This window comes from Streptomyces sp. LaBMicrA B280 (genome assembly GCF_049222185.1).
Lineage (GTDB): Bacteria > Actinomycetota > Actinomycetes > Streptomycetales > Streptomycetaceae > Streptomyces > Streptomyces murinus.
Map to the genome: position 1 here is coordinate 168,746 of NZ_JBMJCT010000006.1, position 54,340 is coordinate 223,085.

Annotated in this window: 55 protein-coding genes, 1 rRNA gene and 3 pseudogenes (1 of these 59 only partly in view); 35 read left to right on the forward strand and 24 right to left on the reverse strand. The window is 72.4% G+C overall.

Going from position 1 to position 54,340, the window contains the following annotated elements:
* From ACLF5H_RS06370 to ACLF5H_RS06380, 3 genes are all read left to right on the forward strand, one after another.
* A protein-coding gene (locus tag ACLF5H_RS06370) for a class II aldolase/adducin family protein (RefSeq protein WP_421675073.1) crosses the window boundary here: on the forward strand, positions 1 to 270 show its 3' portion. Its footprint begins 411 nt before the window's first position; the window shows 270 of its 681 coding nt (coding positions 412-681); its start codon lies off the left edge, out of view; its stop codon occupies positions 268 to 270.
* Between the two features lie 129 nt (positions 271 to 399).
* On the forward strand, positions 400 to 1,527 hold the full coding sequence (locus ACLF5H_RS06375; RefSeq protein WP_421675074.1) for an alpha/beta hydrolase: 1,128 nt from the start codon (positions 400 to 402) through the stop codon (positions 1,525 to 1,527).
* Between the two features lie 403 nt (positions 1,528 to 1,930).
* A complete protein-coding gene (locus ACLF5H_RS06380; protein WP_421675121.1) occupies positions 1,931 to 3,136 on the forward strand; it encodes a hypothetical protein in 1,206 nt (401 codons plus the stop codon).
* A 45-nt stretch (positions 3,137 to 3,181) separates the two neighbouring features.
* Here ACLF5H_RS06380 and ACLF5H_RS06385 read toward each other — a convergent pair whose 3' ends face one another.
* Positions 3,182 to 3,595: a VOC family protein gene (locus ACLF5H_RS06385; RefSeq protein ID WP_421675075.1), complete on the reverse strand. Its 414-nt coding sequence runs from the start codon at positions 3,593 to 3,595 to the stop codon at positions 3,182 to 3,184.
* Between the two features lie 200 nt (positions 3,596 to 3,795).
* On the opposite strand from ACLF5H_RS06385, the gene ACLF5H_RS06390 reads away from it, so the two are divergent.
* The 3 genes from ACLF5H_RS06390 to ACLF5H_RS06400 all read left to right on the forward strand — a co-directional run bounded on the left by ACLF5H_RS06390 (position 3,796) and on the right by ACLF5H_RS06400 (position 6,872).
* Positions 3,796 to 5,394 carry an ABC-F family ATP-binding cassette domain-containing protein gene (locus ACLF5H_RS06390; RefSeq protein ID WP_421675076.1) on the forward strand — a complete coding sequence of 533 codons (1,599 nt, stop codon included), beginning with the start codon at positions 3,796 to 3,798 and terminating at the stop codon, positions 5,392 to 5,394.
* A gap of 335 nt (positions 5,395 to 5,729) precedes the next feature.
* A complete protein-coding gene (locus ACLF5H_RS06395) occupies positions 5,730 to 5,951 on the forward strand; it encodes a helix-turn-helix domain-containing protein (RefSeq protein ID WP_004002281.1) in 222 nt (73 codons plus the stop codon).
* 117 nt (positions 5,952 to 6,068) lie between these two features.
* Positions 6,069 to 6,872: an enoyl-CoA hydratase/isomerase family protein gene (locus ACLF5H_RS06400; RefSeq protein ID WP_421675077.1), complete on the forward strand. Its 804-nt coding sequence runs from the start codon at positions 6,069 to 6,071 to the stop codon at positions 6,870 to 6,872.
* Positions 6,873 to 6,875: 3 nt separating this feature from the next.
* Here the strand turns inward: ACLF5H_RS06400 and ACLF5H_RS06405 are convergent.
* A pseudogene (locus ACLF5H_RS06405) lies at positions 6,876 to 7,540 on the reverse strand (nucleopolyhedrovirus P10 family protein).
* 87 nt (positions 7,541 to 7,627) lie between these two features.
* Here ACLF5H_RS06405 and ACLF5H_RS06410 point away from each other — a divergent pair.
* The 5 genes from ACLF5H_RS06410 to amaP are packed head-to-tail and all read left to right on the forward strand — an operon-like array spanning position 7,628 to position 9,877.
* Positions 7,628 to 8,098 (forward strand): Asp23/Gls24 family envelope stress response protein, encoded by a 471-nt coding sequence (locus tag ACLF5H_RS06410; RefSeq protein WP_421675078.1) that lies wholly within the window; start codon positions 7,628 to 7,630, stop codon positions 8,096 to 8,098.
* A 48-nt stretch (positions 8,099 to 8,146) separates the two neighbouring features.
* Complete coding sequence (locus tag ACLF5H_RS06415; protein ID WP_421675079.1) at positions 8,147 to 8,329, forward strand: hypothetical protein; 183 nt, start codon at positions 8,147 to 8,149, stop codon at positions 8,327 to 8,329.
* The gene (locus ACLF5H_RS06420; protein WP_421675080.1) at positions 8,326 to 8,700 is read left to right on the forward strand and encodes a hypothetical protein; all 375 of its coding nucleotides are present in this window, start codon (positions 8,326 to 8,328) and stop codon (positions 8,698 to 8,700) included. Before ACLF5H_RS06415 ends, ACLF5H_RS06420 begins: the two co-directional genes overlap by 4 nt.
* Positions 8,697 to 9,290, forward strand: a complete 594-nt coding sequence (locus tag ACLF5H_RS06425) for a DUF6286 domain-containing protein (RefSeq protein WP_421675081.1) — start codon at positions 8,697 to 8,699, stop codon at positions 9,288 to 9,290. The genes ACLF5H_RS06420 and ACLF5H_RS06425 overlap by 4 nt, the downstream gene beginning before the upstream one ends.
* A gap of 5 nt (positions 9,291 to 9,295) precedes the next feature.
* Positions 9,296 to 9,877 carry an alkaline shock response membrane anchor protein AmaP gene (gene amaP, locus ACLF5H_RS06430; protein WP_421675082.1) on the forward strand — a complete coding sequence of 194 codons (582 nt, stop codon included), beginning with the start codon at positions 9,296 to 9,298 and terminating at the stop codon, positions 9,875 to 9,877.
* Positions 9,878 to 9,930: 53 nt separating this feature from the next.
* Here amaP and ACLF5H_RS06435 read toward each other — a convergent pair whose 3' ends face one another.
* The 5 genes from ACLF5H_RS06435 to ACLF5H_RS06455 all read right to left on the reverse strand — a co-directional run bounded on the left by ACLF5H_RS06435 (position 9,931) and on the right by ACLF5H_RS06455 (position 14,852).
* Positions 9,931 to 10,686, reverse strand: a complete 756-nt coding sequence (locus ACLF5H_RS06435; protein ID WP_421675083.1) for an SDR family oxidoreductase — start codon at positions 10,684 to 10,686, stop codon at positions 9,931 to 9,933.
* A gap of 5 nt (positions 10,687 to 10,691) precedes the next feature.
* On the reverse strand, positions 10,692 to 12,512 hold the full coding sequence (locus tag ACLF5H_RS06440; RefSeq protein ID WP_421675084.1) for a glycoside hydrolase family 15 protein: 1,821 nt from the start codon (positions 12,510 to 12,512) through the stop codon (positions 10,692 to 10,694).
* Positions 12,513 to 12,590: 78 nt separating this feature from the next.
* On the reverse strand, positions 12,591 to 13,421 hold the full coding sequence (locus ACLF5H_RS06445) for an SURF1 family protein (RefSeq protein ID WP_421675085.1): 831 nt from the start codon (positions 13,419 to 13,421) through the stop codon (positions 12,591 to 12,593).
* Positions 13,422 to 13,465: 44 nt separating this feature from the next.
* Positions 13,466 to 13,699: a hypothetical protein gene (locus tag ACLF5H_RS06450; protein ID WP_111586429.1), complete on the reverse strand. Its 234-nt coding sequence runs from the start codon at positions 13,697 to 13,699 to the stop codon at positions 13,466 to 13,468.
* A gap of 169 nt (positions 13,700 to 13,868) precedes the next feature.
* Positions 13,869 to 14,852 (reverse strand): DEDDh family exonuclease, encoded by a 984-nt coding sequence (locus tag ACLF5H_RS06455; protein ID WP_421675086.1) that lies wholly within the window; start codon positions 14,850 to 14,852, stop codon positions 13,869 to 13,871.
* Positions 14,853 to 15,031: 179 nt separating this feature from the next.
* On the opposite strand from ACLF5H_RS06455, the gene ACLF5H_RS06460 reads away from it, so the two are divergent.
* Positions 15,032 to 15,742, forward strand: a complete 711-nt coding sequence (locus tag ACLF5H_RS06460; RefSeq protein ID WP_421675087.1) for a VIT1/CCC1 transporter family protein — start codon at positions 15,032 to 15,034, stop codon at positions 15,740 to 15,742.
* A 39-nt stretch (positions 15,743 to 15,781) separates the two neighbouring features.
* Here ACLF5H_RS06460 and ACLF5H_RS06465 read toward each other — a convergent pair.
* Positions 15,782 to 17,138 (reverse strand): annotated as a pseudogene (locus tag ACLF5H_RS06465) (CoA transferase).
* Positions 17,139 to 17,257: 119 nt separating this feature from the next.
* Positions 17,258 to 18,857, reverse strand: a pseudogene (locus tag ACLF5H_RS06470) (S8 family peptidase).
* Positions 18,858 to 19,118: 261 nt separating this feature from the next.
* Here ACLF5H_RS06470 and ACLF5H_RS06475 point away from each other — a divergent pair.
* From ACLF5H_RS06475 to moaA, 3 genes are all read left to right on the forward strand, one after another.
* Positions 19,119 to 19,475 (forward strand): DUF485 domain-containing protein, encoded by a 357-nt coding sequence (locus tag ACLF5H_RS06475; RefSeq protein ID WP_421675088.1) that lies wholly within the window; start codon positions 19,119 to 19,121, stop codon positions 19,473 to 19,475.
* Positions 19,472 to 21,100 (forward strand): cation acetate symporter, encoded by a 1,629-nt coding sequence (locus ACLF5H_RS06480; protein WP_421675089.1) that lies wholly within the window; start codon positions 19,472 to 19,474, stop codon positions 21,098 to 21,100. The genes ACLF5H_RS06475 and ACLF5H_RS06480 overlap by 4 nt, the downstream gene beginning before the upstream one ends.
* A gap of 182 nt (positions 21,101 to 21,282) precedes the next feature.
* Entirely contained in the window at positions 21,283 to 22,272 is a 990-nt protein-coding gene (gene moaA, locus ACLF5H_RS06485; RefSeq protein WP_421675090.1) for a GTP 3',8-cyclase MoaA, read from the forward strand.
* Positions 22,273 to 22,281: 9 nt separating this feature from the next.
* Here moaA and ACLF5H_RS06490 read toward each other — a convergent pair whose 3' ends face one another.
* Positions 22,282 to 22,497, reverse strand: coding sequence for a hypothetical protein (locus ACLF5H_RS06490; RefSeq protein ID WP_232987807.1), 216 nt, complete (start codon positions 22,495 to 22,497; stop codon positions 22,282 to 22,284).
* A 208-nt stretch (positions 22,498 to 22,705) separates the two neighbouring features.
* Entirely contained in the window at positions 22,706 to 23,056 is a 351-nt protein-coding gene (locus tag ACLF5H_RS06495; protein ID WP_421675091.1) for a DUF3099 domain-containing protein, read from the reverse strand.
* A gap of 157 nt (positions 23,057 to 23,213) precedes the next feature.
* Here ACLF5H_RS06495 and ACLF5H_RS06500 point away from each other — a divergent pair, with 157 nt between their 5' ends.
* Positions 23,214 to 23,498: a GlsB/YeaQ/YmgE family stress response membrane protein gene (locus ACLF5H_RS06500; RefSeq protein WP_136101775.1), complete on the forward strand. Its 285-nt coding sequence runs from the start codon at positions 23,214 to 23,216 to the stop codon at positions 23,496 to 23,498.
* A 42-nt stretch (positions 23,499 to 23,540) separates the two neighbouring features.
* Here the strand turns inward: ACLF5H_RS06500 and tyrS are convergent, their stop codons facing one another.
* Both tyrS and ACLF5H_RS06510 read right to left on the reverse strand, forming a co-directional pair.
* Positions 23,541 to 24,809 (reverse strand): tyrosine--tRNA ligase, encoded by a 1,269-nt coding sequence (gene tyrS, locus ACLF5H_RS06505; protein ID WP_421675092.1) that lies wholly within the window; start codon positions 24,807 to 24,809, stop codon positions 23,541 to 23,543.
* A 55-nt stretch (positions 24,810 to 24,864) separates the two neighbouring features.
* Entirely contained in the window at positions 24,865 to 26,256 is a 1,392-nt protein-coding gene (locus tag ACLF5H_RS06510) for a metallopeptidase TldD-related protein (protein ID WP_421675093.1), read from the reverse strand.
* 241 nt (positions 26,257 to 26,497) lie between these two features.
* Here ACLF5H_RS06510 and ACLF5H_RS06515 point away from each other — a divergent pair, with 241 nt between their 5' ends.
* Complete coding sequence (locus ACLF5H_RS06515) at positions 26,498 to 27,961, forward strand: amidase (RefSeq protein WP_421675094.1); 1,464 nt, start codon at positions 26,498 to 26,500, stop codon at positions 27,959 to 27,961.
* Positions 27,958 to 28,659 carry a FadR/GntR family transcriptional regulator gene (locus ACLF5H_RS06520; protein WP_421675095.1) on the forward strand — a complete coding sequence of 234 codons (702 nt, stop codon included), beginning with the start codon at positions 27,958 to 27,960 and terminating at the stop codon, positions 28,657 to 28,659. Before ACLF5H_RS06515 ends, ACLF5H_RS06520 begins: the two co-directional genes overlap by 4 nt.
* 36 nt (positions 28,660 to 28,695) lie before the next feature.
* On the opposite strand, the gene ACLF5H_RS06525 is transcribed toward ACLF5H_RS06520, so the two are convergent.
* The gene (locus tag ACLF5H_RS06525) at positions 28,696 to 29,316 is read right to left on the reverse strand and encodes a class I SAM-dependent methyltransferase (RefSeq protein ID WP_421675096.1); all 621 of its coding nucleotides are present in this window, start codon (positions 29,314 to 29,316) and stop codon (positions 28,696 to 28,698) included.
* 104 nt (positions 29,317 to 29,420) lie between these two features.
* On the opposite strand from ACLF5H_RS06525, the gene ACLF5H_RS06530 reads away from it, so the two are divergent.
* The gene (locus tag ACLF5H_RS06530; protein ID WP_421675097.1) at positions 29,421 to 30,191 is read left to right on the forward strand and encodes an AraC family transcriptional regulator; all 771 of its coding nucleotides are present in this window, start codon (positions 29,421 to 29,423) and stop codon (positions 30,189 to 30,191) included.
* Between the two features lie 93 nt (positions 30,192 to 30,284).
* Here the strand turns inward: ACLF5H_RS06530 and ACLF5H_RS06535 are convergent, their stop codons facing one another.
* Positions 30,285 to 31,811 carry a TldD/PmbA family protein gene (locus tag ACLF5H_RS06535; RefSeq protein WP_421675098.1) on the reverse strand — a complete coding sequence of 509 codons (1,527 nt, stop codon included), beginning with the start codon at positions 31,809 to 31,811 and terminating at the stop codon, positions 30,285 to 30,287.
* 252 nt (positions 31,812 to 32,063) lie between these two features.
* Here ACLF5H_RS06535 and fabG point away from each other — a divergent pair, with 252 nt between their 5' ends.
* The 3 genes from fabG (at position 32,064) to ACLF5H_RS06550 (ending at position 34,141) form a co-directional block, all read left to right on the forward strand.
* Positions 32,064 to 32,768 (forward strand): 3-oxoacyl-[acyl-carrier-protein] reductase, encoded by a 705-nt coding sequence (gene fabG / locus ACLF5H_RS06540; protein ID WP_421675099.1) that lies wholly within the window; start codon positions 32,064 to 32,066, stop codon positions 32,766 to 32,768.
* 5 nt (positions 32,769 to 32,773) lie between these two features.
* A complete protein-coding gene (fabI, locus tag ACLF5H_RS06545) occupies positions 32,774 to 33,541 on the forward strand; it encodes an enoyl-ACP reductase FabI (RefSeq protein ID WP_037656619.1) in 768 nt (255 codons plus the stop codon).
* 252 nt (positions 33,542 to 33,793) lie between these two features.
* The gene (locus ACLF5H_RS06550) at positions 33,794 to 34,141 is read left to right on the forward strand and encodes a hypothetical protein (protein WP_421675100.1); all 348 of its coding nucleotides are present in this window, start codon (positions 33,794 to 33,796) and stop codon (positions 34,139 to 34,141) included.
* Positions 34,142 to 34,150: 9 nt separating this feature from the next.
* On the opposite strand, the gene ACLF5H_RS06555 is transcribed toward ACLF5H_RS06550, so the two are convergent.
* Positions 34,151 to 34,834, reverse strand: a complete 684-nt coding sequence (locus tag ACLF5H_RS06555; protein WP_421675101.1) for a FadR/GntR family transcriptional regulator — start codon at positions 34,832 to 34,834, stop codon at positions 34,151 to 34,153.
* Positions 34,835 to 34,913: 79 nt separating this feature from the next.
* On the opposite strand from ACLF5H_RS06555, the gene ACLF5H_RS06560 reads away from it, so the two are divergent.
* The 4 genes from ACLF5H_RS06560 to ACLF5H_RS06575 all read left to right on the forward strand — a co-directional run bounded on the left by ACLF5H_RS06560 (position 34,914) and on the right by ACLF5H_RS06575 (position 37,471).
* Positions 34,914 to 36,287 carry a CynX/NimT family MFS transporter gene (locus tag ACLF5H_RS06560; RefSeq protein WP_421675102.1) on the forward strand — a complete coding sequence of 458 codons (1,374 nt, stop codon included), beginning with the start codon at positions 34,914 to 34,916 and terminating at the stop codon, positions 36,285 to 36,287.
* A gap of 44 nt (positions 36,288 to 36,331) precedes the next feature.
* Entirely contained in the window at positions 36,332 to 36,451 is a 120-nt protein-coding gene (locus tag ACLF5H_RS06565; RefSeq protein WP_421675103.1) for an SGM_5486 family transporter-associated protein, read from the forward strand.
* 216 nt (positions 36,452 to 36,667) lie between these two features.
* On the forward strand, positions 36,668 to 36,874 hold the full coding sequence (locus ACLF5H_RS06570; protein WP_085564092.1) for a hypothetical protein: 207 nt from the start codon (positions 36,668 to 36,670) through the stop codon (positions 36,872 to 36,874).
* Positions 36,875 to 36,952: 78 nt separating this feature from the next.
* Entirely contained in the window at positions 36,953 to 37,471 is a 519-nt protein-coding gene (locus ACLF5H_RS06575) for a SixA phosphatase family protein (RefSeq protein ID WP_085564091.1), read from the forward strand.
* Between the two features lie 219 nt (positions 37,472 to 37,690).
* Here the strand turns inward: ACLF5H_RS06575 and serB are convergent, their stop codons facing one another.
* The gene (serB, locus tag ACLF5H_RS06580) at positions 37,691 to 38,899 is read right to left on the reverse strand and encodes a phosphoserine phosphatase SerB (protein WP_421675104.1); all 1,209 of its coding nucleotides are present in this window, start codon (positions 38,897 to 38,899) and stop codon (positions 37,691 to 37,693) included.
* A gap of 449 nt (positions 38,900 to 39,348) precedes the next feature.
* Between serB and ACLF5H_RS06585 the strand changes: the two genes are divergently transcribed.
* The gene (locus ACLF5H_RS06585) at positions 39,349 to 41,877 is read left to right on the forward strand and encodes an FHA domain-containing protein (protein ID WP_421675122.1); all 2,529 of its coding nucleotides are present in this window, start codon (positions 39,349 to 39,351) and stop codon (positions 41,875 to 41,877) included.
* Between the two features lie 103 nt (positions 41,878 to 41,980).
* On the opposite strand, the gene ACLF5H_RS06590 is transcribed toward ACLF5H_RS06585, so the two are convergent.
* The 3 genes from ACLF5H_RS06590 to ACLF5H_RS06600 all read right to left on the reverse strand — a co-directional run bounded on the left by ACLF5H_RS06590 (position 41,981) and on the right by ACLF5H_RS06600 (position 44,848).
* Positions 41,981 to 42,727, reverse strand: coding sequence for a transglycosylase SLT domain-containing protein (locus ACLF5H_RS06590; RefSeq protein ID WP_421675105.1), 747 nt, complete (start codon positions 42,725 to 42,727; stop codon positions 41,981 to 41,983).
* 334 nt (positions 42,728 to 43,061) lie between these two features.
* Complete coding sequence (locus ACLF5H_RS06595) at positions 43,062 to 44,156, reverse strand: S-adenosylmethionine:tRNA ribosyltransferase-isomerase (protein WP_421675106.1); 1,095 nt, start codon at positions 44,154 to 44,156, stop codon at positions 43,062 to 43,064.
* A complete protein-coding gene (locus ACLF5H_RS06600; RefSeq protein WP_421675107.1) occupies positions 44,153 to 44,848 on the reverse strand; it encodes an SDR family NAD(P)-dependent oxidoreductase in 696 nt (231 codons plus the stop codon). Before ACLF5H_RS06600 ends, ACLF5H_RS06595 begins: the two co-directional genes overlap by 4 nt.
* A 257-nt stretch (positions 44,849 to 45,105) precedes the next feature.
* On the opposite strand from ACLF5H_RS06600, the gene ACLF5H_RS06605 reads away from it, so the two are divergent.
* The 3 genes from ACLF5H_RS06605 to ACLF5H_RS06615 all read left to right on the forward strand — a co-directional run bounded on the left by ACLF5H_RS06605 (position 45,106) and on the right by ACLF5H_RS06615 (position 47,296).
* A complete protein-coding gene (locus tag ACLF5H_RS06605) occupies positions 45,106 to 46,251 on the forward strand; it encodes a GAF domain-containing sensor histidine kinase (RefSeq protein ID WP_421675108.1) in 1,146 nt (381 codons plus the stop codon).
* Positions 46,244 to 46,885, forward strand: coding sequence for a response regulator (locus ACLF5H_RS06610; protein WP_421675109.1), 642 nt, complete (start codon positions 46,244 to 46,246; stop codon positions 46,883 to 46,885). The genes ACLF5H_RS06605 and ACLF5H_RS06610 overlap by 8 nt, the downstream gene beginning before the upstream one ends.
* A 171-nt stretch (positions 46,886 to 47,056) precedes the next feature.
* Positions 47,057 to 47,296, forward strand: a complete 240-nt coding sequence (locus ACLF5H_RS06615; RefSeq protein ID WP_085564085.1) for a chaplin — start codon at positions 47,057 to 47,059, stop codon at positions 47,294 to 47,296.
* Between the two features lie 68 nt (positions 47,297 to 47,364).
* Here ACLF5H_RS06615 and ACLF5H_RS06620 read toward each other — a convergent pair whose 3' ends face one another.
* Positions 47,365 to 48,153: a hypothetical protein gene (locus tag ACLF5H_RS06620; protein ID WP_421675110.1), complete on the reverse strand. Its 789-nt coding sequence runs from the start codon at positions 48,151 to 48,153 to the stop codon at positions 47,365 to 47,367.
* A gap of 150 nt (positions 48,154 to 48,303) precedes the next feature.
* Here ACLF5H_RS06620 and ACLF5H_RS06625 point away from each other — a divergent pair, with 150 nt between their 5' ends.
* From ACLF5H_RS06625 to ACLF5H_RS06635, 3 genes are all read left to right on the forward strand, one after another.
* Complete coding sequence (locus ACLF5H_RS06625) at positions 48,304 to 49,101, forward strand: ABC transporter ATP-binding protein (RefSeq protein ID WP_421675111.1); 798 nt, start codon at positions 48,304 to 48,306, stop codon at positions 49,099 to 49,101.
* Between the two features lie 126 nt (positions 49,102 to 49,227).
* Complete coding sequence (locus tag ACLF5H_RS06630) at positions 49,228 to 49,659, forward strand: NfeD family protein (RefSeq protein WP_421675112.1); 432 nt, start codon at positions 49,228 to 49,230, stop codon at positions 49,657 to 49,659.
* 126 nt (positions 49,660 to 49,785) lie between these two features.
* Positions 49,786 to 50,751: an SPFH domain-containing protein gene (locus tag ACLF5H_RS06635; RefSeq protein ID WP_421675113.1), complete on the forward strand. Its 966-nt coding sequence runs from the start codon at positions 49,786 to 49,788 to the stop codon at positions 50,749 to 50,751.
* A 140-nt stretch (positions 50,752 to 50,891) separates the two neighbouring features.
* Here ACLF5H_RS06635 and ACLF5H_RS06640 read toward each other — a convergent pair whose 3' ends face one another.
* The 3 genes from ACLF5H_RS06640 to ACLF5H_RS06650 all read right to left on the reverse strand — a co-directional run bounded on the left by ACLF5H_RS06640 (position 50,892) and on the right by ACLF5H_RS06650 (position 52,931).
* Complete coding sequence (locus tag ACLF5H_RS06640) at positions 50,892 to 51,398, reverse strand: HNH endonuclease (protein ID WP_136101788.1); 507 nt, start codon at positions 51,396 to 51,398, stop codon at positions 50,892 to 50,894.
* 167 nt (positions 51,399 to 51,565) lie between these two features.
* On the reverse strand, positions 51,566 to 52,105 hold the full coding sequence (locus ACLF5H_RS06645) for a YbhB/YbcL family Raf kinase inhibitor-like protein (protein ID WP_421675114.1): 540 nt from the start codon (positions 52,103 to 52,105) through the stop codon (positions 51,566 to 51,568).
* A gap of 43 nt (positions 52,106 to 52,148) precedes the next feature.
* Entirely contained in the window at positions 52,149 to 52,931 is a 783-nt protein-coding gene (locus ACLF5H_RS06650; RefSeq protein WP_421675115.1) for a sporulation protein, read from the reverse strand.
* A gap of 113 nt (positions 52,932 to 53,044) precedes the next feature.
* Here ACLF5H_RS06650 and ACLF5H_RS06655 point away from each other — a divergent pair, with 113 nt between their 5' ends.
* A complete protein-coding gene (locus tag ACLF5H_RS06655) occupies positions 53,045 to 53,695 on the forward strand; it encodes a DNA-3-methyladenine glycosylase (protein ID WP_421675116.1) in 651 nt (216 codons plus the stop codon).
* A gap of 529 nt (positions 53,696 to 54,224) precedes the next feature.
* Positions 54,225 to 54,340, forward strand: a 16S ribosomal RNA gene (locus ACLF5H_RS06660); the annotation flags it as partial.

Here is a 54,340-nt window from a genome sequence, read left to right on the forward strand (position 1 = left end):
GCGCCGTACGCCGCCTACGGCACCGACGAGCTGGCCGAGCACATGCTCGGGGCCCTCGACGGCCGCTCCGGGTGCCTGCTGCGCAACCACGGCACCGTCACCTACGGCGCCACGCTCGACCAGGCGTACGACCGCACCGCCCAGCTGGAGTGGATGTGCCGCCTCTGGCTGACCGCCTCCTCGGTCCCGGGTCTGACCCCATCTCTGCTGACGGAGGCACAACTCACCGAAGTCGGGGAACGCCTGAAGGGATACGGCCAACGGAGGTGACCCGTGTCCCGCAGCTTCCCGATCCGCGACCTGGCCTCGACCCTGCACCTTTCATCCCGACATCTGCCCCCTTCACTCCACCCCGCCGCTCCACTGGCCGGGCACCGCACCCCCCATGACACTGGTGCCGTGCACCCCCTCAAAGCGACCGCCGCCGCGGTCACCGCCGTCGTGGCCGCAGGCCTCGCCTCCGTGGCCGCCGGGCGGCTCGCCAGTGATGTCGCGCTGAAGGCGACCGGCGGCCGGCCGCTGCCCACCGAGCCCCGGCTCACCGTGCACGGCACCGCGGCCGGCCAGATCACGCTCACCCGGGACCTGGCCTCGCTGCGCCCCGGCACCTACGGCCTCGCGGGCGACGGCTCGCACGCCGTCGTCGGGCCCGTCCTGGACACCGCGCCGCACACCGCCGACACCGTCGTACGCCGCCTGGAGGGCGTGACGCACGGCACCCTCGCGCCCGGCGACCCCGTCTGGCTCACCCCCAATGTCCACGTCGGCAACCCGCGCACCGCGCTCGGCCTCGACCACGCCGACGTGGACGTGCCCGGCGAACTCGGCGCGCTGCCCGCCTGGTTCCTGCCCGGCGACCGGGACACCTGGGTGATCGCCGTGCACGGCCTCGGCACCACCCGCGAGCACGCCATGAACGTGATGGGCTTCCTGCGCGCCCGCAGGCTTCCGGTTCTGGCCCTCGCCTACCGCGGCGACCTCGGCGCGCCCCGCCCCGCGGACGGCCTGAACCACCTCGGCGAGACCGAGTGGCGCGACGTGGACGCGGCGATCCGCTACGCCGTGCGCTACGGCGCCCGCCGTGTCGTCCTGCTCGGCTGGTCCACCGGCGCCACCATGGCGCTGCGCGCCGCCGAGCACTCCGCCGTGCGCGAGCACATCGCCGGGCTGATCCTCGACTCGCCGGTGCTCAGCTGGGAGGCCACGCTGCGCGCCCTCGCCCGCGCCCGGCACACCCCCGCCCCGCTGCTGCCGCTCGCGGTCCGCGCCGCCCAGGGCCGCGCCGGGCTGCACGCCGACCGGGTCGCCGAGATCACCGACCCCGGGCGGCTCGCCGTACCCACCCTGATCATCCACGGCCCCGGCGACCGGGTCGCCCCCTGGGAGTTCTCCCGGCTGCTCGCCGCCCGCCGCCCCGACCGGGTCGCCCTGCACACCGTGCCGAACGCCCCGCACGCGGCGATGTGGAACCCGGACCCACCGGCGTACGAGGAGCGGCTACGGCGCTTCCTGACGCCGCTGATGTGACGGCGGCCGCCGGGGCGCACCGGGCGCGCCGGGAACGGCCGGGCTCGTTCCGGTTGTGACCGTGCGGTTGGCTGAAATACACCTGCCGACCCCCTGGGGAACCCGGTGCATTGGCCAGCCCTGTCGCCCGCCGTGACATTCCGTTTGGGTTTTCGGACCGTCAACCGGAAGACTGCTCCTGTGACGTCCCGTATCCCGCGCGACTCCAGGCTCCGACTCGTCCGACCTCGACCCCTGGCCGCCGCCCCCGCAGCTGTGAACCAGCGGCGCCCGCGCCGCCCCGCACCCCGGCCGCCGGAGGGCACCCCCGCGCCCGCCGAGCTGGCCAAAATGGCCCGCGCCGGGCTGGCCGGCGCGGTCCGCGTCCGGCGCGGTCCGCGTCGCCCGCTGGGCGGACAACGCCCTGGGCCCCGGCCGTGACGCCGCCACCGCCGACGGCAAGGCCACCCTCTCCGCCGCCTCCGCCGACCGCGCGGCCGCCGACCTCGGGCTCACCCCCGAGCAGATCCGCGCCGACTGGGACACCGCGCGCCTGGCCGGGCTGGTCGAGGTGCACGGCGACAGCGCGCGCCCCGGCTGGCGGCTGCGCGCCTGGGACCGGGACGACAGCGCCGTGCTGCGCGGCTGGGTCGCCCTCTTCGACGCCTGGTCGCTCGCCCTGCCCGAACCCGAGGCACACGAGCCGGCCGCCGTCGCGGAGGCCGTCTCCGCCATGCCGCAGGTGCTCTCCTTCCTCCAGCTGTCCGCCGGACCCGTGCCGGTCGAACAGCTGCTCGACCTGCTTCAGCAGCGGGTCACCGAGCTGCGCACCGAACGCTGCGAGGTCTCCTACGGGCCCGGTACCGAGCCCCCCGTCGAGGCCGCCGCCGCGGCCCCGGACGCCCCGCCCGCCTCCCTCGCGCCGCTCCTGGACTGGGCGCTGGAGGCCCTCGCCTCCGTCGGCGCCCTCACCTGCGGCACCGGCCAGGCCACCCTCACCCCGCTGGGCAGCTGGGCGGTGTGGGTCAAGCTGGAGCAGATCTGCGTGGCCGCGCAGAGCCCGGCCGGCAACATCGAGCAGTCCGCCGAGGACATGCTGCGCGGCTGCGCCCAGCTGCGCCCCAACGCGGCCCGCGCCGAGTACCGCGCCTGGCTCGCCGCCCGCACCGTAGGCAGCGCCGTCAGCGAGCTGATCGACGCGGCCCGCGGCGAGGACGCCCTGCTGCGCGGGCTGGCCTTCGAGGCGCTGCGCGTGGTCGGCGCCCCCGCCGAGCCCGACGTACGCGCGGTGGTGGACGAGCCGACGCTGCGGCCGTACGCCCTGCTCTGGCTCGCCGAGCACGACGGTCTCGACCCGGAGGACGCCCACGAGGTGCTCACCCGCGAGGAGGCCACCTGGCTCTGGGTGGACACCGCCGCGGCCGTCGCCGACCACGGCGAGGCGCCGATGCTGGTACGGCACCTGGAGTCCGCGGTGCAGCCCACCGTGCCCCGGCTGCTCGACGAGGTCCGTGCCGTCGGCCACCCGCGCACCGTGCAGGTCCTGGTCGCCCTCGCCGCCGCGCACCCCGACCCGGCCCTCGCCAAGGCCGTGCGCCGGGCCGCGTTCCAGGTGCACACCGGCGGCTGAGGCCGCACGCCGGCGGGTGGCGGTGACCGCGCCCGCCGGGGCGGCTCAGACGCCGATCTCCGGCGCGTACGTCCCGAAGCTCCAGATGTTGCCCTCGACGTCCCGGGCCAGATAGTCCCGCGAGCCGTATTCCTGGTCCGTCGGGGGCATGAGGATCTCCACGCCGTACGCCGCGGCCCGCCGGTGGTGGACGTCCACGTCGTCCACCACGACATAGACCCCGGCGGGCCCCGCGTGCCGCAGCGCCGCGTCGAAGGGCCCGCCGCGGCCCTTGGAGGCGACCATCACCGCGCCGTTGCCCTGGACCAGCTCGGCGTGCAGCACCTTGCCGTCGGCCGCCTCGTACACCGTCAGCTCGGTGAAACCGAGGCCCTGTGTGAGCTGCCGGATCGCCGCCTTCGCGTCCGTGTACAGCAGCGTCGGACAGATGCCCGGCCGTCCTCCACCCATCGATGCCATGCGGATCACTCCTCCCGGGGCTCCCGGGAAGTTCTCCCCGGTCCGCCGCCCGGCGATGCGGCCCGGAGGGCGCGGACGCGGGAAAACGGCTTGCACGGCCCCGTTAGACTTCTTCCCATGGCCATTCTCCTCGCGCATTAGACGGCGGGAACGTCCTCAGCCGCCCACCCGCCAACCTCTGCACGCCCAGGAGTCTGTCCGTGATCTCCGCCACCGGAATCGAGCTGCGCGCCGGCGCCCGCATCCTCATCGAGAACGCCACCTTCCGGGTGGCCAAGGGTGACCGCATCGGCCTTGTCGGCCGCAATGGCGCGGGCAAGACCACCCTCACCAAGTGCCTGGCCGGCGAGGGCATCCCCGCGGCCGGCACCATCACCCGCTCCGGCGAGGTCGGCTACCTCCCGCAGGACCCCCGCACCGGCGACCTGGACGTCCTCGCCCGCGACCGCATCCTGTCCGCGCGCGGCCTGGACGTGCTGCTGCGCAAGATGCGGGAGAACGAAGAGCGGATTGCCAACGGCAAGGGCGCCACCCGCGACAAGGCGATGAAGCAGTACGAGCGCCAGGAGACCGAGTTCCTCACCAAGGGCGGGTACTCCGCCGAGGCCGAGGCCGCCACCATCGCCGCCGCGCTGAACCTGCCCGACCGGGTGCTCGGCCAGCCGCTGCACACCCTCTCCGGTGGTCAGCGCCGCCGTATCGAACTGGCCCGCATCCTGTTCTCGGACGCGGACACCCTGCTCCTGGACGAGCCGACCAACCACCTCGACGCCGACTCGATCATCTGGCTGCGGGACTACCTGAAGACCTACCGCGGCGGCTTCATCGTGATCTCCCACGACGTCGACCTGGTCGAGACGGTCGTCAACAAGGTGTTCTACCTGGACGCCAACCGCTCCAACATCGACGTCTACAACATGGGCTGGAAGCTCTACCAGCAGCAGCGCGAGGCCGACGAGAAGCGCCGCAAGCGCGAGCGGGCCAACGCCGAGAAGAAGGCCGCCGCGCTGAACGCGCAGGCCGACAAGATGCGCGCCAAGGCCACCAAGACGGTCGCCGCGCAGAACATGGCCCGGCGCGCCGACAAGCTGCTCTCCGGTCTGGACGCGGTCCGCCAGTCCGACAAGGTCGCCAAGCTCCGCTTCCCCGAGCCCGCGCCCTGTGGCAAGACCCCGCTGATGGCCGAGGGCCTGTCGAAGTCGTACGGCTCACTGGAGATCTTCACCGACGTCGACCTCGCGATCGACAAGGGCTCCCGGGTCGTCATCCTCGGCCTGAACGGCGCGGGCAAGACGACCCTGCTGCGCCTGCTCGGCGGTGCCGAGCAGCCCGACACCGGCGAGGTCGTCCCCGGTCACGGCCTCAAGCTCGGCTACTACGCGCAGGAGCACGAGACCCTCGACCCCGGGCGCACCGTCCTGGAGAACATGCGCTCGGCCGCCCCGGACATGGACCTGGTCGAGGTCCGCAAGGTGCTCGGCTCGTTCCTGTTCTCCGGCGACGACGTGGACAAGCCCGCGGGCGTCCTGTCCGGCGGCGAGAAGACCCGGCTCGCGCTCGCGACTCTGGTGGTCTCCTCCGCCAATGTGCTGCTGCTGGACGAGCCCACCAACAACCTCGACCCGGCCAGCCGCGAGGAGATCCTCGGCGCGCTGCGCACCTACAAGGGCGCCGTCGTCCTCGTCACCCACGACGAGGGCGCCGTGGAGGCGCTCCAGCCCGAGCGGATCATCCTGCTGCCCGACGGCGTCGAGGACCTGTGGGGCTCCGACTACGCGGACCTCGTCGCCCTGGCGTGATCGAAAGTCTGATCCACTGAGTATGGATCATTCGGCCGAGCCGTGATCCACCATCTGTGTGAGATCTCCTCATACCAGGGTGTGTCGTACACCGATTTCCCGGCCGATCCCTTGTCCAGCAAGGGGTCGGCCGTGGCGCGTCTCTGACCTGGTACTTCGTGGACCCACCCGTTCGGCCCTGTCGACGGCGGCGGCTGGAATCCGGCATTCCGCTTGTGGGGATCCGCTCCTGTCGTCACAACGATGTCCCACCGACCTTGCCGAATGGGTGGCCATCACGCCCCGGAGGGGTGATCATGAGGAGACCAGAGCGCACTTCCCATGAGGAGGCACGGGTGGCCGAGACTCTGAAGAAGGGCAGCCGGGTGACCGGCGCCGCGCGCGACAAGCTCGCGGCAGACCTGAAGAAGAAGTACGACTCCGGTGCGAGCATCCGGGCACTGGCCGAAGAGACCGGCCGCTCGTATGGCTTCGTACACCGGATGCTCAGCGAGTCGGGCGTCACGCTGCGAGGGCGTGGCGGAGCGACCCGGGGCAAGAAGGCCGCATCGTCCTGACTCCGGGCGGCCCCTCGTCTTCGACGGTGGCCACCCGGTCGGCGATCCGACCGGCCGGGTGGTTACTGTGCAGTCACTTAGCTCCGCTTCGCTGACCGCACCCATCGGAGGCGCCCCATGGCCACGCCCGACAAGGACCTCGCTCCTGTACTCGACAAGGACGGCGTACGGCTCACCGTCGACGATGCGATCGCCACGGTGACGCTGACGAATCCGGCCAAGCGCAACGCGCAGAGCCCCGCCCTGTGGCGGGCGCTCGCCGAGGCCGGCCGACTGCTGCCGGGCTCCGTCCGTGTCGTGGTGCTGCGCGGCGAGGGCAAGTCCTTCTCCGCCGGGCTGGACCGTCAGATGTTCACCCCGGAGGGGATCCCGGGCGAGCCGACCTTCACCGATATCGCGCGTCGTGACGATGCCGGGCTCGACGCGACCATCGCCGAATTCCAGGAGGCGTTCACCTGGTGGCGACGCAATGACATCGTGTCCGTCGCCGCCGTACAAGGACATGCCATCGGTGCCGGATTCCAGCTGGCGCTCGCCTGCGATCTGCGGATCGTCGCCGACGATGTGCAGTTCGCCATGCGCGAGACCAGCCTCGGCATCGTTCCCGACCTGGCCGGCACGCATCCGCTGGTCGGCCTGTTCGGGTATGCCCGCGCGCTGGAGATCTGCGTGACCGGGCGGTTCGTCGGCGCCGCGGAGTCGGTGGCCTCGGGCCTGGCGAACCTGGCCGTCGCCGGGGACGAACTCGACGGCGCCGTACGCGACCTGACCGCCGCGCTGGTGGCCGCGCCGCGGGACGCCGTGGTCGAGACCAAGGCACTGCTCAGCGGTGCGGTCGGCCGTGCGTACGACGAGCAGCGCTCCGCCGAGCGCGCGGCCCAGGCACGTCGCCTGCGTGACCTGGCCGGCATCGGCGAATAGGGCTCAGCCCACCGAAGTGACCAGGACGGCCACCGTCGGCCTGTCCTCCAGCGCGTCCCGTACGGCCGCGCGCACCCGCCGGGCCACCTCCACGGTCCGGTGGGTCGCGTCGGTCGCCAGGTCCACCCGCACATGGCGGTGGACCAGCGCGGCCGTGCCGTCCGTCCGCTCCTCGACGCGGACCGCCCGGCCCGGCCCGGTCAGCCGGACGACCCCCGGCACCGCGAGCGCCGCCTCGGCCGCGCGCAGCTCGGACAGTTCCGTCGCCTCCCGGGCCTCCGGTGGCCGCGGCGGCCGTACCTCCACCAGCCGCCCGTCCGGCTCCAGCAGCTCCGTGATCCGCAGGTCCACCTCCGTCACCAGCAGGCCGAGGCGCTCGGCCGCCGCCGTCGCGAGCAGCTCCCGCAGCCGCTCCGCGGTGGCCGGCAGCGGCTCGACGGCGGTCGCCGCGAAGTCCGCCGTCACCCGCAGGGCGCCCGCTGCGGATCGGCGAGCCCGATCCGCAGCGCGCCCAGGCGCACCCCGGGCAGGCCGTCCGCCGCCGCGCCGCGCAGGACCGCGCCCGCCGCGTCCTCCGCGATCCACGCGCCGTCCTCCGGCTCACCCAACGGCAGCATCCTGCCGAACCCGACGTGATGCCTCACGACCTGCGTCCACGCGTCCGTCATTCCTCCAGCCTGCCGCATCCCCGGCGCGCGGTCGCGCAACCTTGCTTACGGTGGTTCAAGGAGGACGACCGAAAGGGACGTACGGCGATGACCGACATGACGACGACCCCCGAAGGCGGCGGCGAGCCGCACACGTCGACCCGTAAGGCCGTCCGGCGCGGCGGCGGGGATCCGTCGACCCGGGGACGGACCACCATCGCCGACGGCGTGGTGGAGAAGATCGCCGGGCTGGCCGCCCGGGACGTGATCGGTGTGCACGCGATGGGCGGCGGCCTCGCCCGCACCCTCGGCGCCGTGCGCGACCGGGTGCCCGGCGGCTCCAAGTCGGTGACCCGCGGGGTGAAGGCCGAGGTCGGGGAGGTGCAGACCGCCCTCGACCTGGAGATCGTGGTGGACTACGGCGTCTCCATCGGCGATGTCGCCGGTGCCGTGCGCGAGAACGTGGTCGCCGCGGTGGAGCGGATGACCGGTCTGGAGGTCGTCGAGGTCAACATCGCGGTCAGCGACGTCAAGCTGCCCGACGAGGAGGAGGACGAGCCGGAGCCCCGGATCCAGTGACCGGGCCCGCGCCGGACCCCGTACACCCGATGAGCTGAGGAGCGCTGCATGAGCACGGCCATGGTCGGCATGATCGCCGGAATGGCGCTGGGGTTCGCCGGGTACTTCGGCGGGTTCGGCGCGTTTTTGCTGGTGGCGGCGCTGGGCGCCGTCGGGTTCGTGGTCGGCCGGCTCGCGGAGGGCGACCTGGACCTCGGTGACTTCTTCCGCAGCCGCGACCGGCGGCGGTGACCGCCGTGACCACCGGCACGGGGGCGGTACGACACCCACCGGCCCGGGTGCCGCCCAGGGAGCGGGGCGCCACCCGGATCGCCGACCGCGTCGTGGCGAAGGTCGCCGCGCAGGCCGCCCGCGAGGCCCTGGGCCCGCCGCCCGCCGACGCCGGGGCACCGCACGCCACGGTGGTCGTCCACCGCGACACCGCCCGGATCCGGGTCCAGCTCGAACTGGGCTACCCCTGCGACATCGGCGCCCGCTGCGCCGCCGTGCGCCGCCAGGTCACCGAGCGGGTGGGCGCGCTGGTGAACATGAGAGTCTCCGAGGTCGCCGTGCGCGTCGAGCGGCTGCACCCGCCGACGGCCGCGGGCGGGAGGGCCCGATGAGCCAGGTCACCCTCGACAAGAGCACCGACGCCCCCGCGGACGCGGGCGGCAGCGGCCGCTTCTGGGCGCCGCGCCGTGTCCCCGGGGGCATCGTCGCCGTCCTGCTGCTGGCCGGCGCGGGCCTGCTGCTCTACGACATCGTCGCGGTCCGCGCCCACCGGCCCGCGATGCGATGGCGCCGCACCCTCGCCCGCCAACTGGCCGAACGGCCCCTGGACGACACCTGGGTACTGGCCGGGGCGGCCCTCGCGGTGGCCCTCGGCCTGTGGCTGCTCGCCCTCGCCCTCACCCCGGGACACCGCTCCCTGCTGCCGATGCGCCGCCCGCACCCGGACGTCCGCGCGGGGCTCAAGCGGGACGCGGCGGCGCAGGTGCTGCGCGACCGCGCCATGGAACTGTCCGGCGTACGGTCCGTACGGGTACGGGTGCGCCGCCGCAAGGCCGCCGTCCGCGCCGTCTCGCACTTCCGCGAACTGGACGACGTACGCGCCGATCTGGACACCACCCTCACCGAGGCGATCCACGGCCTCGGCCTGACCCGTCCGCCCCGGCTCGCCCTGCGGGTGACCCGGGCCGCGCGAAAGGGGTGACGGCGATGCGCTCCGGGCGACTCAACCGCGTCCTGCTCGCCCTGGCCGGACTGATCCTGCTGGCCCTCGGCGGCGCGGTGCTCACCGTCGGCCTCGGCGTCCGGCCGCCCACCTGGTGGATCCACGGCGGCCCGCACGATGTCCTGCTCAGCCACGCCGAGCGCACCCACTACCGGGCCGCCGACTGGTGGTGGCCCGCGCTCATCGCCGCCCTGGCCCTGCTCGTGCTGGGGGCCCTGTGGTGGCTGACCGCGATCCTGCGCCGGCACCGGCTCGCCGAGATCCGCGTGGACACCGGCGACGGCGCCGCCGCCGTCCTGCGGGCCAGGGCACTGGAGAGCGCCCTGGCCGAGGAGGCCGCCAGGGGGCCCGGAGTGGCCCATGCCCAGGTGCGGTTGCGGGGCCGGCGCAAGAAGCCCAGGGCGCTGGCCCTGCTGCGGCTGGCCCCCGAGGTGGATCCGTCGGCCGCGCTGGCCGACTTCGCCTCCGGGCCCCTGGCCCGTGCCCGTGAGTCGGCAGGCCTGCCCGCCCTCCCGGTGGAGGTCCGACTCGGCGCGGTCAGGCACCGGGCGGAGCGGGTCACCTGAGCGGTGGCCGGACGGGGTGGCCTTGGGGATCGGGGGGATCGGAACCTTCGGGATCAGAACCCGTGCCGCATCCCGCCGTCCACCGGCACCATGATTCCCGTCAGATAGGACGCCGCCGGGGACAGCAGGAAGGCCGCGACCCTGCCGAACTCCTCCGGGGTGCCGTAGCGGCGCAGCGGGATGCGGGACTCGTTGGCGGCGCGGGTGGCCTCGGGGTCGGCGGACAGGGAGTCCAGCTCGCGCACCCGGTCCGTGTCGATGCGGGCCGGGAGCAGGCCCAGCACCCGGATACCGCGCGGACCCAGCTCGTCCGCGAGGGACTTGGCGAAACCGGCGAGCCCGGGGCGCAGGCCGTTGGAGATCGTCAGCGCCGGGATCGGCTCGTGCACCGAACCGGACAGCACGAAGCCGATGACGCCGCCCTCGTCCAGTTCGGCCGCCGCCGCGCGGGCGAGCCGCACCGCGCCGAGGAAGACGGACTCGAACGCGGCACGCCACTGCTCGTCGGTGTTGTCGGCGACGAAGCCGGGCGGCGGCCCGCCCACGCTCACCAGCACCCCGTGGAAGCCGCCGAAGCGCTCACGGGCGGTCTCGATCAGCCGCTCGGGCGCCTGCTCGTCGGCGTTGTCCATGGCCACGCCCACCGCGTTCGGGCCCAGTTCGGCGGCGGCCGCCGCGGCCCGCTGCTCGTCCCGGCCGGTGATCACCACCTTCGCGCCGTCCGCGACGAGCTGCCGCGCGGCCGCGTTGCCCAGGCCGCGGGTGGCCCCGGTGACGATGTACACCCGGTCCTTCAGTCCAAGATCCATGGCCCCTATCCTGCCTCCTCGGTCCCGAACAGTGTGAGGGCGGAGTTCACCAGGCCGAGATGGCTGAACGCCTGCGGGAAGTTGCCCAGCTGGCGGTCCGCGACCGGGTCGTACTCCTCGGCCAGCAGCCCCACGTCGTTGGCCACCCGCACCAGCCGTTCGAACAGTTCCCTGGCCTCCTGCGGGCGGCCGGTCAGATGCAGCGCGTCCACCAGCCAGAACGAGCAGGCGAGGAACGCGCCCTCGCCGCCCGGCAGCCCGTCGACCACCGAGTCGTCGTCCTCCTCGGAGTCGTAGCGGCGCAGAAAGCCGTCGTGGCCGAGGTCGGCGCGGATGGCGTCGACGGTGCCGATCACCCGGGGATCGTCCGGCGGCAGGAAGCCGACGCGCGGGATGAGCAGCAGGGCGGCGTCCAGTTCGCGGGAGCCGTAGGACTGGGTGAAGGTGTTGCGCTCCGGGTCGTAGCCCTTCTCGCAGACCTCCCGGTGCACCTCTTCCCGCAGCCGCCGCCAGCCCGCCAGGTCGCCGCCGGTCTCCTGGCCCTGTTCGAGTGTCTTGACCGCCCGGTCGGCGGCCACCCACACCATCACCTTGGAGTGCACGAAGTGGCGCCGCCCGCCGCGCACCTCCCACAGGCCCTGGTCCGGCTGCCGCCACGCCGACGCCAGGAAGTCCATCAGGGCCCGCTGGATGGACCACATGTGCGGCCGGGTGGGCAGGCCCGCGCCGCGCGCCAGCGACAGCGAGTCCATCACCTCGCCGTACACATCGAGCTGGAGCTGTTCCACGGCTCCGTTGCCGGTGCGCACCGGGGAGGAGCCGGCGAAGCCGGGCAGCCAGGGCAGTTCGGTCTCCGGCAGGCGCCGCTCGCCCGCGACGCCGTACATGATCTGGAGGGCGGCGGGGTTGCCGGCGACCGCGCGCAGCAGCCAGTTGCGCCAGGCCTCGGCCTCCTCCTGGTAGCCCGCGGTGAGCAGCGCGCTGAGGGCGAGGGTGGAGTCGCGCAGCCAGCAGTACCGGTAGTCCCAGTTGCGCACCCCGCCCAGCCGCTCGGGCAGCGAGGTGGTGGGCGCGGCGACGATCCCGCCGGTCGGGGCGTAGGTGAGCGCCTTGAGGGTGATCAGGGAGCGGACGACGGCGTCCCGGTGCGGTCCGTCGTAACGGCAGCGCCGGGCCCAGCGCCGCCAGTCGGTGACGCTGCCCTCCAGGGCCTCGTAGGGGTCGACGAGCCGGGGGCGCCGCTCATGGGAGGGGTGCCAGGTGAGCACGAACGCGACCCGCTCGCCCTCGCCGACGGTGAACTCGGAGTGGGTGCCGTAGTCCTCGCCCCAGGTGCGTACCGGCGGCTCCGAGCGCAGCCACACCGAGTCGGGGCCCGCGACCGCCACCCGGTGGCCGTCCGAGCGGCGCATCCACGGCATGATCGAGCCGTAGTCGAAGCGCAGCCGCAGGGTGCTGCGGACGGTGACCCGGCCGCTGACGCCCTCCACGATGCGCACGACATCGGGGGCGCGCTCGCGCTGCGGCATCAGATCGGTGACGCGGACCGTGCCGTCGGGGGTGTCCCACTCGGTGTCCAGGACGAGGGTGTCGGGGCGGTAGGCGCGGCGGGTGCAGACGTCCTCGTCGCCCGCGGCCCCGGGCGCGATCCGCCAGTGGCCGTGGTCCGCCCCGCCGAGCAGCCGGGCGAAGCAGGCGCCGGAGTCGAAGCGGGGCAGGCACAGCCAGTCGATCGAGCCGTCCCTGCCGACCAGCGCCGCGGTCTGCTCGTCGCCGATGAGGGCGTGGTCCTCGATCCGGGCACGGTCCCTGGTACGGGGGTTCACGGGATGCGGTTTCCCGGTGGGCCTGGGGGCCAATCAGGTGGTGCGCCGGGGGAGTGACATGGGCGCCCCCCCGCGCGCTCAGACCGCGGCCGGTTCGCTCTTCTCGGGCTGCGGCGCCGCCGCGGCCGCCTCCCGGTCCCGGATCTCCCGGCGCAGCAGGCACCACCAGCCGACCGGGACGGCCGCCGCGAACAGCCACCACTGGATCATGTAGGCGTAGTTCAGCGGGGCGTCCTCGGTGCCGGGGTCGGAGATCTGCTCCGGCGAGCCGCCCTTGGGCGCCGGAGCCGTCTGCTCCATGTAGCCGCCGAGCACCGGCACGCCGAGCCGGTGCGCCTCCTCGGTGCTGTTGATCAGCATGATCTGCCCCTCGGGCAGGCCCTTGAGGTTCTTGATGCCGCTGGCCGCGGTGGTCTCGTCGGCCATCAGGCGTCCGCTGATGGTGGTCCGGCCCGCGGGCGGCGCGGGGATCTTCGGGAAGGCGGTCTGGGAGGCGTCCGCGGCGACCCAGCCGCGGTTGACCATCAGCACCTTGCCGTCGGCGAGGTCGAACGGGGTCAGCACGTGGTAGCCGACGTCGCCGTTGTCGTTGGTCCGGCGCCGGACCACTTCCGTCTTCGCGGTGTCGAAGGTGCCGGTCGCGGTGACGGTGCGGTACCTCTCGGTCCGGGTCACGGCGTGTCCGGGGGAGGACAGCCGTTCCACGGGGACCGGTTCGGCGTGCAGCGCGGAGGAGACGAGGTCGTTGCGCGCGGTGCGCTCCTCGTAGCGATGCTTCTGCCAGAAACCCAGCTTGATCATCGTCGGGATCAACGCGATCGCGACGATGGTGAGGATGACCCACTGGAGGGACAACAGGAAGCGGTAGCGATGCACCCCACGACGGTACATCCGGGCCGCGGGGTGCATTCAGGCGGGTACCGGGTCGCTCCCGGTGTCGCCCGTCCGGCGGGTCACACCCGGTCGACGACCCCCGTACGGCCCTCCGCGCGGGCGCAGTGCGCGCCGCAGTACCAGTGGCCGTCCACCTCCACGCCCTGCCCGATGATCTGCACCCGGCAGTGCTCGCAGATCGGGGCCATGCGATGGATCGCACAGGAGAAGCAGTCGAAGACGTGGACCGCGCCCTGGGCGTGGACCTCGAAGGTCATTCCGTAGTCATTGCCGCACACTTCACATCTCGCCATGCGCCACAGGGTGATCCGTCGCGCGGGCCCGGGCGAGAGGACGCCGGGTGAGTCGTGCGTCAATCACTCTTTCGTACGATCACCCGTCCGTGAGGCCCATGTCCACCCGTCCGTGGGGTCCGCGTCCACCCGTCCGTGGGGTCCGCGTCCCGCCTCGGCGGCGCCGGACTCACCCGTCCGCGGGCTCGACATCCCGCAGCAGCTGCCCGAACGCGGCCTCGTCCACGACCGGCGTGCCGAACTGCCGGGCCTTGACCACCTTGGAGGTGCCCGAGTCGGGATCGTTGGTCACCAGCAGGCTGGTCAGCCGGGAGATGCTGGACGCCACATGCAGCCCGCACTCGGTCGCCCGGTCCTCCAGCAGCTCCCGCTCGGTGGAGGTGTCACCGGAGAACGCCACCCGCATGCCCTGTTTGAGAGGTTTGCCGTCTTCATAGCGACCCGGGTTGGGATAGGGGCATGCGGGCCTTTTGCGTGACGGGCGCCAACTGCCCTGGCGGTAGCCGCCGTAGCCGGGGGAGGACTGCCGGGGCACCGGCGCGTCCGACCACTCCGTCAGCGAGCGGCACTCCAGCAGCGGCAGCCGTACGCCGCCCGCCGCCGCGGCCCGCAGGCTGGGCCGGAACGCCTCCGCGAGCACCCGCGCGTCGTCCAGCGCGTGGTGCGCCCGCTGCTGCACCACGCCGAAGTGCGCGGCGAGCGACTCCAGCTTGTGGTTGGGCAGCGGCAGCCCCAGCTCCTTCGACAGCGCGATGGTGCACAGCCGCTGGCGCACCGGCGCCAGGCGCTCGGCGCGCGCGTACTCCCGTGCGATCATCTGCCAGTCGAAGACCGCGTTGTGCGCGACCAGCACCCGGCCGTCCAGACGGGCCGCGAACTCCTCGGCGATGTCCGCGAACAGCGGCGCGCCCTGAAGCACCTCGGTGGTCAGACCGTGTATCCACACGGGTCCCGGATCGCGCTCCGGGTTGACGAGGGTGTACCAGTGGTCCTCGACCTCGCCGCGCGCGTCCAGCCGGTAGACGGCGGCGGAGATGATCCGGTCGTGCCGGGCCAGGCCGGTGGTCTCCACGTCAACGACCGCGTATCCCTGGGGATACGCGGTCGGCCACTGGGTGGCGGAGGACACTGCGGTCGCACGGTCTTCGAGCATGGTCATTGAGGATACGGGCCACGACCGACATCTCCGCCCCACAGGTCCTCCCGGCCCGGCCCGCCCGGGTACCGGGCCGGCCCCCGGCCGCGCCGAACGGCCCTTTCCCCCGGGCCTGTTGTCGCTGCGTGGAGCGTCGCGGCGGCGCGGGCACGCCCGGCAGTGCGATCCTCGCTGCTGTGACGGAACCCAAGCACGAGGAGAACCACGGCGGCGCGCTCGGCTCGCGGCTGAACTGGCTGCGCGCCGCCGTGCTGGGCGCGAACGACGGCATCGTCTCCACCGCGGGCCTCGTCGTCGGCGTGGCCGGGGCGACCGGGAGCCGCGCCGCGCTGCTCACCGCGGGCCTCGCCGGGCTGCTCGCCGGATCGATGTCCATGGCGGCGGGCGAGTACGTCTCCGTCTCCACCCAGCGCGACTCCGAGCTGGCCGCGCTGGCCGTGGAGAAACGGGAACTGCGCGAGCAGCCCGCGGCCGAACTGCGGGAGCTGACCCAGATGCTCCAGGCGCGCGGGCTGTCCGAGGAGGTGGCCCGGGAGGCCGCCGGGCAGCTCACCGAGCGGGACGCGCTGCGCGCCCACGCCAGTGTGGAGCTGGGCATCAACCCCGACGAGCTGACCAATCCATGGCACGCGGCCTGGGCGAGTTTCCTGGCCTTCACCGTGGGCGCGCTGCTGCCGCTGCTGGCCATCGTGCTGCCCCCGGCCGGGTGGCGGCTGCCGGTCACCGTGCTCTCCGTGCTCGCCGCGCTCGTCCTCACCGGCTGGGCCGGCGCCCGCCTCGGCGCCGCCGCCCCCCGGCGGGCGGTGCTGCGCAATGTGGGCGGCGGGGCGCTGGCGATGGCGGTCACGTACGCGGCGGGCAGCCTGCTGGGGGCGGTCGGCGTGTGATCCGGGCCGACCCGGTCGCGCGCCCCGGACGAACCGGGCTCATGCCCAGACGGCCCGGTCCGAACCCCACGGCGTCGGCGTCCGGGCCCAATCCGCGGGCCCGCCCGCGAAGTTCACCGGGGACAGGGCGTACCGCAGCCGGCCGAGGGAGCTGTCGCTCTCGGTGAGCCAGGCGTCCGGGGGGACATGAGCGGCGGCGTCCGGCTGCGGGTTCCCGCCCGGCTGCGGGTTCTCGTCCGCCTCCGGCCCGTCGTCGTACGACATCCCGTCCGTCAGCCAGTGCGCCGTGCGGGCCAGCGCCAGCCTGACCGCACGGCCCGCGCCGTCCCGCGACCGCTCGGTCAGCGCCCGCAGGACGGCCGCCGCCAGCAGATAGCCGGTGCCGTGGTCCAGGGCCTGCGCGGGCAGCGCGCCGGGTTGCTCCGCCGAGCCCTCCGTCGCCGCGACACCGGTGGCGACCTGCACCAGGCTGTCGAAGCCGCGCCGCCCGCCCCAGGGCCCGTACGCGCCCCACGCCGACACCTGCGCCACCACCAGCGCGGGGTGCCGCTCCGCGAGCGCCTCGGGGGAGAGGCCGAAGCGGTCCAGCGCGCCCGGCCGGTAGCCGGTGACCACGACGTCCGCCCCGGCCAGCAGTTCCTCGAAGGTGTCCCGGCGCGCGGCCAGGTCCAGGGTCGCGGAGCGCTTGCCGAGGCCCGTGTCGGCGTGCTGGTCGGGGAGTTCGGGCAGCCAGGGCGCGTCCAGGCGCAGCACGTCCGCGCCCAGCAGGGCGAGGGTGCGGGTGGCGACCGGGCCCGCCAGGACCCGGGTCAGGTCCAGGACGCGCACCCCGGCGGCGGGCAGCAGCGGGGCGGCGGCCGCGGGCCACCAGGGCGGCCTGTTCGGTCGCCCGCCACTCGCGCGGGGTGCGCAGGGCCACCGCGAGGCCGCCGGCGGCGTGGACCGCCTCCTCGGTCCCGAGGGCGGTGCGTCCGGCGAGCAGGGCGGCCACGGTCTCGGGCGTGGCGTCCGCGGGCAGGCCCAGCGCGTCGAGCAACCGGGCGCGGTGGTGCGGGTAGTTGGCGTGTGTGCGCACCCAGCCGTCGGCCGTGCGCCAGAACCGCGACAAGGGCGCGAAGGGGAGCGGCGCCCGCCCGTCCACCCGCAGCAGCCGCTCGCTGTGGAACGCCGCCGCCACGGCACCGTCGTCGACCCGGACCGCGGGCACCTCGGCGCGCCCGGTCCGGTGGGCCCCGAGTTCGGCGGCGGCCAGGGCGCAGGCGCCGACACAGGCGCGCGCGAGCCGTCGTACGGGAAGGCGGGCCGTGAGGGCGCCGGGCCGCTCGACCGTCGTCACCCGGGAGAGCAGGGCGGGGTCACCGCCCAGCGCGGTCCATGCGAACGCGATATCCGTCATGACTGCACTATGCACTATTGATTCAATCAATCTTTGTAGGGACTCGGTGTCAACCGATGAATGCCGTCCGTACGGGCGGGTGGCCGGATTCCGACGCGTCACCCGCCCGTACGGGGGTGTTAATAGGTCACTGCGGCGAGGGCGTCCGCCATGCCCCGGCCGTAGAAACCGTTGCGGTTCGCCGGGCCCTGGCACACCGCGTCGACCTTGCCGTCGCCGTTGATGTCGTACGGGTCCGTGCACGGCGTGGCGTCGGCCTCCGCGTACAGCAGTGCCTTGACCAGAGCGGCGGACGCATGCGGATGGGTTGACTTGATCAATGCGGCAACCCCGGCCACATGCGGGGTCGCCATGGACGTCCCCGCCATGTAGCCCCACTTGCCGCCCGGCAGCGTGCCCAGGATGAGGCCGCTGGTCGCCGGGGGTGCCGGCGTCTGGTAGACCGTCGAGTCACCGCCGGGCGCCGCGATGTCGATGACGCCCCTGCCGTAGTTGGAGTACGACGACTTGAGCCCCTTGGCGCCGGTCGCGGCGACCGTGACGACGCCGGGCAGCTGGGTCGGGATGTCGAAGCACCGGCGCGGATCGATCACCCGGTCCGACGCGGTGCCGTCGTTGGGCGACTGCGGGTCGGTGATCGAGCGGGCGGCCAGGTCGTAGCTCTCGTTGCCCGCCGCCGCGATGTTGACCGTGCCCCGCCTCTCCGCGTAGCGCGAGGCCCGGTCGACGGCGTCCACCAGCGCCTTCTGGTCCGGGTGGTGGTGCAGTTGAAGTACCAGGGGTCGGTGAAATAGCTGTTGTTGGTCACGTCCACGTGGTGCTCGGCCGCCCAGACGAAGCCGCAGACCACGGACTCGGCGTAGAAGTACCCGTCCGGGTTCGCCACCTTGATGCCGGCCACCTTCACGCCCGGCGCCACCCCTGTCATGCCGACGCCGTTCTTCGCGGCCGCGATCTCGCCCGCCACATGGGTGCCGTGCGGGCTCTCCGAGGCGCTGGGCCGCCAGGCGCCGTCGGCCGTGTCCGGCTTGCCCGACACGCAGTTGACGGAGGCGGCGCGGTCGAAGTTGGGCGCGATGTCCGGGTGGGTGTCGTCCACGCCGGTGTCGATGACCCCGACCGTGACGTCCGGGCTGCCCAGTGTCCTCCGGTGCGCCTTGTCGGCCTTGATGGCGGGCAGGTCCCACTGCAAGGGCTCCAGCGGGTCCTGGTCCCCGGTCGCCGCCGCACCGGCCGCGGCCGCCTGCGCGCCGCCCAGCACCTGCGGCGTGCCCATGTCCGCGGTGGACGCGGCGGCCAGCGGGGTGTGCCGGGTGACCCCGGCCGAGGCCACCCCGGGCACCGCGCGCATCAGCCGCGCGAAGTCCGGGTTCGCGGAGTGCGCGACGAGAACGCCGATCCGGTCGTAACCCGCCACCAGGGTCCCGCCGTCACGCCCGATCTCCCGGCGCACCGAGGCGAGCGTGCGGGGGTCCGTGCGGGTGTTGACCAGGTACGACAGTTCGGGCCCCGCCCCGGTCGGGGTCGCCCCGGCCGGGGCTCCCGCCGGGGCCGTCGCCGCCGGGGTGGCCTCGGCGGGCGCGGCGGAGGCGTCGCCGCCGGGGTGGCCTCGGCGGGCGCGGCGGAGGCCGCCGCGGGCAGGAAGCCGAGCGAGGCGGTCAGCGACAGCACGGCCGGCCCGGCGAGCGACGTCCGGCGTCCGGTGCGCAGATGAGCCATGGGTTCTCCACTTCATCCCGATACGAAACCTGCCCGAGACACGGATCGGTGCTCGGGCAGGTGCATGGCGAGTGGTGCAGGCGGAACGTATCCCGTCGTCTCCGTGACCGGCAATGACTTGGCAATGACTCAATCAGATCGCTTGCGAACGAACTCATAGCACTTGAATCGGTCTTCGCGTGGCGCCGTGGACCTGGGCGGGGAGCGCTAGCACCATCGAGCCCCGGCCGCCCTGCCCGACCGCACCCGCGAGGAGATCCCGTGGCCACCGAGACACCGCCCCCCGCCCCACCAGGGACCCCCCTGCCCACCACCGAGGAGTTCACGGAGGTGCAGCGGAGCGCGGACTTCGCCGAACTGCGCCGCGCACACCGCTCGTTCGCCTTCCCGCTGACCGCCGCCTTCATCGCCTGGTACCTGCTGTACGTGCTGCTCTCCAACTACGCGGACGGGTTCATGGGCACCAAGGTCGTGGGCCACCTCAATGTCGCCCTGGTCCTCGGACTCGCCCAGTTCCTCACCACCTTCCTGATCGCCTGGTGGTACGCCCGGCACGCCGCGACCGAGCTCGACCCGAAGGCAGAGGCCATCAAGTCCCGTATGGAGGCCGCCGAATGAGCCCCGTGACCCATCGCACCCTGCTGGCCGCCGGTGAGGCGAGCGAGCACCGGACGCTGATCGTCACCCTGTTCGCCGTCTTCGTCGCCGCCACCCTCGTGATCACCGTCCGGGCCGGCCGGCAGACCAAGGGCGCCGCCGACTTCTACGCGGGCGGGCGGCAGTTCACCGGCTTCCAGAACGGCCTCGCCGTCTCCGGCGACTACATGTCCGCCGCGTCCTTCCTCGGCATCGCCGGTGCCATCGCCCTCTTCGGCTACGACGGCTTCCTCTACTCCATCGGCTTCCTGGTCGCCTGGCTCGTCGCGCTGCTCCTGGTCGCCGAGCCGCTGCGCAACTCCGGCCGCTACACGATGGGCGACGTGCTCGCCTACCGGATGCGCCAGCGCCCCGTGCGCACGGCCGCCGGGGTCTCCACCATCGTCGTGTCGATCTTCTATCTGCTCGCCCAGATGGCCGGTGCGGGCGTCCTGGTCTCCCTGCTGCTCGGCATCACCAGCGACCTGGGCAAGATCGGCATCGTCGCCCTGGTCGGCGTCCTGATGATCGTCTACGTCACCGTCGGCGGCATGAAGGGCACCACCTGGGTCCAGATGGTCAAGGCGGTGCTGCTGATGGCCGGCGCCGTCCTGCTGACCTTCCTGGTCCTCATGAAGTTCCACTTCGACGTCTCGGACCTGCTCGGCCGGGCCGCCGAGAACAGCGGCAAGGGCGCGTCGTTCCTCCGGCCCGGCCTGAAGTACGGCGCCACCGGCACCACCAAGCTGGACTTCCTCTCCCTCGGCCTCGCCCTGGTCCTCGGCACCGCGGGCCTGCCGCACATCCTGATCCGCTTCTACACGGTGCCCACCGCGAAGGCCGCCCGTCAGTCGGTGCTCTGGGCCATCGGCCTGATCGGCGTCTTCTACCTGATGACCCTCGCCCTCGGCTTCGGCGCCGCCGCGCTGATCAAACCGGCCGAGATCATCGCCTCCAACAAGGCGGGCAACACCGCGGCCCCGCTCCTCGCCCTGCACCTCGGCGGGACCCACTCCACCTGGGGCGCCGTGCTGCTCGCCACCATCTCCGCCGTCGCCTTCGCCACCATTCTCGCCGTCGTCGCCGGCCTCACCCTCGCCTCGTCCTCCTCCTTCGCGCACGACATCTACGCGAACGTCATCAAGAGGGGGCGGGCCACCGAGAGGCAGGAACTGGGCGCGGCCCGCTGGGCGACCGTCGGCATCGGCGCGGTCTCCATCGTGCTCGGCGCCCTGGCCCGTGACCTCAATGTGGCGGGGCTGGTGGCGCTCGCCTTCGCCGTCGCCGCCTCCGCGAACCTGCCGACCCTCCTCTACAGCCTCTTCTGGAAGCGCTTCACCACCACCGGCGCCCTGTGGTCGATCTACGGCGGCCTGGTCACCGCGGTCGGCCTCGTACTGTTCTCCCCGGTGGTCTCCGGCGGCCCGGCCTCGATGTTCCCCGGCGTCGACTTCCACTGGTTCCCGCTGGAGAACCCCGGGATCATCTCCATCCCCGTGGGATTCCTGCTCGGCGCCGTGGGCACTCTGCTGTCGAAGGAGGCGCCGGACGCCGGCAAGTACGCGGAACTGGAGGTGCGCTCCCTGACCGGGACGGGCGCGCACTGACGCTCGTACGACCGTCGTATCGCGAACCGCGTCGCCGGGGCCGGGCGCCCCCCGGAGCTGTACGGTCCTACGACGCGGCCGCCGGACACCTCGTTCGATCGGGCCGGTGCCCCTGTCAGTGGTGTCACGTAGGCTCGCAGATGACACGGAAAACACACCGATGATCGAGGGAGGGGGCCCACGTGCTCATCGACACGTACGGCCGCGTGGCCACCGACCTGAGGGTCTCGCTGACCGACCGGTGCAATCTGCGCTGTACGTACTGCATGCCCGAGGAGGGACTGCAGTGGCTGGCGAAGCCCGAGCTGCTCACGGACGACGAGATCGTCCGCCTCGTCGACATCGCGGTGCGCCTGCTCGGCGTCGAGGAGGTCCGCTTCACGGGCGGCGAGCCCCTGCTGCGCCCCGGCCTGGTCGGCATCGTCGAGCGCGTCGCGGCCCTCGGCCCGCGCCCGCGGATGTCCCTCACCACCAACGGCATCGGCCTCGGCCGCACCGCCGCCGCCCTGAAGGCGGCGGGCCTGGACCGGGTGAATGTCTCCCTGGACACCCTGCGCCCCGATGTCTTCAAGACCCTCACCCGCCGCGACCGCCACAAGGACGTCCTCGAAGGACTCCGCGCCGCCCGCGCGGCCGGCCTCACCCCCGTCAAGGTCAACACCGTGCTGATGCCGGGGCTCAATGCGGACGAGGCCCCCGACCTACTGGCCTGGGCCATCGAGCATGACTACGAGCTGCGGTTCATCGAGCAGATGCCCCTGGACCCCCAGCACGGCTGGAAGCGCGAGGGCATGGTCACCGCCGGTGACATCCTCGCCTCCCTGCGCACCCGCTTCGACCTCACCGCCGAGGACGCCGGGGAGCGCGGCTCGGCACCGGCGGAGCGCTGGCTGGTGGACGGCGGCCCGTACCGGGTCGGGGTGATCGCCTCGGTCACCCGCCCGTTCTGCGCGGCCTGCGACCGCACCCGGCTGACCGCCGACGGCCAGATACGCACCTGTCTGTTCGCCACCGAGGAGACCGACCTGCGCGGCGCCCTGCGCTCGGGCGCGCCCGACGAGGAGATCGCCCGGCTGTGGCGGGTGGCGATGTGGGGCAAGAAGGCGGGCGCGGGCCTGGACGACCCGTCCTTCATCCAGCCGGACCGCCCGATGTCGGCGATCGGCGGCTGAGCGGGGGCCTCAACTCCCGCTCTGCTCCCATTCGTCGAACCGGACGACGTCCTTCAGGAACCCCCGCGCGCCCAGGAACGTCGACAGATGCTCGCGGTGCTCCTCGCAGGCGAGCCAGGTCTTGCGCCGCTCCGGCGTGTGGATCTTCGGGTTGTTCCAGGCCAGCACCCATACGGCGGCGGCGCGGCAGCCCTTGGCGGAGCAGATGGGGGTCTCGTCACTCACAGCTTCGTCTCACCAGATCGGGTGCAGAACGAGGCGACGCCGAGCAGCCACGGGGGGAGCTGCCCGGCGTCGGTCCGTCGCTCCGACGGGGGATGCGGAGCGCTTACGCAGTATGTCACGGCCGACCCGTCGCCCGGCACCGGAACTGCGTGATTGATTCTGAGCATTTCTTGAGCTTGAAACGCGGTCGGCGTCCGCTTTCTTCGCGTCAGCCCTGATCGCGCGGGGGCTGCTCGTCCTCGCCGCGCGGCGCCCCGATCACCGGGCGCACCGGCGCGGTGACGAACGTCGAGGGCAGGGAAGGCGGCTGCTCACGGCCCGCGTTCGCGATCACCACCGCGATATAGGGCAGGATCGCGCCGGCCACCAACGCCACGACGGCGAAGGGCCGTTCGACATTCCACAGCGTGGCCGCGAGGATCACCGCCACCGTGCGGATCATCATCGAGATGACGTACCGCCGCTGCCGTCCCCGTACGTCCTCGGCGAGACCGGTCCGGGCGCCGGTGATCCGGAACACCTGGCCGCCGTCGCCGTGCTGCTTCCGCGTCGCCTTCACGTGTCTTACGGTACGCCGCGCCCGCGCGGTCGACGAGACCGGGTCGCCGCCGCCTGCGGCAACGCCTCGGCCGTACGGCCGAACCCGACATGCGCCCCAGGGTGCCCCGGCCGACACTGACCGTAAAGCTCACGTCGATCCGGACGAGGAGGCAGCCATGGGCTGGTTGTGGGCGATCATCGTGGGATTCGTACTGGGTGTGATCGCCAAGGCGGTCATCCCCGGCAAGCAGCACAGCCCCCTCTGGCTGACCACCATCTGCGGCATCCTGGGCGCCATCGCGGGCAACGCGATCGCCGCCGCGCTGAACGTCCGCGAGACCCGGGGCATCGACTGGAGCCGCCATATCTTCCAGCTGGTGGCCGCGATCATCATCGTCGCCGTGGTCGACTCGCTCTACATGGCGACGCTGGGCAAGAGGAAGCAGCGCCAGCGGATCTGAGTACTTCTGTGTGGGGCGACCCGGTGGGCGCCCCACACAGCGCTATCCGGCGACGACCTCCACCGCCGCCAGATTCCGCTTCCCGCGCCGCAGCACCAGCCACCGCCCGTCCAGCAGATCCTCCGGCGAGGCCACCGCGTCCTCGGAGGCCACCTTGACGTTGTTCACGTAGGCGCCCCCCTCCTTCACGGTCCTGCGCGCCGCGGACTTGCTCGCGACCAGGCCCACCTCGGCGAACAGATCCACCACGGACCCCAGCTCGGCGACCTGGATGTGCGGCACCTCCAACAGCGCCGACGCCAGCGTCCTGCCGTCCAGCTCCGCCAGCTCGCCCTGCCCGAACAGCGCCTTCGACGCGGCGATCACCGCGGCCGTCTGCCCGGCCCCGTGCACCAGCGTGGTCAGCTCCTCGGCCAGCGCCCGCTGCGCCGCCCGCGCCTGCGGCCGCTCCTCGGTCAGCCGCTCCAGCTCCTCGATCTCCGCATGGGACCTGAAGCTGAAGATGCGCAGGAACTTGGCGACATCACGGTCGTCCGCGTTGATCCAGAACTGGTAGAACGCGTACGGCGTGGTCATCTCGGGGTCGAGCCAGATCGTGCCGGACTCGGTCTTGCCGAACTTCGTGCCGTCCGCCTTGGTGATCAGCGGGGTGCCCAGCGCGTGCACCACGGCGTCCGGCTCGACCCGGTGGATCAGGTCGGTGCCAGAGGTGAGGTTGCCCCACTGGTCGCTGCCACCGGTCTGGAGCGTGCAGCCGTACCGCCGGTACAGCTCCAGGAAGTCCATGCCCTGGAGGATCTGGTAGCTGAACTCGGTGTAGCTGATGCCCGCGTCGGAGTTCAGCCGCCGGGAGACGGCCTCCTTGGCGATCATCTTGTTGACCCGGAAGTGCTTGCCGATGTCGCGCAGGAACTCGATGGCCGACAGGCCCTGGGTCCAGTCCAGGTTGTTGACCATCACCGCGGCGTTCGGACCGTCGAAGTCCAGCAGCGGCGCGATCTGGCCGCGCAGCCGCTCCACCCACTCGGCGACGGTCTCCGGCGCGTTCAGCGTGCGCTCGGCGGTCGGCTTCGGGTCGCCGATCAGACCGGTCGCGCCCCCGACCAGGCCCAGCGGGCGGTGTCCCGCCTGCTGGATGCGGCGCATCGTCAGGATCTGCACGAGGTTGCCGAGGTGCAGACTGGGCGCGGTCGGGTCGAAGCCGCAATAGAACGTGACAGGACCGTCCGCGAACGCCTTGCGCAATGCGTCCTCGTCCGTGGAGAGGGCGATGAGCCCGCGCCACTTCAGTTCGTCGACGATGTCCGTCACGGTTCTCGTGTCTCCTCGATGATCCTCGGCGGTCGGGTGACAGCCGACTACGAGGTTATACGCCCTGGCTGACAGAACTCATGTTGAAATCGGGGACCCGCAGCGGCGGCATCGCGGCCCTGGTGAACCAGTCGCCCCATTCGCGCGGCAGCGTCTGCTCCGTGCGGCCCGCCTCGGTCGTGCGCCGCAGCAGGTCCACCGGCGACTCGTTGAACCGGAAGTTGTTCACCTGCCCGGTCACCTCGCCGCCCTCCACCAGATAGACGCCGTCCCGGGTCAGACCGGTGAGCAGCAGCGTCGCCGGGTCGACCTCGCGGATGTACCACAGGCAGGTCAGCAGCAGCCCGCGCTCGGTGTCCGCGACCATCTCGTCCAGGGGGCGGTCGCCGCCGTCCAGGATCAGATTGTCCGCGGCCGGGGTGACCGGCAGCCCGGTCAGGGCGGCGCTGTGCCGGGTCGTCGTCAGGTTCCGCAGGGTGCCCCGCTCGATCCAGTCGGTGGCCGGCGCCGCGAGACCGTTGTCGAACACCGACCGGTCGCCGTTCGAGGAGTGGGCGATCACGAAGGGCGCGCACTCCAGGCCGGGCTCGTCCGGGTCGCTGCGCAGGGTCAGCGGCAGCTCGGAGAGCCGCTCGCCGATCCGGGTGCCGCCGCCCGGCCTGGAGAAGACCGTGCGGCCCTCCGCCGCGTCCCGGCCCGAGGCCGACCACAGCTGGTAGATGAGCAGGTCCGCCACCGCGGTCGGCGGCAGCAGCGTCTCGTAGCGGCCCGCGGGCAGCTCCACCCGCCGCTTCGCCCAGCCCAGGCGCACGGCCAGCTCGGCGTCCAGGGCGGCCGGGTCGACGTCCTTGAAGTCCCGGGTGGAGCGCCCGGCCCACGCGGAGCGGGTGCGGTCCGGCGACTTGGCGTTCAGCTCCAGCGTGCCGGTCGGCTGGTCGTGCCGCAGCCGCAGCCCGGTGGAGCTGCCCAGGTAGGTCGAGACCATCTCGTGGTTGGCGAAGCCGTACAGCTCCCGGCCGCCGGCCCGGGCGCGGGCGAAGGCGTCGCCGAGCGCCGGGGCGAAGTCGGCGAACACCGCGGAGGAGGTCTCGGCGGGCGCGTCCAGGAAGTCGGGGGCCGCGGCCGTGCCCGTGACCAGCGGCCGCGCGTCCTCGGCGGGACCGGCGCCGCGCGCGGCGGCCTCGGCGGCCCGCACCAGCGGCTCCAGCTCGTCGGCCGTCACCGCGGACCGGGAGACGACACCGGAGGCCGTGCCCTGCCGCCCGTCCACGGTCGCGATCACCGTGAGGCTCCGGCCCCGGGTCACACCGTTCGTGGTGAGCGCGTTGCCCGCCCAGCGCAGATTGGCGGTGGACGTCTCGTCGGCGATGACGAGGCACCCGTCTGACCGGGACAGCGCGAGGGCCTGTTCGACGATCTCGTGCGGCTTGTTGCTGCGGGCGCTCATCGACCGGCCTCCTGCGTGGTGTTCAAGACGGGGCGCCCCGGCACAGGGCGGAAGGGCCCCATGGGGCGGTGGATCCGTGCAGAGAGTACCCATCGACCGCGGGGGCGAGGGCCGTTATGCGTGCCGAGCCCGCCGCTCCCGCCGCCGAGGCCCGGTAAGGCTTGCCTTGCTTTCTGATCAGGCGGGCCCTTACAGTCAAAGTCCTCAGAGGACCTGAGAACCTGAGGGCTTAGGGATGATCATGACAGACCTCCATGACCTGACGCTCACCGAACAGGCCGCGGCGATCCGCGGCCGTACCGTGTCGCCGACCGAGCTGGTCGACCACCATCTGCGCCGCATCGAGGAGTCGAACGGCGCGCTGGGCGCCTATCGCACCGTCGACGCGTCCGGCGCCCGGCGGGCCGCCGCCGCCGTCGAGGCACGGCTGGCCGCCGCGCGCGACGAGGAGGAACTGCCGCCGCTGCTCGGGGTGCCGCTGTCGGTGAAGGACACCTGGCCGGTCGCGGGACTGCCGTTCACGGCGGGCTCGGCGGCCTTCGACGACCGGACGGCCCCGGCGGACGCGGCCGTCGTGGGCACCCTGCGGGCGGCCGGTGCCGTGCTGCTGGGCACCACCACCGCCGCCGAGTTCGGCTGCTCCTCCTACACCGAGACGGTGTTCGCCACCGCCCGCAGCCCACACGACCTCACCCGCGGGGCCGGTGGCTCCAGCGGCGGAGCGGCCGCCTCGGTGGCCGCGGGACTGGCCGCAGGCGCCCTGGGCAGCGACGGCGGCGGCTCGATCCGGATCCCGGCCGCGGCCTGCGGGGTGGTCGGTCTCAAGCCGAGCCGGGGCCGGGTCTCGCCCGCCCCCGCGACGGACGCGCTGGGGCTCGCCACCGCCGGGCCACTGGCCAGGACGGTGGCGGACACCGCCCTGCTGCTGGACGTGATGGCCGGCAGCACCCCGGGCGACGCCGCCGCCCTGCCCACCCCGCCCGCCGGATACTTCCGGGCCCGCGCGGGGCGGGGGCCCGGCCCGCTGCGGATCGGGGTGCTGCCGCGGACCGCAGGCCAGCATCCCGAGGCGGCCCTGGCCTGCCGCCGTACCGCCGATCTGCTCGCCGGACTCGGCCACCACGTGGCGGACGCCCCGCCGTACGACCCCGCCGAGTACCTCGCGGACTTCACGGTGCTGTGGAGCGTGCTGGCGGCCGCGGTGCCGGTGCCTCCCGCGCGGGAGGCCCTCTTGGCGCCCCTCACCCGCTGGCTGCGCGAGCGGGGCCGCGAGCACGACGCGGTACGGCTGTACACGGCGATGGCCTCGCTGTCGGCCACCGCCCGCGCCCTCTGCCGGCGCTACGCGGGCTTCGACGCCGTACTGAGCCCCACCACGGACCAACCGCCGCTGCCGGTCGGCTCCTTGACCGACCCCGACGACCCGGGACGCACCTTCCTGCGGATGCTCGCCCACACCCCGCGCACCCCACTGGCGAACCTCACCGGACAGCCGTCGATCAGCCTGCCGCTGCACCGGACGCCGGACGGTCTGCCGGTCGGTGTGATGCTGACCGGCCGGCTCCACGAGGAGGGCGTCCTGCTCTCCCTCGGCGCCCAGCTGGAACGGGCCCGGCCCTGGCCCCGCCACGCCGCCCGGCCGGTGGCGGCGCGGCCGGGCGGGGCTCCGGGGCACGGTTCCGGGAACTGTAGGGTCGTCCCATGACTGTCCGACCGGTACGCCGTAGCTCGTTGGTCGAGGAGGCCGTCGCCGAGCTGCGCCGACTGATCGGTACGGGCGAGTGGCCCCTCGGGGCCAAGCTGCCGGGCGAGGTGGAGCTGAGCCGGCTGCTCGGCGTCGGCCGGACCACCTCGCGCGAGGCGGTCCGGGTACTGATCGCCGACGGCCAGCTGTCCGCCCGGCACGGCTCGGGCACCTACGTCGCCGCCGCCGCTCCCGTCTCGCGGTTCGACCGGGAACTGCGCCGCGCGGAGGTCTTCGACGTGTACGAGGTCCGCGCCGCGCTGGAGGTGGAAGCGGGCCGACTGGCCGCGCGGCGGCGCACCGTGGAGGACGTGGCCGCGCTGCGCTCCGCACTGGCCGCCCGCGACGCGGCAGCCGACCCGGCCACGCTCATCGAGGCGGACCTGGACCTGCACCGCCGGGTGGTGCTGGCCGCGCGCAATCCGGTGCTCCTGCGGCTCTTCGACTCCTTCGTGGACGCCCTGCGCGAGGCGGCCGGGCAACTCCTGGCCGACACCGATCTGCACGGCACGGAGGAACGGCACGCGATCGACCGCGCGCACCACGCGCTGGTCGAGGCGATCGCCGCCGGGGACCCGGACGCCGCCGTCGAGGCGACCCGCGGCAATCTCGACCGCACCCTGGACGAACTGCGCGCCGAGGGCGTCGGACCGCGCTGAACACGGCCCGACGGGGACCGCGCCCCGGCCGGAGGGTCATCCCTTACGGGCCAGGAAACGGATCTGCCGGTCGCCCGGCCGCTCGGACCCGACGTCCGCGAAGCCGGCCCGGTACAGGCGCCCGGGCAGGGTCTCGGGGTCGAGCACCACCATGGTGTCGCCGATGTGCAGCAGCCGGAAACGCAGGCTGGGCAGGCTGTCCACGCCGCGGAACACCCCGCCCGGCCGCAGCACCCGGCACGCCTCGGCGAACAGGGCGTCCTGGAGTCCGACGGAGGGCACATGGTGCAGCATGGTGAAGCAGACGACGGCGGAGAACCGTCCGTCCGGGAAGGGCAGCCGGGTGCCGTCGCCGTGCACGATCTCGGCCCGACCGGCGAACTCGGTACGCAGCCGGGCCGCGGAAGCCTCGTCGATCTCGACGGCGGTCAGCCTCGTCGCGGCGGCCGAACCCGTGGTGGAGGACGGCTTCGTGGTGGGGGACGGCTTCGCCAGGTGCGCCAACAGCGCACGGGTGGTGGCTCCGAAGCCGGGACCGATCTCCAGGACGTCGTCCCCGAGGTCGACACCGGCCAGCAGTTCGGGCATGCGTTCGGCCACGTCGGCGGCCCAGCGCGCGGAGCCGCAGATCTTGCGATGCGGGTAATTCATCGGCATGGTGCGACCCTAGGAAGGCCGGCCGCCGGCCGCGAGATCCCGCGGGGCCGGACCATGTCGTACAGAGGCCGACGACCGGACGACGACCGCTCTGGGGTGACCGGGTGACCTCTTCGGGTGCTGGCGGCTCACGGGCCACTCCGCTGGGACCCCTGCCGCTCCCGGCCGGCCGGTGGTTCGGGGCGCACGACCATCCACGGCACCAACTCGCCTGGGCGGGCAGGGGGGTTCTGGGTGTGACGGTGGGCGACGAGACCTGGGTGCTGCCGACCACCCGCGCCCTGTGGATCCCCGCCGGAACCGTGCACCGCACCGGTGCCCCGCGCGACACGGTCCTGCACAGCCTGTACGTGGACCCCACCTGCTGTCCGCTGGACTGGCCGACGCCGGTCGCGGTCGGTGTCGGCACGCTCCTCGCCCAACTGCTGGCCCACCTCGGCCGCCTCGATCTCGCGCCGGACGCGCGGCACCGCGCGGAGGGCGTGGTCTTCGACCTGCTCCACCCGCTGGCGAGCGCGCCGATCACCGTGCCCGAACCCGTCGACGACCGCGCCCGGGCGGTGGCCGCCCTGTTGCTGGACGATCCCGCCGACTCGCGCACACTGGAGGCGCTCGCCCGCGCGGTCGGCAGCAGCCGCCGTACCCTGAGCCGGCTCTTCGTCCAGGACACCGGGATGAGTTTCGACCGATGGCGCACCCGGCTGAGGCTGCGTGCGGCCCTGCCGCTGCTCGCCGAGGGCCGGTCCGTCGCCCACGCGGCCCGGGCCGTCGGCTACGCCACGCCCAGCGCCTTCCTCGCGGCCTTCCGCCGGGCCGTCGGCACCACTCCTCGCCGCTATCTGCACCACGCGGACCAAAACCACCCCGGCGGGTGAAAGGCCCTCCCGGCGAAGGCCCTCCCGGATAAGGCCCTCCTAGAGAAGGGCCTCGCCTCCCGCGCCCCGGCGGCCGGGTGTGCCGCGACCGCGTCAGGAACGGCCGGACTCGCTCGCGGTGTTCAGGATGTTCACACCGCGGAACAGCGCGGAGGGGCACCCGTGGGACACCGCCGCCACCTGCCCCGGCTGGGCCTTGCCGCAGTTGAAGGCGCCGCCCAGGACGTACGTCCCCGGCCCGCCGACCGCCGCCATCGAACCCCAGAAGTCGGTCGTGGTGGCCTGGTAGGCGACGTCCTTGAGCTGCCCGGCGAGCCGCCCGTTCTCGATCCGGAAGAAGCGCTGCCCGGTGAACTGGAAGTTGTAGCGCTGCATGTCGATCGACCAGGAGCGGTCCCCGACCACGTAGATGCCCCGTTCCACGCCCCCGATCAGATCCTCGGTGGACAGCCCGGCGGGGTCCGGCCGCAGCGACACATTGGCCATGCGCTGGACCGGCACATGGGCGGGGGAGTCGGCGTACGCGCACCCGTTGGACCGCTCGAACCCGGTCAGCCGGGCGATCCTGCGGTCCAGCTGGTAGCCGACCAGCGTGCCGTCCTTCACCAGGTCCCAGGACTGCGCCTGGACGCCCTCGTCGTCGTACCCGATGGTGGCCAGGCCGTGCTCGGCGGTGCGGTCGCCGGTGACGTTCATCAGCTCGGAGCCGTACCTGAGCTTGCCCAGCTGGTCGAAGGTGGCGAAGGAGGTACCGGCGTACGCGGCCTCGTAGCCGAGCGCGCGGTCCAGCTCGGTGGCGTGCCCGACGGACTCGTGGATCGTCAGCCACAGGTTGGACGGGTCGACCACCAGGTCGTACAGGCCCGGCTCCACGCTCGGCGCCCGCATCTTCTCGGCCAGCAGCTCCGGGATCCGCGCCAGCTCGCCCTCCCAGTCCCAGCCGGTCCCGGTCAGGTACTCCCAGCCGCGCCCGGCCGGCGGCGCCAGCGTCCGCATGGAGTCGAACTCCCCGCTGGACTCGTCCACCGACACCGCGGTCAGCTCGGGATGCAGCCGCACCCGCTGCTGGGTCGTCACGGTCCCGGCCGTATCGGCGTAGAACTTGTTCTCGTGCACGGTGAGCAGCGAGGCGTCCACATGGCTCACCCCGTCCGCCGCCAGCAGCCGCGCGCTCCAGTCCCCGAGCAGCGCCGCCTTCTCCTCGGCCGGCACGGTGAACGGATCGACCTCGTACGACGAGATCCACGTCCTGTCGGCGTGGACCGGCTCGTCCGCCAGCTCCACCCGCTCGTCGGAACCCGCCGCCTTGATCACCTGCGCGGACAGCTTGGCCATGGCGACCGCCTGCGAGGCGACCCGGGCCGCCGCGTCCAGGGACAGATCGACCCCGGAGGCGAAGCCCCAGGTGCCGCCGTGCACGACCCGGACCGCGTACCCGAGGTCGGTGGTGTCCGAGGACCCCGAGGGCCGGGCGTCGCGCAGCCGCAGGGCCGCGCTGCGCACCCGCTCGAAGCGGAAGTCCGCGTGCTCGGCCCCGAGCGAACGCGCGCGGGCGAGCGCGGCGTCGGCGAGGGACCTGAGCGGAAGCGCGGTGAAGGCTTCGTCGATGGAATGGGGCACGGAGGTCTCCCTGCTGTCGTGGCCTGTGGGCTCCGATCATGGCGGGCGAGCGGCCCCGCGGACCACACCCCTTTCGGACCCGGACCCCGCGATTATGTAGGGACCCGACAGTGACGGTCCCGCGCCACTGTCGGTGCCCGAATGCCCACGGACGCGGCCGTACCGATAGGTTTTTCGATGAAGCCGCCTGTCATCCAGGTGTTCGGGCGGGTTGTCGGACCTCTAGCAGACCGCTATCGAAAGGGTGATCCGTTGAGCCGCTCGGTTCTCGTCACCGGAGGAAACCGGGGCATCGGCCTCGCCATCGCCCGCGTTTTCGCCGACGCCGGCGACAAGGTCGCGATCACGTACCGCTCGGGTGAGCCGCCGGCGGGCTTCCTGGCCGTCAAGTGCGACATCACCGACCCCGAGCAGGTGGAGCAGGCCTACAAGGAGATCGAGGACCAGCACGGTCCCGTCGAGGTGCTGGTCGCCAACGCCGGCATCACCAAGGACCAGCTCCTGATGCGCATGTCCGAGGAGGACTTCACCTCGGTCATCGACACCAACCTCACCGGTACCTTCCGCGTCGTCAAGCGTGCCAACCGCGGCATGCTGCGCGCCAAGAAGGGCCGCGTCGTCCTGATCTCCTCCGTGGTCGGTCTGCTCGGCTCGGCCGGGCAGGCGAACTACGCCGCCTCCAAGGCCGCCCTGGTGGGCTTCGCGCGCTCGCTCGCCCGTGAGCTGGGCTCGCGCAACATCACCTTCAACGTCGTCGCGCCCGGTTTCGTCGACACCGACATGACCAAGGTGCTCAGCGACGAGCAGCGCAAGGGCATCGTGTCCCAGGTGCCGCTCGGCCGTTACGCGCGGCCGGAGGAGATCGCCGCGGCGGTCCGGTTCCTCGCGTCGGACGACGCCTCGTACATCACTGGAGCCGTCATTCCCGTTGACGGCGGACTGGGAATGGGTCACTGATCACCATGAGTGGAATCCTCGAGGGCAAGCGCATCCTGATCACCGGTGTGCTGATGGAGTCGTCCATCGCCTTCCACGCCGCGAAGCAGGCCCAGGAGCAGGGCGCCGAGATCATCCTGACCGCCTTCCCGCGGCCCACGCTGACCGAGCGCATCGCCAAGAAGCTGCCGAAGCCGACCAAGGTCATCGAGCTGGACGTGACCAACGAGGAGCACCTCGCGCGCCTGGCCGACCTCGTCGGCGAGGAGCTGGGCGGCCTGGACGGCGTCGTGCACTCCATCGGCTTCGCGCCGCAGGACGCGCTCGGCGGCAACTTCCTGAACACGCCGTTCGAGTCCGTGGCCACCGCCATGCATGTCTCGGCGTTCTCCCTGAAGTCGCTCACCATGGCCTGCCTGCCGCTGATGCAGAACGGCGGCTCGGTCGTCGGCCTCACCTTCGACGCGCAGTACGCCTGGCCGCAGTACGACTGGATGGGCCCGGCCAAGGCCGCCCTGGAGGCGACCAACCGCTACATGGCGCGCGACCTGGGCAAGCAGAACATCCGCTGCAACCTCATCTCCGCGGGCCCGATCGGCTCCATGGCCGCCAAGTCCATCCCCGGCTTCGGCGACCTGGCCGCCGTGTGGGACAGCCGCTCCCCGCTGGAGTGGGACCTGAAGGACCCGGAGCCGGCCGGCAAGGGCATCGTCGCCCTGCTCAGCGACTGGTTCCCGAAGACCACCGGCGAGATCATCCACGTGGACGGCGGTCTGCACGCCATCGGCGCCTGAGCGCTCACGCCCGGCGGAAACCCGCCGCACGGCAGCACGGCGAAGGCCCGTACCCCGCACGGGGGCGGGCCTTCGCCGTACCCCGGCGCCGTCCCGTGTCGCCCGGCGCCCTCGGGCGGCCACCGGTGCCGCCCGGCGTCCTCACCCGTTCGGCTCACCGGTCGGGCGGGCCACCCCGCGCGCGGCGCACCCTGAAGAGGCGCGCGTTCATCCGGCGCATCCCTCCGCAGCCCGGCCGAGGAGGTCCCCCTTGTGCGCCTGTCCCGCTGCCTGGCCCCGCTGACCCTGGCCGCCGCCCTCGCACTCGCCCTGCCGTACGACGCGACGCCCCACGCGCACGCGGGCGCGGGACCGCCCGCGCCGAATCTGTTCGGCGCCGCCTGCCGGACCGCGGTGAACGGCTCCCATGTGGTCGCCTACTGCCACAACCCCTATGTCGACACCGACCGGGTGCGCCTGCACATCGAGTGCGCCCGCTGGTGGGACATCGACACCGACAGCGCACCGGTGGACGCCGGGCCCGCCCTGACGGTACGGCTCGCCGGGCGCTGCTGGAAGGAGGTCGGCTCGGCGTGGATCAGCCACCAGAAGGTGCGCTGAAACCGGCCGTCAGCCGACGCCGGGCCGCCCCGGACGGCACTGGAAGGGGTAGCTCGCCGCCTCCCTGGCCGCTGCCTCGGTGTCGCCCGTGCGGATCGCGTCCACCAGGCGGGTGTGGTCCATGTGCGCCTCCGGCGTCAGCTCGGCGCCGACGTCCGCGCGCAGCGCGTCCCGCAGCAGCTCGCCCAGGTCGGCGTACACCGCCGTCATGACCTCGTTGTGCGAGGCGCCCACCACGGCCAGGTGGAAGGTGGCGTCCGCGGCCACGAAGGACTCCGCCTCGCCGCTCTCCCAGGCCTCCTCGCGGCGCAGCAGCAGCGCGTCCAGCTGCTTGAGGTCCTTCTCGGTGCGCCGTTCGGCGGCGAGCTTGGCCGCGGCCGACTCCAGCGTGGCGCGCAGCTCGGCGATGTGCCCGGGGTCCGCGTCGGCGAACCGGCGGTGCATCACCCCGGCCAGCTCGCTGGTCGCCACCACGTAGGTGCCCGAGCCCTGCCGGATGTCCAGCAGCCCGTTGTGGGCGAGCGCGCGCACGGCCTCACGGACCGTGTTGCGGGCGACTCCCAGCTGCTCGACCAGCTCGGGCTCGGTCGGGATACGGGAACCGACCGGCCACTCACCGGTGGCGATCTGGTTGCGCAGTTCGGCGATCACCTGCTCGGAGAGGGCCGAACGGCGTGGGTGGCTCAGAGGCATGGCACACCTTCGCACGAGGAACCGGGGCATGCGTGCCCCGGGGTTTCCAGGAATGGACAACCAATCATCCTATGATTCTATGATGGGTCTCATGGCTAGTGAGGAAACCCGGGCAGTGGACACCCGTACGGCGATGTCACCGACCGAACGCGACACACCCACCCCGACAGGCGCATCAGAGGCGACCCTGGAGAAGGGCCCCGCGCGCGCGTGGGCGACCCGCCTGGTGATCGCCGGCATCCTGCTGTCCGCCGCCAACCTGCGCCCGGCCATCACCAGCCTCGGCGCCCTCCTGGAGGAGGTCCGCGACGGGCTCGGCATGAGCGGCAGCGTGGCCGGACTGCTCACCTCCGTGCCCCCGCTGTGCTTCGCCGTCTTCGGCGTGACGGCGCCCCGCCTGGCCCGCCGCTTCGGACCGGCCGCCGTGGTGTGCGTCGGGATGGCCGCGATCTTCACGGGCCTGCTGATCCGGCCGTACGCCGGCGGCACCGCCGGATTCCTGGCCGCCAGCGCGCTCGCCCTGATGGGCATCGCCGTCAGCAACGTGCTGATGCCGGTCATCGTCAAGCGCTGGTTCCCCGACCGGGTCGGCTCCATGACCGGTCTGTACTCCATGGTCCTCGCGCTCGGCACCTCCCTGCCGGCCGCGGTGACGGTTCCGCTGACCCACGCCATGGGCGGGAACTGGAAGCCCGGGCTCGCGGTGTGGGCGGTGCTCGCGGCGGCGGCGGTGCTGCCGTGGATACCGCTGGTGCGGCAGGGCCGACAGGAGGCGGCGGCCGCCGCGCGATCGGCGTCGGCACCGGCGTCGGCTTCGGTACCGGGTTCGGCCCCGGGTTCGGCGGCCGCCGGGGAGCTGCCGCCGCTGCGGATCACCCGCAGCCGAACCGCCTGGGCGCTCGCCGTCTTCTTCGGGCTCCAGGCCACCGCCGCCTACATCACCATGGGCTGGATGCCGCAGATCTTCCGGGACGCGGGCGTCTCCGCCGGTACCGCGGGCCTGCTGCTCGCCGTCACGATGGTGATGGGCGTGCCGCTGGCCTTCGTCATCCCCCGGATCGCCGCCCGGCTGCCCCACCAGGGCCCGATCGTGCTGGTCCTGGGCGTGTGCGGGTTCGCCGGATACGCCGGTCTGTACTTCGCCCCGGCCGCCGGCGCCTGGGCCTGGGCGCTGCTGCTCGGCATCGCCAACTGCGCCTTCCCGCTCGCGCTAACCATGGTCGGCATGCGCGCCCGCAGCGGCCCCGGCGTGGCCCAGCTGTCCGCGTTCGCGCAGAGCACCGGCTATCTGATCTCCATCCCCGGCCCGCTGCTGGTCGGCGTGCTCTACCAGCACAGCGGCGGCTGGGGGCTGCCGATCGCCCTGATGGCGGGCCTCATGGTGCCCCAGATGGTGGTGGGCGTCCTCGCGGGCCGTGACCGCACGGTCGAGGAGGAGGCCGCGGCGCGCTGACCCCCCGCGCACGGTCGCCGGGGGAGGGGTGCGAGACTGGGCGCATGCAGCCAGTGCTCGACCCGAATCCGCGAAACGGCCAGAAGAAGATGCTGCTCGTCTTCGGCTCCTTCTTCGCGATCTTCGTCATCATCGCCGTCATCGCGACCATCGCGTCCCCGTGACGCCCTCCGCCGCGCGCCCCTGACGCCGCCCGGCCAGGCCCCGCCCACCAGGCGTTTCCGGTGGATGGTGGTGCTGGCCCCCCTGTCCCCTAGGGGGTAAGGCTCAGGGGTAACTGGGTGGAAAACCTGATGGGTTGGCGGCCCGGGATTCCGTACCTTCGAGTGGTGACCGCAGGGGGCGGTCGCACGAACCGCTCAAGGACCACGGAGGCGACCATGCCCGCCCGCACCCACTTCCGGACCCACCCGGCGACCACGGGCGGCGTCGACATGCGGCTGCCCTGGTGGGCCCTCGCGCTGCCCGTGCTCGCCTTCGGCGTCCTGTTCCTGCTGATCCTGAACCCCTCGGACGCGCACGCGGCGAACGCGGACCCGGCGATAGCCCACCTCGTCGAGCGCGCACAGCTGCTGCTCACGCGCTGACCGGGAGCCGCCCCGCATGGTGAATCCGCATGTCAACTCCCTGCGCCTCATGGCCTGTTTCATGCGAAGCTGGGACGCATGAGCGTCGCAGAACCCCGCAGGATCGCCCTTTTCCGGCATGCGAAAGCCGACTGGCCCCAGGTGTCCGACCATGAGCGCCCGCTCGCCGAGCGGGGCCGGATGGACGCGGCCGTCGCCGGGCGCAGGCTGACCGATTCCGGCCTCGGCTTCGATCTGGCCCTGTGTTCCACCGCGACCCGGACCCGCGAGACCTGGAAGCTCGCCGTGCACGAACTGGACCACCGGCCGAAGACCGTCTACGAGGAGCGGGTCTACGAGGCCAGCCCGGGCCAGCTGATCGCGCTCTTGAACGAGGTCCCGGACGACGTCGGCACCCTGATCCTGATCGGCCACAACCCCGGGGTCCACGGCCTCGCCGAGATCCTGGCCGGCTCGGCCGACGAGGACGCCCGCGACCGGATGAACCGCCGCGGCTTCCCGGCCGCCGCCTTCGCGGTGCTCTCCTTCGAGGGCTCGTGGAAGGGCCTGGAGCCGGGCGTGGCCAGGTTGACGGACTACTGGGCGCCGTCGGAGTGAGCTGACCCCGGAGCGCCGGACCCGGTCACGCGGGGGGCACGGGCATGGACGCGCGCCCGCGCACGGGCCCGGCCACGCGCACGGACACGGGCCCGCACGACAGGGTGGAAGGTCCGGGCATGGCGAAGGCCCGGCGCCGCGAGGTGGGCCGCCGGGCCTGTCCAGCGCCGGAAGGCGGGGGCGCTCGCCGCCGCTGCCCGGTGCCCCCGCAGGGGCGTCTCAGCTCTCGTCGTGGGTGTCGGCCGCCTCGACCTCTTCGCGGGTGATGCCGAGGAGGTAGAGGACCGTGTCGAGGAAGGGGAAGTTCACGGCCGTGTGCGCGGCCTCGCGCACCACGGGCTTGGCGTTGAAGGCGACGCCGAGACCGGCCGCGTTCAGCATGTCGAGGTCATTGGCGCCGTCACCGATCGCCACCGTCTGCACCAGCGGCACCCCGGCCTCCGCCGCGAAGCGGCGCAGCAGCCGCGCCTTGCCCGCACGGTCCACGATCTCCCCGGTGACCCGGCCGGTCAGCTTGCCGTCGGCGATCTCCAGCGTGTTGGCCTGGGCGAAGTCGAGGCCGAGGCGCTCCTTGAGGTCGTCGGTGACCTGGGTGAAGCCGCCGGAGACCACGCCGACCTGGTAGCCGAGCCGCTTCAGGGTGCGGATCAGGGTGCGGGCGCCGGGGGTCAGCCGGATCTCGTCGCGCACCTTCTCGACCACGGAGGCGTCGAGGCCGGCCAGCAGGGCGACGCGGGCGTGCAGCGACTGCTCGAAGTCCAGCTCACCGCGCATCGCCGCGGCGGTCACCTCGGCGACCTTGTCCTCGCAGCCTGCGTGGGCGGCGAAGAGCTCGATCACCTCGTCCTGGATCAGGGTGGAGTCCACGTCCATGACCACGAGACGCTGCGCGCGCCGGTGCAGGCCCGCGGCGACGACCGCGATGTCGACGCCGAGCGCCCCGGCGTCCGAGGCGAGCGCGGTGCGCAGGGGCTCGGTCTCCACGCCGGAGACCGCGAACTCCACCGCCGTGACCGGGTACTTGGCGAGCCGGAAGATACGGTCGATGTTGCCGCCGGCCTTCGCGATACGGGCGGCGATGGCGGCCGTCGACTCGGCGGTGAGCGGATGGCCGAGGACGGTCACCAGGGAGCGTCCGAGGCCGCGCGGGCGGTTGTCGCCGTGGCCCGAGATGATCTCCGCCTGCATCTTCATCGACTCGGCCCAGCTGTGCACGGTGGCCCGCAGATCACCCTCGATGCCGGCCGGCGGCTGGCTCACCAGCGCGCACAGGACCAGGCGTCCCCGGGTGACGACCTGCTCGATGTCGACCACGTCGACGGAGTACGCGGCGAGGGTGTCGAAGAGTCCGGCCGTGATGCCCGGCCGGTCCTTGCCGAAGATCTTGACGAGGAGAGTGGGGACCTCGGGGGTCTGCGCAGCAGTCATGGTCTCACCACCGTATCCGGCACCCGGTGCCGCCCGCCGCCGAGGTCCGCCTGACGGACACGGAACAATAGGTGGCGTCCCGGCATCAAGGATCTTGCCGACAGCTTCCCACCGAGGTCACCACCACCGCGACCGGGCCCGGCGCGCGGTGGCCTGTTCTGCCGGGTGCCGGGAGCCCGGTCCCGCCCCTTCCGGCCCCGCCGCCCGGCACGGGCGCCGCCGCCAACTCCCCGCGCCCGCACCGCCGTACCCTCCGTGCCGCACTCGGCACCCCCACCTGTCCCCACTCGCCCGAATTGCCGTTCTCCCGCTGGAGCGCCGCAGGGCGATTCGCGCAAGGCCCGGGTTTTGGTCAGGGGGGCGGGCCTGAAATAGTTCCCCACGATGTTCGACATCCCTAGACTCCCTGCGATGGGGGTAATTCGGGGGACAACTCAGTGGGGCATGGAGTGCCGGAACTCGTACTGGAAACAAACGGACGTACCTGGACGCTCGACCCGTCCAGGCCTTACACCCTCGGCAGAGATCCGCAGGGTGACATCGTGTTCGACGACGCCAGGGTCTCCTGGCGACACGCCACGGTCAGCTTCGACGGCCGCGGTTGGGTCATCGAGGACCACGGCAGCACCAACGGCACCTATCTCCAGGGTGAGCGCGTCCAGCGCACGGAGATAGGCCCGGGGACGGCGCTGCACCTCGGCAACGCGACGGACGGACCGCGGCTGGATCTCGCCGGTGCCACCGTCGCCCAGGCCCAGGCGCAGCAGGCGCCGTACGCCGCGGCCCCCGCGGGGTGGGCCCAGCAGGCGGCCCCCCAGCAGGCACCCGCCCAGCACCCCGGCTGGCAGCAGCCGCCGCAGGCCCAGCAGGTGCCGCAGTCGGCCCAGCACGCCCCGCAGCAGGCCGCCTTCCCGCAGCAGGCCGGGCCGGGGGCGCCCGCGCACGGGGACCGCAGCCCGACCACGTTCCACCAGTTCTCCCTCGGCCGCGTCATGCGCATCGGCCGTGCCCTGGAGAACGAGCTGGTCGTCTCCGACCTCCAGGTCTCCCGTCACCACGCCGAGTTCCACTCGACGCCCGACGGCCGCTTCGAGATCCGCGACCTCGGCTCGCACAACGGCACGTACGTCAACGGCCACCCCGTGCCCAAGGGCGGCTCGGTGCAGCTCGGCCCCGCCGACATCGTCGGCGTCGGCCACTCCACGTTCCGGATCGTCGGCGACCGGCTGGAAGAGTTCGTCGACACCGGTGAGGTCTCCTTCTCCGCGCGCCATCTGACCGTCACGGTCGACGGCGGCAAGCAGATCCTCAAGGACGTCTCCTTCGGCGTCCCGGAGAAGTCCCTGATCGCGGTCATCGGCCCGTCCGGCTCCGGCAAGTCCACGCTGCTGAAGGCGCTGACCGGCTACCGGCCCGCCAACCAGGGCGAGGTGCTGTACGACAACCGCAACCTGTACAAGCAGTTCGCGGAGCTGCGCCAGCGCATCGGTCTGGTCCCGCAGGACGACATCCTGCACAAGGAACTCACCGTCAAGAAGGCCCTGAAGTACGCGGCCAAGCTGCGCTTCCCCGCCGACACCACCGCCCAGGAGCGCGACGCCCGCATCGAGGAGGTGCTGCGCGAGCTGAAGCTGGACATCCACAAGGACAAGAAGGTCACGTCCCTGTCCGGCGGTCAGCGCAAGCGCGTCTCGGTGGCCCTGGAGCTGCTGACCAAGCCGTCGCTGATCTTCCTGGACGAGCCGACCTCCGGCCTCGACCCGGGCATGGACCGCGATGTCATGCAGCTGCTGCGCGGCCTCGCCGACGACGGCCGCACCGTGCTCGTCGTCACCCACTCGGTGGCGGAGCTGGCCCTGTGCGACAAGCTGCTGGTGATGGCGCCGGGCGGCGCGGTGGCCTACTTCGGCCCGCCGGAGGAGGCGCTGAACTTCTTCGGCTACGACAGCTGGGCCGATGTCTTCTCCGCCTTCGAGAACTACCGCGACTACGACTGGGCGGGCCGCTGGAAGGGCTCGCAGCACTACCAGATGTACGCCGCGGACTTCGACGCCGTCGCCCCGCCGCAGGCGGCGTACATGCCGCCGCCTGCGGCGATCAAGCCGCCCAAGCCACAGGCGTGGGGCTCCCAGCTGCTGACCCTGATCCGGCGCTATGTCTCGGTCATCGTCTCGGACAAGGGCTTCCTCGCGCTGACGGTGATCCTGCCCGCGGTCCTCGGCTCGGTCAGCCTGCTGATGAACCACAGCAAGGGCCTGCTGGTGAACCCGGCGGTCGACCCGCGCACCGGCCTGCACGTGCCCAACGGCACCGCCACCACCGTGCTGCTGATCCTCTCGGTGGGCGCGTGCTTCGCGGGCGCCGCGAACTCCGTGCGTGAGCTGATCAAGGAACGGGTGATCTACGAGCGGGAGCGGGCGACCGGTCTGTCCCGGTCGGCCTACCTGATGTCCAAGGTGGTCGTGCTCGGCGCCGTCACCGTGCTCCAGGGCCTGATGGTCGGCGTGATCGGCTTCTCGCCCCGCAAGATCCCGGACCAGGGCGTGATCCTCGGCGGCTCGACCCTGCTGGAGCTGTGCCTGCCGATCATGGCGCTGGGCTTCACCTCGATGATGGTCGGCCTGGTGATCTCCTCGCTGGTGAAGACCGCCGAGAAGACCATGCCGCTGCTGGTGATGTTCGCGATCGTCCAGGTCGTCTTCACCGGCTGCCTGTTCACCCTGCACGGCACGCTCGGCGTCAACGAGTTCTCGTACCTGATGCCCTCGCGCTGGGCGGTGGCCGCGGCCGGCACCACGCTGGACCTGAACAACATCGCCCCCAACGGCGACGACCCGGGCAGCACCGATCCGCTGTGGAACCACACGGCCGGGGCCTGGGGTCTGGACATGATCGCGCTGCTCGCGCTCGGCGCGATCTGCGGCTTCTTCGTGGCCCGCTTCCTGCGCCGCCATGAGCCCGAGGTCATGCGCAAGTAGCGTCCCGGTACGTCACGTCCTGACACGTCCCGGGACGTCACAAAGGGCGGCACCCCGCAACGGGGTGCCGCCCTTCGGCGTTCGTCAGAGGTCCGCGCCGACCTCAGTACGCGCTGTTGACGTTGTCCATCGAGCCGTAGCGGTGGGCAGCGTAGTTGCAGGCGGCGGTGATGTTGGCGACCGGGTCGTAGATGTTCCACGAGGTACCGGGCACGTGGTACGTGTTGAAGGTGGGCTGGATCACCTGGAGCAGGCCCTTGGACGGGATGCCGTTGATCGCGTTGATGTCCCAGTTGTTGATGGCCATCGGGTTGCCCGAGGACTCACGCATGATGTTGCGGTACAGACCGTTGTAGCTGCCCGGGATGCCCTTGGAGTGCATGATGTCCAGGGACTGGCGGATCCAGCCGTCGAGGTTGTTCGCGTAGGTCTTCGCGGCGACGGTCTGCATCTGCGGGCGCTGCGCGGAACGGTTGGCGCTCTGCTTGGCGGCACGCTCCTGCGCGGCCTTCTTGGCGGCGGCGTCGGCGGCGGCCTTCTTCGCGGCGGCGTCGGTGCGCTGCTTGGCGGCGGCCTTCTGCTGCGCGGCGATGGCGTCGAGCTTGACGGCCTGCGCGGCGGCGGGGTCGGTGACCGAGCCCTTGACGTTCGGCAGCGCGGCCTCCTGGGTGGCGACCTTCGCGACCTGCGCGCTGGTGGCCGGGGAGCCGGTGGTGACGGTGTCCGCGTTACCGGGGACGGCCGACAGGGCGATGGCGGCGGTGCCGAGAGCGGCGACACCGGCGACGGCGATCTTGTGCTGCTTGGTCAGGGCACGATTTCGAGCACGACTGAGGATGTTCTTGGGCATGGCGTTGGACCTCTTCGTTAGCGCGGAGGTCGCTCCTGCGTCCGCCGGGGGAATCGGTTCCTCCCGCACAAAAGCCGCGGGGGGAAACCCACGGCGCTGAGCGACGAGAGCAATTCTTAGCGGCCGCAAAATGCCCTGGCAAAGGTGTGACGTACGAAGCTGGATAGTGGATCAGGGAAAGGCAAAACGGGACAGACTGGACCATCTGTCCCGTTCGTGGCGGGGGGTATATCTCCTATGTCCGTTCGTACGTGATGTGGGCCCTATGCGCGGGCTCACAGGGGACGCAGATCGAACTCACGGGGAGTTGCCATCGCAACTCATTCCGTGAGGCTCAGCGCGGGGTCTCCTCCCCGAGGAGGAGATGGACGTCCCCGAACTCGTGCCACAGGTAGAGCCCGCGCAGCGCCTCCTCGTACGCACGGTCGACCGCGGCCCGCCCGGCGACGGCCCGCAGCATCAGCAGATGCGAGGCCTCCGGCTCGTGCAGCCCGGTCAGCAGCCCGTCCACCACCCGCACCCCGCGCTCGGGCGTGACCACCAGGTCCGTCCACCCCTGGCACGCCCGTACCGCACCGTCCGCGCCCACGGCCGACTCCACCGCCCGTACGGCCGTCGTGCCCACCGCGATCACCCGGCCTCCCCCGGCCGCCACCGCGTTGATCGCCCGCGCGGACGCCTCCGGCACCGTGAACCACTCCGGGTACGGCGGCTCGTGCGCCTCCGCCGACGCCACCCCCGTATGCAGGGTGATTCGCGCGAACCCCACGCCCCGGCGCACCAGCTCCGCCACCACCCGTTCGGTGAAGGGCCGCCCCGCGCTCGGCATCTCCGCACTGCCCGCGCCGTCGGGGGAGGGCAGGGAGAACAGGGTCTGGTACGCCGACAGCGGCTGGTCCCGTGTCGTATAGGAGTACCGGATCGGCCGCCCGTGCCCCCGCAGCAACCCCGGCACGGCCCCGCCCTCGACCCGCCCCCACCACAGCCTGACCCCGGGTCCGCCCACGGGCTCAGGCCCGCCCAGGGGGTTGCGCCCGCCCACCGGCTCCTCCACCACCACCCGGACCCCGTCCGGCAGCCGTACCTCTGTTCCCGCGCGGGTGCCCGCCCGCGCGCGTGTGGTGCCCCGGCCGTCCGGCTCGCGCAGTTCCACCGCCCAGCGGCCGTCGTCGCCGCGGGTCGAGAAGTGCACCACCACGGGCGCGTCCCCGATCCGGCCGTCCACCGCGGCGGCCAGCGTCGGGGAGGTGTTCACCACCAGCAGGTCCCCGGCCCGCAGCAGCCCCGGCAGCTCGCGGAACGCGTGGTGCGTCACCCGGGAGCCGCGGGAGACGAGGAGCCGTACGTCGTCCCGGGCCCGCCCCGGCCCCCGCTGCTCGGCCGGTACCTGAGCGGACAGTTCCTCCGGCACCCGCACGATCGTGGTCATCGGCCCGCCACCAGCGTCGGCGCCGCGTACCGCCCGCTGGCCGGGCGCTCGTCCAGCAGCCGCAGGAACGCCGGTACGACGGTGCCCGGCGCCGGCCGCTCGTCCGTGTCGTCCGGTACGGCCGCCGCGTACAGGTCGGTCGCCATGTCCCCGGGGTCCACCGCCCACACCCGCAGGCCCGGCTCCTCCACGGCGAGCACCGCCGCCAGCTGGTCCAGGGCCGCCTTCGAGGCGCCGTAGCCGCCCCAGGTCTCGTACGCCTGTGCCGCCGCGTCCGAGCTGACCGCGAGCACCGTGCCCGCGGTCGCCGCCCGCAGCAGCGGCAGCGCCTCCTGCACGAGGCCCAGCGCGGCGGTGACGTTCACCTCGAGCGCCCGCCGCAGCCCGTCCAGCGGCAGCCCGGCCAGCCGTACCAGCGGCTCGGCGCCGAGCGCGCTCGCGTTGGCCACCAGCAGATCGAGACCGCCCAGCGCGCGGGCGGCGGCCACCAGCGCGGTCCGGTGCCCGGCGTCCGTGACGTCCCCGGGCAGCGCCGACACCCGGGTGCCGTACCGGCCGACCGCCGCCGCGGCCTCCGCCAGCGCCTCCGCGCCCCGCGCGTCCAGCACCAGATCCCAGCCCCGCCCGGCCAGCGCCTCGGCGAGCGCCCGCCCCAGCCCCTTGGAGGCGCCCGTGATGATCCCTACCGGCATGACTACCAGTCCCCTCGTCACTCCCCGTCCGCTCGGACGGATGCCGATCACCGTAGGAACGCCCCCTCGGCCACCGCCTCGGCCGCGGGGCCCGTGCCAGAGGGGCACTTCGGCGTACGACGACCGCCCGGACCCTTCGGCCTACGACACCGGCCCGGGGCCGCGGGGCCTACGCCGTGCGGCCTAGGACCAGCGGACGGCGCCGGCCCGGCGGCGGTCCGATCCGCGCCGGCGCACCCCGCCGGTACCGTGAGGGCATGAGCCACCGCCCCCGGTCCGGCCTCGCCGCGGTGAGTTCCGCGCTGCTGGCCATGAGCAGGCATCTGGAGACGCGCGACGTCCTGAAGACGATCGTCGCCTCCGCCCGCGAACTCCTCGACGCGCAGTACGCCGCCCTCGGCGTCCCCGACGACCACGGCGGCTTCGCCCAGTTCGTCGTGGACGGCGTCAGCGACGCCCAGTGGAAGGCGATCGGCCCGCTGCCCCGCCAGCACGGCGTCCTCGCCGCGATGCTGCACGAGGCCCGGCCCGAACGCCTCGCCGACGTACGCGAGGACCCCCGCTTCGAGGGCTGGCCCGACGCCCACCCCGACCTCGTCGACTTCCTCGGGCTGCCCATCCGCGACGGCGACGAGACCATCGGCGCCCTGTTCCTGGCGAACAAGAACTGCCCCAAGCCGGACGGCGGTTGCGGCTTCACCCAGGAGGACGAGGAACTCCTCGCCCTGCTCGCCCAGCACGCCGCGATAGCCCTCACCAACGCCCGCCTGTACGAGCGCAGCCGCGAACTCACCATCGCCGAGGAGCGCACCCGGCTCGCCCATGAACTCCACGACGCGGTCAGCCAGAAGCTGTTCTCGCTGCGCCTGACCGCCCAGGCCGCCGCCGCCCTCGTCGACCGCGACCCGGCCCGCGCCAAGGGCGAACTCCACCAGGTCGCCGCGCTCGCCGCCGAGGCCGCCGACGAACTGCGGTCGGCCGTCGTGGAGTTGCGGCCCGCCGCACTGGACGAGGACGGGTTGATCGCCACCCTGCGCACCCAGATCCAGGTACTCGACCGCGCCCACACCGCCCGCGTCACCTTCACCGGCGCCGGCTACCGCGCACTGCCCGCCGCCCAGGAGGAGGCCGTGCTCCGGGTCGCCCAGGAGGCCCTGCACAACGCGCTGCGCCACGCGGACGCGGAGCGCGTCGACGTGAGCGTGCGACGGCGCGGACCCGGAGCGGTGCTGCGGATCAGCGACGACGGCGCCGGCTTCGACCCGGCCGCCGTCGGCCGCGCCGGGCGGCACCTCGGACTGGTCTCGATGCGGGACCGGGCCAGCGGGGTCGGCGGCACGCTGACCGTGGCATCGGCGCCCGGCAAGGGCACCACGATCGAACTGGAGGTCCCCGGTGGCTGAGCCCATCAAGGTGCTGCTCGTCGACGACCACCAGGTCGTCCGCCGGGGCCTGCGGACCTTCCTGGAGGTGCAGGAGGACATAGTGGTCGTCGGCGAGGCGGGCGACGGCGCGGAGGGCGTGGCCCGCGCCGAGGAACTGCGGCCCGACGTCGTCCTCATGGACGTCAAGATGCCGGGCATGGACGGCATCGACGCCCTGCGCAGACTGCGCGAACTCGACAACCCCGCGCGGGTGCTGATCGTCACCAGCTTCACCGAGCAGCGCACGGTCGTACCGGCCCTGCGCGCGGGCGCCGCCGGATATGTGTACAAGGACGTGGACCCCGATGCCCTGGCCGGTGCGATCCGCTCCGTGCACGCCGGGCACATCCTGCTCCAGCCCGAGGTGGCGGGCGCGCTGCTGTCCCAGGAGGAGGCCAACTCCGGCCAGGGCCGGGGGAGTTCGCTCACCGAGCGGGAGCGTGAGGTGCTCGGCCTGATCGCCGACGGCCGCTCCAACCGGGAGATCGCCCGTGCGCTGGTGCTCTCCGAGAAGACCGTCAAGACGCATGTGTCCAACATCCTGATGAAGCTCGACCTCGCCGACCGCACCCAGGCCGCGCTGTGGGCCGTACGGCACGGGATGGCTGGCTGACACGCCCGTACGGACGCCGTACGCCGGTTCCCCCCAGAACTCCCGTTCCGGACTGAGATTCATACCGTCGTGGGAATGTCACCCGGATGGCGCATCCCCGGGCGATCTCCGCCGTTCTCCAGTGCGTGCCACGGAGAACCGCCGTGGTGAACGTCCAAGAGGGGTTTGAAAGTGAAGAACCTGAAGAAGGCAGCGGCCGTGACGATGGTGGCCGGTGGCCTGCTGGCCGCCGGTGCCGGCCTGGCCTCCGCCCAGAGCGAGGCCGGCGGCGCGGCCGTGAACTCCCCGGGCGTCGTCTCGGGCAACGCCATCCAGGCGCCGATCCACGTCCCGGTGAACGTGACCGGCGACAGCATCGACGTCATCGGCGTGCTGAACCCGGCCTTCGGCAACGTCGGCCTCAACCACTGAGGCATCTCGACCGCGGCGCGGGCCCCCCGGATCCACCGGGGGGCCCGCCCCCTTGTCCGGCCCTTAGGTCATCTCACCCCGCGCTCCCGCTCCTCCACCATCGAGTTGTACGCGGCCACCTGCGCCCGCCGGGCCGTCCGCTCCACCGGACGCAGCGCCTGGGTGCGCGCCGCCATCTCCGAGGCGGTCACCGCGGCCCCGTGGCCCTGGTCGTGCGCGAGGGCGATCAGCAGGGCGATGCGCTGCGCCAGCTCCAGGACACGGGCCGCGCGGGGCGGATAGCCGGGGGCCAGCACCTCGCGGCCGGCCTCCGCCCGCGCCCGGTACGCGTCGATCGCGGCCGCGGCCACCGGGCCCGAGGCGGCCACGTCCAGCCGGGCCAGCACCGCCGTCGCGTCCCGCAGGGCCTCCGCCAGCTCGCGCTCCGCCTCGCCCAGGGAGGGCACGTCCGCGGGCGGTGCCTCGCGCACCGGCAGGGCGTGCCAGACCACCTCGACATGCACATCACCCGCGGGCCCGGCCTCGGACACCTGCGGCACCAGCCCGAACGCGGTGCCGAAGCAGACCACCGCCTCCGCCGCGTCCAGCGCCCGCGCGTTGAACTCCGGCGGGCCGCTCAGCCCCAGCGGATGGCCGGGCGCCGGCAGCGCCACCCGCAGCCCCGTCGCCCCCAGCGCCCGCAGCCGCCCCAGCGCGAGCGTCAGCCCCACCGGCGCCGCCTCCCCGGGCAGCCCGGCCACCCGGTGCACGGCGTCGTCACCCACAATGGCGAGCGCGGCGTCATCCGGTGAGACAAGTCCGGCCAAAAGGGCATTTCCCCAAGCGGCAAGGCGTCCTGAACGCGGTTCCGTGAGCATGCCCCCACCCTAAGGACCGGACCGATGGAATGGACCGGCGCACCGGTGGCGTAGATTTCATACGGGCCGTGCCCACCGGCGCGGCGGACCGCGCCACAGGCGTACGCGACAGCCGAGACCGGCCACACTGCAAGGGGAGACAACGCGCTCATGAGCGATGTTCTGGAGCTTCAGGACGTATCCGTGGTCCGTGAGGGCCGGGCTCTGGTGGACCAGGTCTCCTGGTCGGTGAAGGAGGGCGAACGCTGGGTCATCCTGGGCCCCAACGGCGCCGGCAAGACCACCCTCCTGAACGTCGCCTCCAGCTACCTCTACCCCACCACGGGCTCCGTCACCATCCTCGGCGAGACCCTGGGCAAGCCCGGCACCGACGTCTTCGAGCTGCGCCCCCGCGTCGGCGTGGCCGGCATCGCCCTCGCCGAGAAGCTCCCCAAGCGCCAGTCGGTCCTCCAGACGGTCCTCACCGCCGCCTACGGCATGACCGCCGCCTGGAACGAGGAGTACGAGGACGTGGACGAGCAGCGCGCCCGCGCCTTCCTCGACCGCCTCGGCATGAGCGACTACCTCGACCGCCGCTTCGGCACCCTTTCCGAGGGCGAGCGCAAGCGCACCCTCATCGCCCGCGCCCTGATGAGCGACCCCGAGCTGCTGCTCCTGGACGAGCCCGCCGCCGGTCTCGACCTCGGCGGCCGCGAGGACCTGGTGCGCCGCCTCGGCCGGCTCGCCCGCGACCCCATCGCGCCCTCGATGATCATGGTCACCCACCATGTCGAGGAGATCGCCCCCGGCTTCTCCCACGTCCTGATGATCCGTCAGGGCAAGGTCCTCACCGCCGGCCCGATCGAGCTGGAGCTGACCTCCCGCAACCTCTCCCGCTGCTTCGGCCTCCCGCTCGTGGTCGAGCAGGTCGGCGAGCGCTGGACCGCCCACGGCCTGCCGCTGTCCTGACCCCGCCCGCACCCCCGGCCGCCCCCGGCCGTCCGTGACGCCCACCCCGCCGGGTCCCTCGCGCGAACCCGCCGGGGTCCCCAACGCGCCCTGTCCGCCGCCCGGTCGTGGCCCTACGATGACCATGTGAACGACATCGACGCATGGGTGTGGTGGCTCGTCGGCGCGGCCGCGCTCGGAATCCCGCTCGTCGTCACCGCCATGCCCGAGTTCGGCATGTTCGCGGTGGGCGCCGTCGCGGCCGCGGTCGTCGCGGCCCTCGGCCCCGGCGTCGTCGCCCAGGTGATCACCTTCCTCGTCGTCTCCGTCGCGCTCATCGCCGTCGTACGGCCCATCGCGAACCGGCACAGCAGACAGCGCCCCCGGTTCGCCAGCGGCATCGAGGCGCTGAAGGGCAGGCAGGCCGTCGTACTGGAACGGGTCGACCGCTCCGGCGGCCGCGTCAAGCTCGCCGGGGAGATCTGGTCGGCCCGCGCCCTGGACGCCGACCGGGCCTACGAGGCGGGCCAGGAGGTGGACGTCGTGGACATCGAAGGAGCCACCGCGATCGTCATCTGAGCCATCCTGCCCCCGAGTTGGGCCGGAGTCTGTCAGACTCGACGGGCAAGATCCTTTGAACAGGCGCGAGCCGCGGACACAACAGCGTCCGAGGGCGTCCAGGCGGAGAGGGGTACGGGGAACACGATGGAACCGGTCATCATCGTCCTGATCATTCTGGTGGTGTTGGTCTTCATCGCCCTGATCAAGACCATCCAGGTCATCCCACAGGCCAGCGCGGCCATCGTCGAGCGCTTCGGCCGCTACACGCGGACCCTGAACGCGGGCCTGAACATCGTGGTCCCGTTCATAGACACCATCCGCAACCGCATCGACCTGCGCGAACAGGTCGTACCGTTCCCGCCCCAGCCGGTGATCACCCAGGACAACCTGGTCGTCAACATCGACACCGTCATCTACTACCAGGTGACGGACGCCCGCGCGGCCACCTACGAGGTCGCCAGCTACATCCAGGCGATCGAGCAGCTCACCGTCACCACGCTGCGCAACATCATCGGCGGCATGGACCTGGAGCGCACCCTGACCTCCCGCGAGGAGATCAACGCCGCCCTGCGCGGCGTCCTGGACGAGGCCACGGGCAAGTGGGGCATCCGCGTCAACCGCGTGGAACTGAAGGCCATCGAGCCGCCGACCTCCATCCAGGACTCGATGGAGAAGCAGATGCGCGCCGACCGCGACAAGCGCGCCGCGATCCTCACCGCGGAGGGCACCCGGCAGGCCGCGATCCTCACGGCCGAGGGCGAGAAGCAGTCCCAGATCCTGCGGGCCGAGGGTGAGGCCAAGGCAGCCGCCCTGCGCGCCGAGGGCGAGGCCCAGGCCGTCCGCACCGTCTTCGAGGCCATCCACGCCGGCGACCCGGACCAGAAGCTGCTGTCCTACCAGTACCTCCAGATGCTCCCGAAGATCGCCGAGGGCGACGCCAACAAGCTCTGGATCGTCCCGAGCGAGATCGGCGACGCCCTCAAGGGCCTGTCCGGCGCCATGGGCAACTTCGGCTCCCTGGGCGGCGGCGGCAACGGCGGCGGCGCCACCCTCCCGGCCCAGAACAAGGGCCCGGCGACGGAACGCCGCGAGAAGCCGAGCATCGACTAGGGGCTGTTTCGCAACGCAGGGCACCACCCGCGCCCCCTCAGGGGCGCGGGGCTGTATCGATATGCGGCTCCGCCGCGTGGGCGCGATCAACCAGGAACGACCCGCACCCGACGACCGTCACCAGGCCCTACGGCGCATGATCAGGCGGCTTCCCGAGCTATCCAGTCAGGCAGAGCCGCAAAGTCCTCGGCACCCAGCGCGAGCAGCATCGCATCCGCCGGAGTCGGCTCAAAAGGCGCCCGCAGCAATGCCATCCCGGCCTCCTCCGGAGTCCGGTCCGCCTTCCGGTGATTGTCCTCCGCGCACGCCGCCACGGTATTCAGCCAGGTGTCCTGCCCACCCTGCGCCCGCGGCACCACATGGTCCACCGTCGTCGCCCTGCGCCCGCAGTACACGCACCGGTGCCGGTCCCGCACCAGCACCCCCCGCCGCGACCACGGCGCTTGTCTTCGGAACGGCACCCGTACATATCTGCAGAGCCTGATCACCCGGGGCGCGGGTATGTCCACCGCGGCCCCGCGCATCCGCAGCTCGGGATGGGCCTGCTCGACCACCGCCTTGTCCTGGAGCACCAGGACGACGGCGCGGTTCAAAGTCACCGTAGACAGCGGCTCGAAACTCGCGTTCAGCACCAGCGTGTCACGCATCCAGCCCACCTCCCGTGCGCACCTGCCCACCCGCGGCGGGCTCGGATCAACTCTGTACGGGCGCGCCGGGATGGACAACGCAATAAAAAATGCCCGCCTCCGATCACTTCCAAGACCGGAGGCGGGCAAACGTTCCATGAACGGTTGGCTCGAACGAGACGGGGCCCTCAGCCCTGCTCGGTGTTCTCGTACTCGCCGATGAGCTGCGCCCGCGCGATCGCGTGGAAGCGCAGATTGAACCCCACGAAGGCCGGCGAGGCGTCCGCGTCGGGACCCAGCTTCTCCTGGTCCACCGCGTACACCGTGAACACATAACGGTGCGGGCCGTCACCGGGCGGCGGGGCGGCGCCGCCGAAGTCCCGCGTCCCGTAATCGTTGCGCGCGTGCACGGCGCCCTCGGGCAGGCCCTCGAAGGTGCCGCTCGCCGCGCCCGCGGGCAGCTCCGTCACCGAGGCCGGGATGTCGAACAGGACCCAGTGCCAGAACCCGCTGCCGGTCGGCGCGTCCGGGTCGTAGCAGGTCACGGCGAAGCTCTTGGTCTCCGCCGGGAAGCCCTCCCACCGCAGCTGCGGCGAGGTGTTCCCGTCCGCGTAGACCTGAGCGCCCTTGAGCGTCGCGCCCTCCTGGACATCGTCACTCGTCACCGTGAACGACGGCACCGGCGGGTGGAAGTCATGGGGGAGCGGTCGCCGCTTCAGCTCGGTCACCTTGGTACCTCCTGCTCGAAGATCGGAAAGAACAGAGCGAAGCCTAGAACCAGTTGCGCCGGCTGCCGACCTCGGACAGCCACTGGTTGAGGTACGCCGCCCAATCGGTCCCCTGCCAGTCGTGGTGGCCCACCTGGAAGGAGCGGTAGGTGTCCGAGCCCTCGCTGAACAGACCCGCCTTCTTGTCCATCTCCAGTACGACGTCCATGGCGTGCTCGTCGGCCACGAAGCTCAGCTCGACCTGGTTCAGACCCCGGTACTGGGACGGCGGGTAGAACTCGATCTCCTGGTAGAACGGCAGCCGCTGCCGGGTACCCCGGATGTGGCCGCGCTCCATGTCGGCGTTCTTGAAACGGAATCCGAGGCCGATGAACGCGTCCAGGATCGCCTGCTGCGCCGGCAGCGGGTGCACATTGACCGGGTCCAGGTCGCCGGAGTCGACGGCCCTGGCGATCGCCAGCTCGGTCGTCACCCCGATGTGCATCCCGCGCAGCTCCTGGCCGTCGATCATCGTCACCGGCGTCTCCCAGGGGATCTCCAGGCCGAACGGCACCGCGTGCACGGCACCCGCCTGAAGCTCGAAGGCACCGCCGAGCCGCACCTTGGCGAACTCGATGTCCTGCTTGTACTCCTCGTCGCCGCTCTCGACCTCGACCCGCGCCTGAAGGCCGACGGACAGCCCCTCGATGGCCTGGTTCACGGAACCGCCCTGGATCCGCACCTCACCCTGGACCACGCCACCCGGTACGACATTCACCTCGGTCAGCACCGTCTCGACCGAGGCACCGCCGGCTCCCAGGCTCGCGAGCAGCTTCTTGAACGCCATTGACTCTCCCTTTACGAACGGACCTCGCCCCTACAAACGCGATCACCCCCACGCCCGGTTCCGCCCAGACCGTGCCCCGTCCGGACCGGCTCCGTGGACTACCCTCGGACGGCATGATCGCGCCCCGGGACCGCAGGCCACTGCCCAGGAAATTCTTCGACCGCCCGGTCCTCGACGTCGCCCCCGACCTCCTCGGCCGCGTCCTGGTCCGCACGACACCCGACGGCCCGATCTCGGTACGCCTGACCGAGGTCGAGGCGTACGACGGCCCGAACGACCCGGGCTCCCACGCCTACCGCGGCCGCACCGCCCGCAACGCGGTGATGTTCGGGGAGCCCGGACATGTGTACGTCTACTTCACCTACGGCATGTGGCACTGCATGAACCTGGTCTGCGGACCCGAAGGCAGGGCGAGCGCCGTACTGCTGCGGGCCGGCGAGGTCGTCGAGGGCGCGGAACTGGCCCGCAAACGGCGGCTCTCGGCCCGCAACGACCGGGAACTGGCCAAGGGCCCGGCCCGGCTCGCCACCGCGCTGGAGGTCGACCGCGCCCTGGACGGCACGGACGCGTGCACCCCGGGTGAGACCCCGCTGCGGATCCTGACCGGCACGCCCGTCCCCGCCGAACAGGTACGGAGCGGTCCGCGCACCGGCGTCGCGGGAGAAGGCGGGAACGGCGAGGCCCACCCCTGGCGCTACTGGGTGGCCGACGATCCGACGGTGAGCCCGTACCGGGCCCATGTCCCGCGACGCAGGCGAAGTTGACTCGCCCCCCGAAGGTGCGTAATGTATCCCGAGCCGCTGAACCGGGTACGGCGATTGCCTGCAGCCGGAGCGGCCAACCCACTACCTAGTCCAACCCCTTCACCGGGGTCGTTTTCGACGCGTTCGCGTGCCCGAATTCGAACCCGAGGGACTCGATTATGAGGCCCGCAGGGAATGAGCTAACGTAGTGAATGTCGAAAGGGCCGAGGCGAAAGCCGAAAACCCCGAGACAAACCCGCCGACCGGGAATCGGAACCGAAAGGATCTGATAGAGTCGGAAACACCGAAGGGAAGCCCGGAGGAAAGCCCGAGAGGGTGAGTACAAAGGAAGCGACCGTTCCTTGAGAACTCAACAGCGTGCCAAAAGTCAACGCCAGATATGTTGATACCCCGTCTCCGGTCATCACGACCGGGACGTGGTTCCTTTGAAATAAACACAGCGAGGACGCTGTGAACGGTCGGACTATTCCTCCGACTGTTCCGCTCTTCAGATGTGCACCGGCTGAAATATTTTTCGGCCGAGTAAACATTCACGGAGAGTTTGATCCTGGCTCAGGACGAACGCTGGCGGCGTGCTTAACACATGCAAGTCGAACGATGAAGCCCTTCGGGGTGGATTAGTGGCGAACGGGTGAGTAACACGTG

Bases quoted from the DNA above. Each gene is read 5' to 3' on its own strand.
- ACLF5H_RS06400 (WP_421675077.1), top strand. From the start codon at position 6,069: ATGGCCACGCCCGACAAGGACCTCGCTCCTGTACTCGACAAGGACGGC.
- ACLF5H_RS06455 (WP_421675086.1), bottom strand. From the start codon at position 14,852: ATGCTCGAAGACCGTGCGACCGCAGTGTCCTCCGCCACCCAGTGGCCG.
- amaP (WP_421675082.1), top strand. From the start codon at position 9,296: ATGCGCTCCGGGCGACTCAACCGCGTCCTGCTCGCCCTGGCCGGACTG.
- ACLF5H_RS06515 (WP_421675094.1), top strand. From the start codon at position 26,498: ATGACAGACCTCCATGACCTGACGCTCACCGAACAGGCCGCGGCGATC.
- ACLF5H_RS06425 (WP_421675081.1), top strand. From the start codon at position 8,697: ATGAGCCAGGTCACCCTCGACAAGAGCACCGACGCCCCCGCGGACGCG.
- ACLF5H_RS06510 (WP_421675093.1), bottom strand. From the start codon at position 26,256: ATGAGCGCCCGCAGCAACAAGCCGCACGAGATCGTCGAACAGGCCCTC.
- ACLF5H_RS06595 (WP_421675106.1), bottom strand. From the start codon at position 44,156: ATGACCACGATCGTGCGGGTGCCGGAGGAACTGTCCGCTCAGGTACCG.
- ACLF5H_RS06575 (WP_085564091.1), top strand. From the start codon at position 36,953: ATGAGCGTCGCAGAACCCCGCAGGATCGCCCTTTTCCGGCATGCGAAA.
- ACLF5H_RS06500 (WP_136101775.1), top strand. From the start codon at position 23,214: ATGGGCTGGTTGTGGGCGATCATCGTGGGATTCGTACTGGGTGTGATC.
- ACLF5H_RS06650 (WP_421675115.1), bottom strand. From the start codon at position 52,931: ATGGCGTTCAAGAAGCTGCTCGCGAGCCTGGGAGCCGGCGGTGCCTCG.
- ACLF5H_RS06410 (WP_421675078.1), top strand. From the start codon at position 7,628: ATGACCGACATGACGACGACCCCCGAAGGCGGCGGCGAGCCGCACACG.
- serB (WP_421675104.1), bottom strand. From the start codon at position 38,899: ATGACTGCTGCGCAGACCCCCGAGGTCCCCACTCTCCTCGTCAAGATC.
- ACLF5H_RS06570 (WP_085564092.1), top strand. From the start codon at position 36,668: ATGCCCGCCCGCACCCACTTCCGGACCCACCCGGCGACCACGGGCGGC.
- ACLF5H_RS06600 (WP_421675107.1), bottom strand. From the start codon at position 44,848: ATGCCGGTAGGGATCATCACGGGCGCCTCCAAGGGGCTGGGGCGGGCG.
- ACLF5H_RS06640 (WP_136101788.1), bottom strand. From the start codon at position 51,398: ATGCGTGACACGCTGGTGCTGAACGCGAGTTTCGAGCCGCTGTCTACG.
- ACLF5H_RS06450 (WP_111586429.1), bottom strand. From the start codon at position 13,699: ATGGCGAGATGTGAAGTGTGCGGCAATGACTACGGAATGACCTTCGAG.
- ACLF5H_RS06625 (WP_421675111.1), top strand. From the start codon at position 48,304: ATGAGCGATGTTCTGGAGCTTCAGGACGTATCCGTGGTCCGTGAGGGC.
- ACLF5H_RS06590 (WP_421675105.1), bottom strand. From the start codon at position 42,727: ATGCCCAAGAACATCCTCAGTCGTGCTCGAAATCGTGCCCTGACCAAG.
- ACLF5H_RS06525 (WP_421675096.1), bottom strand. From the start codon at position 29,316: ATGCCGATGAATTACCCGCATCGCAAGATCTGCGGCTCCGCGCGCTGG.
- ACLF5H_RS06435 (WP_421675083.1), bottom strand. From the start codon at position 10,686: ATGGATCTTGGACTGAAGGACCGGGTGTACATCGTCACCGGGGCCACC.
- ACLF5H_RS06445 (WP_421675085.1), bottom strand. From the start codon at position 13,421: ATGCACCCCGCGGCCCGGATGTACCGTCGTGGGGTGCATCGCTACCGC.
- ACLF5H_RS06415 (WP_421675079.1), top strand. From the start codon at position 8,147: ATGAGCACGGCCATGGTCGGCATGATCGCCGGAATGGCGCTGGGGTTC.
- ACLF5H_RS06555 (WP_421675101.1), bottom strand. From the start codon at position 34,834: ATGCCTCTGAGCCACCCACGCCGTTCGGCCCTCTCCGAGCAGGTGATC.
- ACLF5H_RS06385 (WP_421675075.1), bottom strand. From the start codon at position 3,595: ATGGCATCGATGGGTGGAGGACGGCCGGGCATCTGTCCGACGCTGCTG.
- ACLF5H_RS06520 (WP_421675095.1), top strand. From the start codon at position 27,958: ATGACTGTCCGACCGGTACGCCGTAGCTCGTTGGTCGAGGAGGCCGTC.
- ACLF5H_RS06635 (WP_421675113.1), top strand. From the start codon at position 49,786: ATGGAACCGGTCATCATCGTCCTGATCATTCTGGTGGTGTTGGTCTTC.
- ACLF5H_RS06480 (WP_421675089.1), top strand. From the start codon at position 19,472: ATGAGCCCCGTGACCCATCGCACCCTGCTGGCCGCCGGTGAGGCGAGC.
- fabI (WP_037656619.1), top strand. From the start codon at position 32,774: ATGAGTGGAATCCTCGAGGGCAAGCGCATCCTGATCACCGGTGTGCTG.
- ACLF5H_RS06620 (WP_421675110.1), bottom strand. From the start codon at position 48,153: ATGCTCACGGAACCGCGTTCAGGACGCCTTGCCGCTTGGGGAAATGCC.
- ACLF5H_RS06655 (WP_421675116.1), top strand. From the start codon at position 53,045: ATGATCGCGCCCCGGGACCGCAGGCCACTGCCCAGGAAATTCTTCGAC.
- ACLF5H_RS06565 (WP_421675103.1), top strand. From the start codon at position 36,332: ATGCAGCCAGTGCTCGACCCGAATCCGCGAAACGGCCAGAAGAAGATG.
- ACLF5H_RS06560 (WP_421675102.1), top strand. From the start codon at position 34,914: ATGATGGGTCTCATGGCTAGTGAGGAAACCCGGGCAGTGGACACCCGT.
- ACLF5H_RS06605 (WP_421675108.1), top strand. From the start codon at position 45,106: ATGAGCCACCGCCCCCGGTCCGGCCTCGCCGCGGTGAGTTCCGCGCTG.